We start from the raw sequence: 44,058 nt of genomic DNA, 5'->3' as shown, positions 1-44,058 counted from the left end.
CGCTCCTACGCCCTGCGGGCAGAAGCAGTGTCTCGATAAACCCAAGATCGTGATCTGGCGGCATGCCGCCTGCTGCTGATTCACGCCGAACCTGTAGCCGGCTTGCTGGCGAATGCGGTGGATCAGCACCCTCAACAGTAGCTGACCCTCCGCCTTCGTCCGAATTGCGGCCCATACCCTCGTAACCTCGGACGTCTCCCGCAGAAACCGCGTCGCTCCGAGGACGTGAGGACGACGCTGATACGGTGGGCAAGCACTTCGTTATCCCTTTGCCCGCCTCATCCTGAAAAACTCACTCAACATCGTTCCGCACTCCTCGCCCAGCACGCCGCCTTCGAACAGCACCCGATGGTTCAGAAACGGCTGAGTAAAGAACTGCCCTTGACTCTGCACCACGCCCGCCTTGGGTTCGGTGGCACCGAACACCACACGTGTAATGCGCGAATGCACGATCAGGCCCGCGCACATGCTGCAGGGTTCGAGCGTGACATAGAGCGTACTGCCCGGCAGGCGGTAGTTGCTGACCGCCTGAGCCGCCGCACGAATAGCGACCATTTCCGCATGCGCACTGGGGTCGCTGCCACTGATCGGGCAGTTGAAACCTCGGCCAATGATCACGCCGTCCTGAACCACCACCGCGCCCACCGGAACCTCGCCCAGCAGCGCGCCTTCGGCGGCCAACGCCAATGCCTCTCGCATGAAATGCTGATCGCGGCTGCGATCAATGATGTGTGGCTGCCGCATTACGAAACCTCAATAGCTGCCATAAGACCGGTTTCCATGTGATCGATCACATGGCAGTGGAACATCCACACGCCGGGATTATCCGCTACCAGCGCAATGCGCGCCCGCTCGTTTCGCCCTAACAGATAGGTGTCGGTGAAATACGGGATCACGTCCTTGCGGTTGGACGCGATCACTTTAAAGCTCATCCCGTGCAAATGAATCGGGTGCTGATACTGGGTCATGTTCTTCAGCTCGAAGATGTAGCTCTTGCCCTTTTCCAGCTTCGCGATTGGCCGATCGGCGCACGTCTTGTCAGTGATGTCCCAGGCTTTGCCGTTGATCTGCCACAGGCTTGGCGGCTTGCCCTCGGCAGTGACCGACATTGAGCCGACCCATTCGAAATTGAAGTTAAGCTTCTCGGCGTTGGCCAGGTCCGGCTCGGCGACCGGATTGGCGGGCAGCTCGGGCGGCCAGTCGCCCGGAGTGTCATGACTGGCCACCGAGCGGAAGGTCCCCAACCGCACCGGACCGTTGCGCAACGACAACTCCTCACCGGCCGCAGGCGCCCTGATCGCCAGACACATGCGCATCCCCGGCCCGAGCCAGTAATCCTTGCCCAACGGCCGTGGCTTGACCGGGTTGCCGTCCAGCGCATAAATCATCGCCTCGGCACCCGGCAGGTTCAGGCGATAGGTCACCGTGTTATCAAGATTGAGAATGCGCACACGGGTGACCTGCCCGGCAGGCAGCTCGATCACGCCCTGCGGCACACCATTGATCGTCGACAACCGCCCCGCCGTGCCTTCACGGGCGGCTTCGCGCGTGACACTGAAATCGGTAAACGCGCCCTGCTCGTCCACGTGCCAGCTCTTGAGGCTGACCACGCGTTCGTGAGCAAAACCGGTCGGCTCGCGCTCCTCAACGATCAACGGCCCGACCAGCCCTCGCCCCAGCTCTTCACTGCTGCTGACGTGCGGGTGATACCAATAGCTGCCCGCGTCAGGCACGCGGAATTTGTAGTCGAAGTACTCGCCCGGCTTGACCGGCAGCTGGGACACATAAGGCACGCCGTCCATTTCCAGCGGCAACCGAATACCGTGCCAGTGAATGGTCGTTTCTACAGGCAACTGATTGATGAAGCGCACCCGCAGCCAGTCACCTTGCCGAACCCGCAACTCCGTCCCCGGAGCCGAAGCGCCAAACGCCCAGGCCGGTGTCTTGAAACCGGGGACCAACTCGACGTCCAGCGGTGCGGCGATCAACTCGTAGTCATGCCCTTCCCCCGGCCCCGTGCGTCCAAGCCAGTAACGCGAAGCTCCGCCCGCGCCGAGCCCGACCACAGCAAGACCGGCCAGACCTCCGAGAATTTGTCGACGGGTGAAAGACATCAGCCACGGCACCTGTATAAACCGAGTAACAAAACAAAGCGCTAAATGAGAGCCTTTGCGAAGGGCGGATAAGATACACCCGCATTTGCAGAAACTTAAGCGACGGTGTGACACGGTACATATTTCGTAGCAATCGAGCGCGGAGGGACACAGAACGCCCTGCCTCCTCGCGCCCGCTGTTTGCGTGTCGCAGAAACCATCATGTGGCTGAAGGCTCTCAAGCGCCTGAAAGGCGGATGCAGGCTACAGGGTAGGAACAGTGCCGCCGTCGATCCGGTACTCGGAGCCTGCAATCGAAGCGGACCGCGGGGATGCCAGGAATGCGATCAAATCCGCCACTTCTTGTGGTTTGGCCGGTCGGCCCACTGGAATGCCTCCCAACCAATCCATGATGAGTTTCTTGCCACCCTCGTAATCGGTTCCGGCTTCCGCGGCCATCCGCTGCGCAAACGCGACGGAAGCCTCGGTCTCGATCCAGCCCGGCGCAACGCTCAGCACGCGAACGCCCTTCGGCACCACCTCTCTGGCCAGAGACTTGCTGTAGGTCGTAAGAGCCCCCTTGGCTGCGGCGTAGGCCGTGGTGGACTCGGGCAACGGCAGCACGCGCTGGATGGAGCTGACGTGGATGATGACGCCGGAGCCCTGAGCCAACATCGCCGGCAACAACGCACGATCCAGGCGTACGGCAGGCATCAAGTTCAGGTTCAGCTCGGCGAGCCAGTGCTCATCGCTGATCGCGGCGAAACCGCCACCGGGCGTTTTCGAACCGCCAAGCACGTTGATCAGAATATCGACACCGCCCCAGTCCCGCAGGACGGTCTGAGCAAGGTGAGTCGCACCTTCCGCCGTCGACAGATCGGCAGCCACGTAGTTGACACCAGGCACCGGCTCCGTGGGCACGCTGCGTGCGGATGTCGTCACCCGAGCGCCAGCCTCCGCAAGGGTTTTCACGACTGCTGCGCCAAGCCCCAGTGTGCCGCCGGTGACCAACGCCCGCAGGCCATTCAGATGAAGGTCGAAGCTCATGCCGTGATCTCCAGCGATGCGATCAGGCCGCGTTCAAGGCGAAAGCGGTAGGACAGAACGACCGGACTGCCAGGGAAGTTGCCGGTGACATCGGCACGGACGCACTGGAAGTCGCCCTCCCGGTCGAGGGCGAACGGCACACTCGTCGCGCTGTACCTGGCCGATGCCTCTGCCATAAAAGCCTTGATGGCATTGATGCCCGTGTAGGTATGACCGTCGTCCTTCATGACGGCTTGCGTGGTGAAACAACGCGCCAAGGCGTCCGGGTTGTGTTCGGCCGCGAAATACGCGGCAATTGGCTCAGGGAGGTTCAAGTCGCTCATCTTTCAGGCTCCGTGGATTCAACGAAGGCCTCAGAATGCGCGTCGACGTCTAGTGAGTGAATACCCTAGAATCTTGATGGGTTATTTAGGAAACGATACAGAATGCGTGGATCTGACTTCGCTGAGCTCAAAGCCTTCGTAGCCGTGGTGGAGCGCCAGAGCTTTTCGCGAGCTGCCGAGCATCTGGGTCTGTCGCCTTCGGCGCTCAGCCAGACGATCCGACAGCTCGAACGCCGCATCGGCGCTCGCCTCTTGAATCGCACGACTCGAAGCGTCGCCCCGTCGGCAAGTGGCGAACTGCTCTACAGGCGCATCGCGCCGTTGTTTCGAGAGATGGCTGCTGCAGTCGTTGAAGCCAGTGAAGCGACAGGACTGATGAGCGGCACGCTTCGCATCAACACGCTGGGGATCGCAGCGCGAACCATCATCGCGCCCCGACTTTCACGCTTCCACCAAGCACACCCTGACGTGGTGCTCGACATCGTGGTGGACGACGCGTTGGCGGATATTGTCGTTGGCCGCTTTGATGCAGGCATCCGTGTGGGCGGACAGCTCGAAAAAGACATGGTTGCCGTCCGCCTCACGCCGGACATGAACATGGTTGCCGTGGCGTCCCCAGACTATCTCGCACGTCGAGGAACACCCAAGTCACCTGCCGAGTTGCATGATCATGCTTGCATCAATTGGCGGCTCCAGATGGACGGCAGGCAATATCGCTGGGAGTTCCAGAAACGAGGGCAGCGGTATGAGGTGGCGGTGGACGGTCCCGTCGTCACCAATCATGCCGACATCGGGATCGCTGCTGCGCTGAACGGGCTCGGCATTGCCTATCACTTTGAGCAAGATGGCGTGGGCGAGCTCCTGGCCCAGGGACGACTGGTCCAGGTCCTGCCGGACTGGTCGATTTCACGTCCGGGGCTGTTTCTCTACTACCCAAGCAGGCAACATCGACCCGCCCTCCTCGGTGCATTCATTGACTGTTTGCTGGATCGAAAACCCTATGACGGCCCTGGCGACCGGATCATCGAATAGGTCGCCAATGATTCCATGCATCAGTGCCACACCAGCGCGCAACCCAGCAACAGTCGTCACTGACAGAAAATGCGGCTGTGGTGGTAGTGGGTCGATATGCTCAATCACGCTGGCCTCTTGAGGATGCAACCGTGTTGAGCAGCCTTACCCAGATGCCTGTTCGGAAGGTAATAAAGGCAAAAGGCCCGCAACTCTTGGGGAAACATAACAAAACCAGCCGCTTACCGCCCCGTCTGCGGCCAAGCGAAGGGAAACGTAGTGCCGCTAGAAAACGTTTTTGTGCCGTTGACAAAAGCAATCCGTTTCTGGCTAATAAAGCGCTGGCTAATGCCGCCCGCCGCTCGCGCCCAAAAGGGCATGGTGAAGGCATCGATTTTTTTGATCTCACCGGATAGTCCGCCCGGCGATAGATCGGCAACGCGAGCACCCGATACACTGTCGCTGGCGCGAGAACTTATCATGCCCACGATCGAACAAGCCAAGGTAATGGCGAAGCGTCTACGTTCTGCTTTGGCGGAGCGCGACATCGAAATACCACAGGCCGTCAGTCTCGAACTCATTGCTGCCGAACTCGGACATCGCGATTGGAATACTGCCGCCGCGAAATTGTCGTCTTCATGCGGAAGCGGCATAGCTTTCCGGCAGACAATCCCGATCTTCCGGATTTTCGATGTTTTGAAAGCGCGGGAGTTCTACTGCGACTTCCTCGGTTTCTCAGTAACGATGGAGCATCGTTTTGAACCGGACATGCCACTTTACATGGCGGTTGAGCGAGCCGGGCTCGAACTTCATCTGTCCGAGCACCATGGCGATGCAACCCCGGGCTCAACGGCGTTCGTATGGATGGAGGACATCAGAGCCTTCCATGGCGAACTCACCGCCAAGCAGTACGGTTATGGCCGCCCCGGGGTCGTTCGCCAGCCTTGGGGTCAACAGATGGAAGTACATGATCCATTCGGGAACCGCATTCGCTTCTGCCAGAAGCATCGATAAGGACAGGATCGGCGGCCGCTCAGGCAGACTGGACGGCCGCTCCGTCGGCGTATCCCGGCGTTTCCACAACGAGTGACGTGTCAGCCACGCTCCGCTGGATACCAGGCGATGGCCCAAGCGAATTAGTCGAAACCAAGAGAACGTCCAGGCGAGAGGCCAAGATGAACGACGACAAGATCACCCTGTTCCATGCTCCCCAATCACGCTCCGCTGGCGTCCGAATCCTCCTGGAGGAACTCGGCGCGCCCCACGAATTGCATGTGATCAACATGAAGGCTGGTGAGCAGCGCAGCGCGCCTTATCTGGCGATCAATCCACTCGGCAAGCTGCCGGCCATCCGACATCGCGGCATGCTCGTCACCGAACAGGTCGCCATTTACATCTACTTGGCCGACCTTTTCCCAGAGGCAGGTATGGCTCCGAGGCTCGATAACCCGCTACGAGGCCCCTATCTCCGCTGGCTCGCCCTCTACGGCGCCTGCTATGAGCCGGCGTTGGTCGATCGGGCGTTGAAACGCGAACCTGGACCGGCGGCGATATCGCCCTATGGCAGCTTCGACGTTGTGCTTGACACGGTGCTCGGCGAGTTGGGAGATAAGCCCTATCTGCTCGGAGAGACGATCTCGGCCGCAGATATCCTTTGGGGCACTTCCCTGCGCTGGAGCAGCGCATTCGGCCTCCTTCCCGAGCGACTGGTCATTTCCGACTATATCGCTCGCATCTCAGGCAGGCCGGCCGTTCTCAAAGTCACACAGGAAGATGCGGCGTTAGCTGAAGAGCATGCGAAGTTGGCTCAATGAAGAAAACGAAGCCGGTTTTTTTAAAACTGATTCAGAAGGAATTGCCGTGGTCGTAAAACGCATCGTCATGAACATCAGTTCAAAAAAGCTGGAGGACGCGAAGCGCTTTTATGGCGACATCCTCGGAATGGAACTTGTGATGGATCATGGGTGGATCGTCACTTATGCATCTGACACCCAGATGGCACCACAGATCAGTATTGCCACCGAAGGGGGGTCGGGAACGCCGGTTCCCGACCTCTCCATTGAGGTCGATAATTTTGACGAGATCTACCGGCGTGCGTCGCAATCCGGATATCCCATCGAGTATGGGCCGACGGTCGAGCCTTGGGGTGTTCGTCGCTTTTTCGCGCGCGATCCCTTCGGACGCCTGGTCAATATTCTTAGCCATGAATGAGCGTTATTGCGATCGGATACGGCGAATATAAGGCGAGTTGGGCGGCCTTGGCTGTCGATGCCGGTATTTTGAGCCGTCCCTCAGGATCCGGGACTTCATCGCATTCACCGGCATTACGCCCGCCACGTACCCCAGCGAGCGCGTAAAACTCATCCAATCGCTGCTCTGCAGAATCGGCCACACTGCCCCCTCAACAGGAGCGCGTTAAATGCATATTCCGCCAGGATTCTCTGTCGTAACGCCGTATATTTTTGCATCAGAAGCAGACGCCTACGTGCAGTTTTTGAAGTCTGCCTTCGGGGCGCATGAGATCGGCAGAAGCACGATGCCCAATGGGCGTATCGCCAACTGCCAACTCAGGTTCGATACAGCAACCATTATGATTAGCGAATCGACGGAACAGTTTCCTTCAAGTCAGTCCGCGCTCTACCTGTACGTCGCCAATGCCGACGAGGCCGTCGAGAAAGCGCTGGCGGCAGGCAAGGTGGCGTATGCGATCCTTCCGGCAATATTTGGTGGCTGTCCCAACGATTAACCGCTGCCCCGTATTTTTGAATGGCGGGCTACGGCATCAAGTCGTCAAGGTCTAGTTGTCTGTATCGCTGCATCTCTCAAGATCCTTGAGAAACCAGCGCGTCGATCGTTGCCTGGATTAAAAAAGTCGAAAGCCCGCAACCATGCGGGCTTTCAACCTATTCAATACACGCTAGCAATAGCTGCTAATTAGGGATCATTCCACTCCAACATAAACAACAATAAAAACTCATTAATAATCATTATGTTACCTAAAGCGTACAAGCCGATACCACGAAAAATGCCATTAACCGGAAACTGTTTCCGCACGCACGGCATTACTCATGCGGTGGGGTCATTAGCTTCTTTGGCTGATTCCCGACACCACTACCAAAGGTAGGGGAACAGGAACTCGATCGAATGCCGCGAGAGGTTCAGGGATACGGGCTTGCGGCCGTCGAGGGTGATTAAGCCCTCTTTTGCCATCTGGCTCAACAGGCCCCGAGTGGTGCGTTCACCAACGCCAAGGCTGGCCTGCAGTTCGGCACGTGGCTGGTCTCCCATGTAGAGCAAGGTTTTGTAAACGTTCTTGGCCTCGATCCGGAGCTCTGGCAGGGCATTGCCCTTTCCGTCTGAGAGCGCGCCACGACTGCGCATCTCAAAGTACACATTGATCCGCTCGCCCAGTTTCTCTGGATCAAGCTGCGTGCTGAAGTACTGAACTTGATCCAGCGCGGTCTCGGCGAAGTACCTAGTCCAGCGCATCAGACCGCTATCCGACAAAATGCCGCGACCGTCCTGGTCACCTTTACGGGGGTGGTCGGCTGCATTGAGCATGTCGTAATACACGGCGGTGTTTCGGGCAAAACCACGGCTCATCGACCAAAGCCCATAGCCTCCAAAACCGGCGGCCTTTAGGTACTGGTCAGTGAACAAACGCCCTATGCGGCCGTTTCCATCCATGAAGGGGTGGATCCACATCAGCCGGTGGTGTGCTGCAGCGGCCGCGAGGAAACGCGAAAGCCCGTGAATCCAGTCCAGTCGGTAAACACGCTCGAATTGGCCTAGGTAGACATTCATCTGCTCAGCGGTCGGCGCGATGTGTTGGCCAACCCTGACGCCATACTCGCGAAATACGCCAGGGACCATTCGGACGACGTCACCTTGTTCATTCATTTGTATATCCAGCATCTCCTCTGGCACACCGCCATAGAACTCGCGATGCAGGCGCGAGATGGTATCCCGAGTACAGACCTCAATCGAGTTGATCGGGTCGTCGGTAAGGCGGCGCTGCGCTTCGATATGGCGCTTGATCTCCAAGAAGTCCTCGCTGGCTTTGACCTCCTGGGCCCCATCTGCAACCTGTTCGCTGCGCAGAATATCAGCCGATAGCGTGGAGTTACCCTCAATCTTGTTGCTGTAGTACGAGTTCACCACACGCAATAAGTTGGTCATCGGCACGCGCAGCGGGCGCGGGATCTTGCCGTGGAGTTCCGCATCGAGGCGCATGATCTTGACGATCTGGTCTTGCAGTTCCTCAGGGGCCCTGTCTTGGGGAATATACGGTGTAAATGACATTGCCGACTATCTACCTAAAATTATTCCTTATAAATCAAGGAGGGAATCAATTTCCGGCCCTAAATTTTGCCGGTTCACTTGCCGCCACTATAGCATTTGCTTTTCAAACGGCCATTGTCGTCGAATGGCCGATAAGGTGTTCAGTACATCAGGCATTCGTTGAGGTCGAACCTTGCCTAAGCGTTGTCGGGTCGACACTACTCGATCAAGTCAAAGCCAGTCGGAGGATGGGTCACGCGATCCTTCCGCGCTGAGCGAGGCACCCAGCCCCCCGGCTGTGACCTAGGCCTAACCCTTTTGGATTCAAGGTGAACTTCTCAAAGAGCGTCGATCATCTTTCATACTGCGTTACGATAAATCGGGCGCGTTCATAAAGTTCGTCGAAAGTTATGATTTCTGGATTCGTGGTGTTCTTTCGATATAACTCAAACGATCTGTATTTCTCTTGATTTACACCATGCCCGCTAACGAACTCCTGCAGGCTACCGACAACAAGGAAGGATTTAGGCATGTAGTTAAATGCTTCTTCGCCTGTCGGGTTTCCGCTTTCATCAGTTATCGCCAGCTTGGCCTGAATCGAGTCTACAGCGGAAGAAACGGTTACTTGAGTTTGGCATACACCGCCTGCTAGCTCGTTGGAAGGAGCCCAGCATCCGGCTCGATATTGTTTATTCTGGAGAAGAGGCGTTTTATGAGTCTTGATTTCAGCAAAACACAGACTCGAAATGAAACCTTTTGTTTTAAGAAGCCCATCCGCCCGCTTTCCATGGTTAGATACGGAATGTCCTTGCACAACTTGCTCTAGCTTCTTACCATCTAACGACGACGCATAAATATAGCTTAATCCATAGCCAAAGATCCAAGGATTTTTCTCTAAAAACCGCTGCCACAGCATCTCGTCTTTACAGCTGAGACTAGCTTTAATCTTTTCAAAGTACACTTCATCGTTTAGCAACCTATCGAAAACCTCGAGCTGACGTTTGCGGTAGCCAACTGCGATGACGTCCTCTTTGGTAACAGCTGACTTTATTACCTCGGCAAAAAGTTCCTGATTATCCTGCAACATGGCTCTTGCTTGGTTGCTGGACAAAACAAGTCTGTGAAGATCCTCATCCTTTATCTTCTTAGGCCCGCGCCCTTCAAGAGGCATCGATTGGACGTGATGAAGAAACTCCACGAGTTTTCCGATTTCCTCCCCTACAAATGAGAAACTGGCATTGTGGGGTTTGTCTGTCGCGACTGTGTAACCTTGGATATTCAGCACGAATATCTTTCGATCATCTTCAAAGAACTTAGCCGTTATGCAGCTTTTCGCGCCGTCTTTGTGCCGAAGTACAAGCTCGCTGTTTATTTTGGCGAAAGCATAGGTCTCGGGATGCTCAATTAACTTGGTCGCGATCCTGACCTTCCTCTCTTTGTCGCCGAAAGAATCTAGTTGCGGACTGATATATGTCTTTCCTGACTCGGGATTTTGATAGCTGTCCATGCGTCGTCCTTATGCAAGAAAATTCGGATTCTGGAGCACCGTATGAAAGCGGCGCTTTTATATATCTCGGCGCTTAGCGTATGGATCGATTCATAAGCCGAGGCACATCCAACAGACACTACTGATGTCGCCATCCCAGTGCAACTCCGAATGCATATAAAATGTCGGTTGGTCGACGGTAAAACAAGGCAGACAGGAATGGCCAAGAATGGTCTGAGCTATCCCAAATCGCCTCTTGCCGCCAGCATCTTGGCCGCAAGGTAGCGCCCGCAGCGATACGAATCTCCCTGCTTGATACTGGCCTACCAGTATGGATGGACAACTTATGGTCCGCCTGAGCGAATCAAAGGCTCGGTAACCTATGACCCTCCGTCCAGCTCACCATGCGTGAACCCCGGCTAAACGGATTAGCATTTGTGTCTGCTGACCAGCTTCGAAGCTCGGCGTAGGCCTGGGCACTCATCAGTGCCTGAGAGGCCTCCGCAGGGGTGCAAACGGACTGCGATCCACCCCTCCAAGGCGGCACGGCATCGTGATGGGCCAGTTACATTGCGTCGCCGACAACCTTTGGTGATGTCTGCGCGTAGATATACCTCGGGGTTAATGGCTCCGCTGGGATAAAGCACATCTGCGCTCTACAGCAAGGCCAGTTCCGGGCGCGAATACCGGTGGAGTGCTTCAGCCACAAAAGCATCACTTCGCCCTCTTACAGACGGCATCACAAATGCCACTCGGATCAGATGTCTGAATCGTCCTAAGCGAAGGGATGTTGCGAACCGAATCGATGTAGCCATAGGGCTATCTGTCAGGATTGGTGACGAATCACGAACGATCCTGAGAAAATCAGCAGCGAGAATCCTAAAGATCTAATAGTCTCGTGTGCCTTGGCGTTCACGGCCAAACCCTTGACTCTCCGCATAGCACGAGGTGAAGAATATTTTCTGAAAGCTATCGAGATGGGTCTTCTATAACGGCATTATGACTACTTCAGCCAGTTCTCAGCCCACGCATCAGACGTCTCTGCAACTTTGGTACGTGCCTTGGCACGGGCTTTCTCTTTGGCAGGTGACTTACCAGCTTCCGCAAGTGTGATGCCACCCACGCCATAACGACCGAACGTGATGGTCTCCTAACGGCCATTGATTGAGTAGTTGTAACGAAATGAGATGGAACCGGCAGCAGTGACGACCACGTACAGCACGTCGCGGTCGTTCACCTAGTAGAGTTTTTCTTTCGGCTTGAGGTTACGCAGCTTGGGATCGGTCAGCATGGCAGTCGGGGATTCCATGGAAAAAATACCATGCTCAGAAAAGCACTCATGCACCACGATAAAACCCAATGAAACCGGGCTGATGATGAGATTTGATACCTTGCCCTACCCTACCAGGACGACATGGTATCGAGCGCCGAACATGGCATTTGTCTCAGTCAATCCCCTGTACAACGCCACATGAACACGGCGCTTATCGATGCACAAAGCTGCCCGATTTTTGCCAGCCCCAAAAAGCCAAAAGCCCGCAATTACGCGGGCTTCAGGGCATTTTTTGCTAGATCATGCCGGGCAGTGCCGGACGCGGGATCATTCCCACTCAATCGTAGCCGGCGGCTTGCTCGACACGTCATAAGTGACGCGGGAGATGCCTTCGATTTCGTTGATGATGCGGCCGCTGACGGTTTCCAGCAGTTCGTAGGGCAGGTGCGCCCAGCGTGCGGTCATGAAGTCGATGGTTTCCACGGCGCGCAGGGCGACGACCCAGGCGTAACGACGGCCGTCACCGACCACGCCGACTGATTTGACCGGCTGGAAGACGACGAAGGCCTGGCTGACTTTGTGGTACCAGTCGGCTTTGCGCAGCTCTTCGATGAAGATGTGGTCGGCGCGGCGCAGCAGGTCGGCGTATTCCTTCTTCACTTCGCCAAGGATGCGCACGCCCAGGCCTGGGCCCGGGAACGGGTGGCGGTAGACCATGTCGTACGGCAGGCCGAGTTCCAGGCCCAGACGGCGGACTTCGTCCTTGAACAGTTCGCGCAGCGGCTCGACCAGTTTCAGGTTCATTTCTTCTGGCAGGCCGCCCACGTTGTGGTGCGACTTGATCACGTGAGCCTTGCCGCTCTTGGCGCCAGCGGACTCGATCACGTCAGGGTAGATGGTGCCCTGCGCCAGGTATTTGATGTTGTGCAGCTTGCTCGATTCGGCATCGAACACGTCGATGAAGGTACGGCCGATGATCTTGCGCTTCTTCTCTGGATCGCTTTCGCCTTCCAGGTTGTTGAGGAACTGCTCTTCGGCGTTGGCACGGATCACCTTGACGCCCATGTTCTCGGCGAACATGGCCATCACTTGCTCGCCTTCGTGCAAACGCAGCAAGCCGTTGTCGACGAAGACACAGGTCAGTTGATCGCCGATGGCCTTGTGCAGCAGCGCCGCCACGACAGACGAGTCAACACCGCCGGACAGACCCAGCAAGACGTTGTCGGTGCCGACTTGAGCGCGGACCTGAGCGATGGCGTCTTCAGCGATTTTCGACGGCGTCCACAGCGCTTCACAGCCGCAGATGTCGAGGATGAAGCGCGACAGGATGCGACCGCCCTGCTTGGTGTGGGTCACTTCCGGGTGGAACTGCACGCCGTAGTAACCACGGGTGTCGTCGGCCATGCCGGCAATCGGGCAGCTTGGGGTGCTGGCCAGAATGTGGAACTCGGACGGCAGCTTGGTGACCTTGTCGCCATGACTCATCCACACGTCCAGACCCAGCACGCCGTCGGCGTCGACATGGTCTTCGATGCCGTCGAGCAGACGGCTCTTGCCCACGACGTCGACACGGGCGTAACCGAATTCACGCATTTCGGACCCTTCGACCTTGCCGCCCAGTTGTTCGGCCATGGTCTGCATGCCGTAGCAAATGCCGAAAACCGGAACGCCGAGATCGAAGACCGCTTGCGGGCAACGCGGACTGTCAGCGACGTGCACGGACTCGGGGCCACCCGCGAGGATGACGCCTTTTGGAGCGAATTCGCGGATCGCTTCGTCGTCCATGTCGAACGGGTGCAGTTCGCAGTACACGCCGATCTCACGCACGCGGCGGGCGATCAACTGGGTGTACTGGGAACCGAAGTCGAGGATCAGGATACGGTGGGCGTGAATGTCGAGGGCCATGAGTCATTCTCGTCGAAAATCAGAAACAAGACGGGGCTGTAATGAACAGCCCCGCTACACATATTTCAGAAATACACCTGAAAAATCAGGCGTATCTCGGATCAACCTACGCGATAGTTCGGCGCTTCCTTAGTGATCTGCACGTCGTGGACGTGAGACTCGGCCATGCCGGCGCCGGTGATGCGTACGAATTCAGGCTTGGTGCGCATTTCCTGAATGTGGGCGCTGCCGGTGTACCCCATGGAAGAACGCAGGCCACCCATCAACTGGTGGATGATGGCGGACAGCGAGCCCTTGTAGGCCACACGGCCTTCGATGCCTTCCGGCACCAGTTTCTCGGCGCCTTCCGATGAGTCCTGGAAGTAGCGGTCCGAGGAGCCTTGCGCCTGAGACATCGCACCGAGCGAGCCCATGCCGCGGTATGCCTTGTACGAGCGGCCCTGGAACAGCTCGATTTCGCCCGGTGCTTCTTCGGTACCGGCGAACATCGAGCCCATCATCACGCAGTAGGCACCGGCCACGATGGCCTTGGACAGGTCACCGGAGAAACGGATGCCGCCGTCGGCGATCAGAGGAACGTCGGTGCCTTCAAGCGCCGAGGCGACGTTGGCGATGGCGCTGATTTGCGGAACACCTACGCCTGCCACGATACGGGTGGTGCAGATGGAGCCAGGACCGATACCGACCTTGACGCCGTCAGCGCCGGCTTCGACCAGTGCACGTGCAGCAGCGCCGGTGGCGATGTTACCGCCGATGACCTGGACGTCCGGGAAGTTCTGCTTGACCCAGCGAACGCGGTCGATCACGCCTTTGGAGTGGCCGTGGGCGGTGTCGACGACGATGACGTCAACGCCGGCGGCGACCAGGGCGCTGACGCGCTCGCCGGTGTCTTTACCGGTGCCGACCGCAGCGCCCACACGCAGACGACCTTGATCGTCCTTGCTGGCCAGCGGGTAGGCTTTGGATTTCTCGATGTCCTTGACGGTCATCATGCCCTTGAGCGCGAACTTGTCGTCGACGATCAGGACTTTTTCCAGACGGTGTTTGTGCAGCAGGTCGCGGACTTCGTATTTGTCGGCGCCTTCACGAACAGTGACCAGACGCTCTTTCGGCGTCATCACTTCCCGAACAGGGATGTCCAGACGATTTTCGAAGCGCACGTCTCGGGAAGTCACGATGCCGACCAGTTCGCCGTCGTGCAGAACCGGAACGCCGGAAATGTTGTGTTGACGCGTCAGTTCGAACAAATCACGAACGGAGGCATCCGCCTCGATGGTGATCGGGTCCTTGACCACACCCGCTTCGAACTTCTTGACCTTTCGCACTTCGGCAGCCTGCTGCTCGACGGTCATGTTCTTGTGGATGATGCCGATGCCGCCTTCCTGAGCCATGGCGATGGCCAGACGGGCTTCAGTGACGGTGTCCATAGCGGCGGAAACGAGAGGGATGTTCAGTTCGATGCCACGGGTCAATCGGGTTTTCAGACTGACTTCGTTGGGAAGCACCTCGGAATAACCGGGCACAAGGAGAATGTCGTCGAATGTAAGGGCTTCTTGGCTGATACGCAGCATCGCTGGGCTCCCGAGCGGGAAAATGGAAGCGCGCCATTATACCCAGACAGGTGCCTATGCTCAATGTAAACATCGGTCTATTTAATAATCAGAATGATCGACGCGCTCTATCACTGACTGATGCATTTATAGGCGGACTTTGACGAAAGACACCGGGCGATCCAGACGTTCGGCGAATTCTTCCAAAAAGCTCGTCTTGAAGCCTGCATCCAGCCAGTCGTTGAAGATGAAACCCAGGTTGGAAAAGCCGCACGGATCCAGAAACAGAAAGCCATTGATGTCGTCTTCGTGACGGCATTCAGGGCAGATGAAGTTGTCGGTGTGCCCCGGCATCCATTCTTCCAGACTGTCGAACAACGCTTCGCCGATCTCACGCCGGCACTCGGGGCAACCGGCCTCCTCCTTGAAACCCTGCTGTGGGGTATAGATGCAGCGCTTGAGCACGATTTCCAGGCCGTTCACCGCCTGCCCGTACGGCAATGCATCCGGGTTTTCGACAAAACGCCGCGCGCCGGGTGCGATGGCGTACGCCATGCGATTGAAACTGCGCCCGCAGGTGGTCAGCGATTCCTCCACCACGTCCAGCTTCACCAGCCAGCGCAGGATCGCCCGCGCCTTCGCTTCACGCGCAGGAAAGCTGGAGATTTGCGGGACGATGATGCTTTGGGTGTTCATGACGGGCCTGTCTGACGTTTGCTCGGGGGCGGCAGCTTAATGCCACCGCCATTGCCGTCAAGTAGGGTGTCCTCAACCGGCAAGATAACGACCGATGAGTGTAATGCCGCTGAGCAGCACCATCCAGGTGACCAAACGAACGAACATCTCCCGCGACAGGCGCATGACCAGATGACGACCGATCCACGAGCCGATGACCATTGCCGGCAGCAGACACACGGCCAGCAACAACAGGGAAATCTGTGCGTACACACCCGTGATGACGAACAGGCTCAGGCGCACGATGGTGCTGCAACTGATCAGCGCATTTTGCGTGGCGCGGGCCTGAGTCTTGTCGGTCAGACGGCCGTTGAGGTAAATCGCATATAAAAAGCCGCCGCTGCCGAACAGCGCGCCGAACAACCCGCCCACGGTGCCCATCGGAATCGACCAGGCCGCCGACAACTGGGTTGGACGCACCTTCACCGCCAGGCTGTAGACCGAATAGCCGATCAGAAACATGCCCATCAATAACAGCAGCAGGTCGGATTTGAGGTTCAGCAAGAACAGCACGCCCAGCGTGCAACCCACTGCCATGCACGGCACCATGCGCAGCAGCTCGGCGCGCGCCACAGATTGCCGCGACGGCAGCAAATGGCTGAACGCGGCGAGGAAATCCAGCATCACCAGCAGCGGGATGATTCGCGACAACGGCATGAAGTGAATCAGGATGGGGCCTGCCACCAGCGCGGTACCGAAACCGGCAATCGCGAACACCAGATAGGCGGCGATAACGCCGACTTCTATAACGAGCCAGTCGGTCGGGGTCAATCCCAACTGAGTGAAGGCATCCGACAACTCGGCGAGGGTGGTGAGCATTGTGTCTTCCATGGATCGTAGGTGGCAGGAAGAATACTGCAGGAGCGCGCTTGCCTGCGATTGCGTTTTGCCAGTCAATCAAGTGGCGTCTGACAGACCCGGTTCACGGCCGTCGTACCTCCGACCGCTCCTACAGGGTCCGCACTGGCCGCCGATGCACGACATCGCCTGCTAATGCCTTTATCATGCCCGCCATGATCAAAGACCCCTTCGCAAGACTCGGCCTTGACCGGGAAGTCCTCACTGTCAGCCAGCTCAACGGCCGCGCGCGCGTGTTGCTGGAGGACGTTTTCGCCAGCATCTGGGTCGAGGGGGAGATTTCCAACCTGTCGCGCCCGGCCTCCGGTCACGTGTACTTCACGCTCAAGGACACCGGCGCGCAAGTGCGTTGCGCCTTGTTCCGCAGCAACGCCGCGCGCGTGCGCCAGGCGCTGAAAGACGGTCTGGCGGTGAAGGTGCGGGGCAAGGTTTCGCTGTTTGAAGGTCGCGGTGACTACCAGTTGATCCTCGATACGGTCGAACCGGCAGGCGACGGTGCGCTGAGGCTGGCATTCGATGCACTGAAGGAAAAGCTCAGCGCCGAAGGGCTGTTCAGCGCCGAGCGCAAAGTCACCCTGCCCTTGCACCCTCAACGCATCGGCATCATCAGTTCGCCGACCGGCGCGGTGATTCGCGACATCATCAGCGTGTTCCGTCGCCGGGCGCCTCAGGTCGAGCTAACCCTGATCCCTACCGCCGTGCAGGGTCGCGAAGCCATCAACCAGATCGTTCGCGCGCTGAAACTGGCGGACTCCCGCGGTTTCGATGCGTTGATCCTTGCCCGCGGCGGCGGCTCGCTGGAAGACTTGTGGTGCTTTAACGAGGAGGCCGTCGCCCGCGCCATCGATGCGTGCGTGACCCCGATCGTCAGCGCGGTCGGTCACGAAACCGACGTGTCCATCAGTGATTTCGTCGCCGACGTTCGCGCGCCGACGCCCTCCGCTGCGGCCGAACTTCTGGCACCCGATTCCAGCGACCTGCACCGCCGCGTCGACAGCCTGCAACGGCGACTCATCAGTCGCATGCAAGACCGCCTGATGCGCGAGCGACTGCGGCTGGAGGGTGTCTCGCGGCGTTTGCGTCATCCCGGTGAACGCTTGCGCCAGCGCGCTCAGCGTCTGGACGATCTGGACATGCGCATGCGCCGAGCGTTCGAGCAACAGATGCACAAACGTCAGGTGCGAATGAGTCACCTGGAAAGCCGTCTGGCCGCGCAGCACCCAGGACGCACGCTGGCATTCCTGCGCCAGCGACTGGACGTTCTGGCCGAGCGCCTGCCGCGTGCGATCAAGGAAAACCTCAAGACCCGCCGCCTGCAGTTGCAAACGCAGGTGCAGACACTCAACGTGGTAAGCCCGTTGGCGACGCTGGGACGCGGCTACAGCATTCTGCTGGACGAACGCGGCAAGGCGATCCGGACCGCCGAACAGACCCACACCGGCCAGCGGCTGACCGCCAAACTCGCCGAAGGCGAACTGCACGTGCGCGTCGAAGACAACCACCTGACGCCCGTCACCCTTTCTCTTCTGGATTGACCGATGCTGCCCTTTATTTCCCGCTCTCTGGCTGGCGTCGCGCTGGCCCTTTGCATAACGCTGCCCGCTCACGCTGACAGCTACATTTCTCGCCTGCTGAACAAACCCGTGCCCGGTGGCGTGGCCGTGGTCGATCTGGGACCGGCTGCTCAGCCGCCGAAAGCGACCTGGCAGGGCAAGCCGGTGCTGGTGGTCAAGGATCAGGACGCCCACTGGCTGGCCATTGTCGGCATTCCACTGACGATCAAGCCAGGTACGTCCCAGCAGGTGAACAGCGGGGGACGCAATCTGCCGTTTATCGTGGCCAGCAAGAAATACCCCGAACAGCACATCACCCTGAAAAACCAGCGCCAGGTCAATCCGAACCCGGATGACCTGAAACGCATCGAGCAGGAGCTGGACGTACAGTTGCGCGCCTACCGCAGTTTCAGCCCGGGCACGCCAAGCAACCTGTTGCTGGACAAACCGGTTGACGGCCCGCTGTCGAGCAAGTTCGGGGTACGCCGTTTCTTCAATGGTGAAGAGCGCAACCCGCATGCAGGGCTGGATTTCGCCGTTCCGGCCGGGACACCGATCAAGTCACCGGCAGCCGGCAAGGTCATTCTGATCGGCAACTACTTCTTCAATGGCAACACGGTGTTCGTCGATCACGGGCAGGGCTTCATCAGCATGTTCTGCCACATGTCGAAGATCGACGTGAAAGTCGGCGACGCCGTACCCCGGGGCGGCGTGGTGGGACGCGTCGGTTCGACCGGTCGTGCAACCGGCCCGCACATGCACTGGAACGTCAGCCTGAACGATGCGCGCGTGGATCCGGCGATCTTCATTAACGCGTTCCAGCCGTAACGTAAGCCAAAAGGCCTGGGATCTGAACCCCGTAGCGCGCTTGCCCGCGATTGTCGTGTGGCCAGTCAGCCCGGTGCTGCCTGACAAACGCAATCGCGGGCAAGCGCGCTCCTACAGTTGATCGAGTTGCGCAGACAGAAACAGCTCAGCAATAAAATCTCTAAAATACGCAATAACCAGCCGATAAATCGCGCCGGTTCGGCACTAGCGAAAACTTCTCCCAATTTTTTTCAACTGCTTGCCACCTTTCACCCCATTGGTTACGGTTGAGCACATGAAAGCCTCTCAAACCCTTATCCTGCTGCGTCAACATCGCTGCCTCAGCCTCGTCAGTGCACGACTGCCAGGCTAAATCGCGGTGCCTCGACGCTACACCCCGCATTTATCGGCTGGCCGCCTTCTCTCGGCCCTGAGTACAAAAAAGGACTGATCACATGACCATGCTCAAAGACCCTTCGCAGAAGTACCGCGCATTTCCGGTCATCGACCTGCCTGACCGCACCTGGCCTTCCAAGGCCATTACCGAGGTGCCGATCTGGTGCAGCTCCGACCTGCGCGACGGTAACCAGTCGCTGATCGAGCCGATGGATTCGGTCAAGAAGCTGCGTTTCTGGAAGACGCTGGTAAAGGTCGGCGTGAAGGAAATCGAAGCCTCGTTCCCGGCTGCCTCCCAGACCGATTTTGACTTCGTACGCACGCTGATCGAAGACGGGCACATCCCGGACGACACCACCATTCAGGTGCTGACCCAAGGCCGTGAAGACCTGATCGCGCGCACCTTCGAATCCCTGCGCGGCGCCAAGAAGGCCATCGTTCACCTGTACAACGCCACGTCCCCATCCTTCCGTCGCATTGTCTTCAACCAGGACAAGGAAGGCATCAAGGCCATCGCCGTCGACGCCGCCAAGCTGTTCGTCAAATACGCCGCGCAGCAGCCGGAAACCCAATGGCAGTTCGAGTACTCGCCTGAAACGTTCAGCGCCACCGAGCTGGACTTCGCCAAGGAAGTCTGCGACGCCGTGATCGAAGTGTGGAACGCCACGCCGCAGAACAAGGTGATTCTCAACCTGCCGGCCACCGTGGAAGTTGCCACCCCGAACATCTACGCCGACCAGATCGAGTGGTTCTGCCGCAACATCAGCCGTCGCGACAGCGTGATCATCAGCCTGCACACCCACAACGACCGCGGCACCGGCGTGGCGGCGACCGAACTGGGCCTGATGGCGGGTGCGGATCGCGTCGAAGGCTGCCTGTTCGGCAACGGCGAGCGTACCGGTAACGTTGATCTGGTGACGGTCGCACTGAACATGTACACCCAGGGCCTGAACCCGCAACTGGACTTCTCCGACATCGATGGCGTGCGCAAGGTCGTCGAGGAGTGCAACCAGATTCCGGTTCATCCGCGTCACCCCTATGTCGGCGATCTGGTCCACACTGCGTTCTCCGGCTCGCACCAGGACGCCATCCGCAAGGGTTTTGCCCAGCAGAAGGAAGGCACGCTGTGGGAAGTCCCGTACCTGCCCATCGACCCTGCCGACATCGGCCGCAGCTACGAGGCAGTGATTCGGGTCAACAGCCAGTCCGGCAAAGGCGGTATCACCTACCTGCTGGAGCAGGAATACGGCATCTCGCTGCCACGTCGCATGCAGATCGAATTCAGCCAGGTGGTACAGGGCGAAACCGACCGTCTGGGCCTGGAAATGACTGCTCAGCAGATCTACTCGCTGTTCAAGCGCGAGTACCTGCAAGCCAACAAGCCCTACGCGCTGGTCAGCCATCGCCTGCGGGAAGAAAACGGCAACAGTGAGGTGGAAGTCGAAGTCACCGGCAAAAGCGACAGCGAGACCAACCTGCACTGGCGCGGCAAGGGTAACGGTGCGCTGGAAGCGCTGGTGGCGGGATTGCCCGTCAACGCAGAGATCATGGACTACAACGAACACGCCATCGGCGCCGGCACCACGGCCAAGGCCGCTGCCTACATCGAACTGCGGGTGAACGGCGAGCGTGCGGTACACGGCGTGGGCATCGATGAAAACATCACCACCGCCAGCTTCAAGGCCCTGTTCAGCGCGCTGAACCGTGCCCTGTCCCAGGCCGAAGCGGCCGCTGAGGCAGCCTGACCGAAGCTCGCTTCTCCCAAGCCCGTTCAGCAAAAAGGCCCTGAAGTGAACGCTTCAGGGCCTTTTCTTTTTATTCCATCGGGCGAAATCAAGCGGTGGTGTTGACCGTGCCTTTCATCAACTCCAACAGCGCCGCCTGTTGCGCGCTCAGTTGCGCCATCGTGCCGGAAATCTGCTGTTGAATGGACATCACCTGCGCGGCCTTTTCCTGTTCCGGTGCCTTGCTGTTCATGGCGACGGCCAATTGCTGCTGCTGTTGCTGGAGGATCTTCTGTGTCTGTTTGATCTGATCCTGCAACTGCTTGATAACCTGTTCCTGCGGTGAACCGCCGCTCTCCGCCTCGCCGGACTTCGAAGCGCCTGGCGATTGATAAACGTTGCCGCGAAGGTTCACGCTGGCGGTCGTGGCATCGCTCTTGGCGGACCCGTCATTTTTGACGCCAGCCGAGAATACGCTCGAGTAAGCGCTCAACGAACTCGTGTTAATCGTGGTCATGATGCACTCCTTGTCTAGTGCACGCTGTATCGGCCGGCTTGCCAAGAACTGAAGGTTCGGGGACAACGCGGTGGACCGCCTCGTCCACAGGCGTTATGGACTCACTTTAACTCGAACGTGTCAGCGTCGAGATAGGCCGGAAATTTCTGCCGGTATGCCGCCAGACTCTCGGCAGACAAGCTGACATGGAAAACACCCGCCGCCTCCCCGATGTTGAGCAGGCTTTCGCCCTGAAAATCCAGCACCTGGCTGTCGCCGGTGTAGGCAAACCCTTTGCCATCGGTGCCGATCCGGTTGACCGCTGCCACATAACACAGGTTTTCAATGGCCCGGGCAGGTAACAGGCGGTTCCAATGCTGACGGCGGGCCCCCGGCCAATTGGCGGTGTACAGCAGCAAGTCAGTGTCTCGCGCATCTCTGCTCCAGACCGGAAAACGCAGGTCGTAGCAGATCAGCGGACGAACGCGCCAGCCCTTGAGCTCGAACTGCACCTGACGCTCACCCGGACTGTAATGCTCATGCTCGCCTGCCATGCGGAAGAGGTGACGCTTGTCATAGTGCAGAAGCTCGCCGTCTGGCCGCGCCCACAAGAGCCGATTGCGGTGACTGCCATCGGCCGACCGCACAATCACGCTACCGGTCACGACCGCGTTGATGCGCCTGGCCTGCGCCAGCAGCCATCTGGACGTCACCCCGTTTTCGGGCTCAGCGAGGGTTTCGGATTCCATCGAGAAGCCGGTGGTGAACATCTCAGGCAGAATCACCAGATCGGCACCCCGAGCCTGGTCCAGTAATTCCTCGAAATGCGCATGGTTGGCTTTGCAGTCGTGCCAGACCAACGTGGTCTGCACCAACGCGATGTTCAGGTTCGGCAGGTCGCTCAGATCGCGCATAGTTTTTCCGCTGCCTGACGCAACGTCTCCTCTCGCTTGGGAAAGCACAGCCGGATGATGCGCTGGCCTTCAGGCGGATTCTGATAGAACACGGAAATCGGAATGCTCGCGACGCCATGCTCACGGGTCATCCAGAGCGACATCTCGACATCGTTCAGGTCCGGACGGATCTGCGAGTAATCGACCAGTTGAAAGTAGGTGCCGGCCGCTCGCGTGAAGGTAAAACGCGATGACTCAAGGCGATCGCAGAAGAAGTCCCGCTTGGCCTGATAGAACGCTGGCAACTCATCGACATGTTGCGGGCACTCGGCCATGTAATCGGCCAGCGCCCACTGCAGCGGCGTCACGCCACAGAAACCGACGAACTGGTGAATCTTGCGCATTTCGGCGGTCAACGCGGGTGGCGCGACCAGATTACCTGTCTTCCAGCCTGTCACGTGGTACGTCTTGCCAAACGAACTGACGACAAACGCGCGCTGATACAGCTCTTCGTGGGCCAGAACGCTGGCATGCTTCACGCCATCGAACACCAGGTGCTCGTAGACCTCATCACTGACCAGATAGATGTCGCGGTCACGGATCAACGCCGCCAACTGATCGAGCTCGTCGCGGGTGATCAAGGCACCACTGGGGTTGTGCGGCGTGTTGATGATGATCATGCGCGTGCGTGGGCTCAGCGCCGCATCGAGCTTTTCCCAGTCGATGGAGAAATCACCGTCCTTGAGCTGGACGTGTACGCAACGACCGCCCGCCAGTTCGACCGAGGGCTCATAACTGTCGTAGCTGGGATCGAACACGATGACTTCGTCGCCTGCACGCACCACGGTCTGGATCGCACAAAAGATAGCGTGCGTCGCGCCCGGGGTGATCGTGACCTCGGTATTCATGTCGACCTGACGCCCGTAGGATCGGGCGATCTTGGCCGCCACCTGCTCGCGCAATGCAGGCAGTCCGGTCATCGGCGCGTACTGGTTATGACCGTCCATCGTGTGACGGCACAGGGCTTCACGCAGCGCGTCTGGCCCATCGAAATCGGGAAAACCCTGAGAAAGATTGATCGCCCCGGTTTCGGCTGCAAGCTGGGACATCACGGTAAAGATGGTGGTGCCAACGTTCGGCAATTTACTGGTGATCATAGGGTTTTCCTGCTCCACACCCGGCTCCAGAACGGCGCGGGGACTCGCAGGATAGCCCATACGGCGAACACAAAAAAAGGCGCCATTGGCGCCTTTTTCGAAGAAAGTCCGTTACCGGATCAGCGCTTGTCCTTGCGCTTCTTCTCGGCTTTCTTGTGGTGCGACATCAAGCGACGCTTCTTGTTGACCTGCCGGTCCGTCAGCGTGTTCTTGTTGCCTTCATAGGGGTTCTCGCCGCCTTTGAACTCGATCCGGATCGGCGTACCGACCAGTTTGAGCACACGGCGGTAAGTGTTTTCGAGATAACGCACATACGACTTCGGTACTTTCTCGACCTGGTTACCGTGGATCACGATCAGCGGCGGGTTAGCGCCACCCAGGTGAGCGTAACGCAGTTTGATCCGGCGGCTGTTGACCATCGGTGGCTGATGCTCGCTGACGGCGTCTTCGAGAATCTGCGTCAGACGGCTGGTCGGCCAGCGGGTGACAGCAGATTTGAACGAGTTCTGAACCGACTGGTAGAGGTTGCCCACGCCCGTGCCGTGCAGCGCCGAGATGAAGTGGATGTCGGCGAAGTCAACGAAGAACAACCGGCGTTCCAGCTCGGTTTTCACGTAGTCACGTTCGCTCGGGACCATGCCGTCCCACTTGTTGAGCGCGATGACCAGCGCCCGCCCGGCTTCCAGCGCGAAGCCCAGCAGGTTCAGGTCGTGGTCCACCACGCCTTCACGCGCGTCCATGACAAAGATCACGACGTTCGCGTCTTTGATCGCCTGCAGCGTCTTCACCACGGAAAACTTTTCGACTTCCTCGTGGATCTTGCCGCGCTTGCGCACACCGGCAGTGTCGATCAGCGTGTACTTCTCGTCATTGCGCTCGAACGGGATGTAGATACTGTCGCGCGTGGTGCCTGGCTGGTCATAGACGATAACGCGGTCTTCGCCCAGCATGCGGTTGACGAGCGTCGATTTGCCGACGTTCGGACGACCGATGATTGCGATCTTGATACCGTCTTTTTCGCTCGGGCCCGGGATGCGCTTGGCTTCTTCGCCTTCAGCGACGTCCTCTTCTTCACCCTCTTCCACTTCGTCCGCGTCTTTCGGGAATTCGCGCAGGGCGATTTCCAGCATCTGCGTGATGCCGCGACCGTGCGCACCGGCGACCGGAATCGCGTCGCCCATGCCCAAAGGCGCGAACTCGGCGCGAGCCATGTCGGGGTCGATGTTGTCGACCTTGTTGGCGACCACGTAGGAGGTCTTGTTGCGCTTGCGAAGGTGCTCGCCAATCATCTGGTCGGCGGCGGTGAAGCCGGCCTTGGCATCCACCAGGAACAACACGACATCGGCTTCTTCGATGGCCAACAGCGACTGCTCGGCCATCTTTTCGTCCATGCCGTGCTCATCACCGGAAATACCGCCGGTGTCGATCAGGATGTAGGTACGCCCTTGCCACTTGGCCTCACCGTATTGGCGATCACGGGTCAGACCGGACAAGTCGCCGACGATGGCGTCGCGAGTCCTGGTCAGGCGGTTGAACAAGGTGGACTTGCCGACGTTCGGTCGACCCACCAGGGCGATTACGGGAACCATGCGGCTCTCCACTTCGTTATTTCAGAAAATACAAAAGCCGCTGCAAGGCAGCGGCCGGAGTTCGGAGCGGCACCCGAAGTGCCGCAAGCCCCGTCAGAGCGGGGCCGCCCGAGGAAGCCGGTTCACTGGCCTCCTCAAGCATAGACAGCCACTACTTGATCGTCAGGGCTTCCAGCTTGCCGCTGTTGCCAAAGACGTAAATGGTGTTGCCCGACACCAGCGGGCGTGCACGCAGGCCGTCGCTGTCGATCTTTTCACGGCCGACGAAGTGACCGTCAACCTGGCTCAACAGGTGCAGGTAGCCTTCCATGTCGCCCACCGCTACGTAGCTCGAAAACACTTCCGGAGAGCCCAACTGCCGGCGAGCCAGCGAGTCGTTGCTCCACAGTGCGGTCGAAGAGCGCTCATCGACGCCTTCAACCGTGCCGTTGGCCAGCGAAACGTAGACGCTGCCAAAGCCCTGGGCAACACCCGAATAGCTCGACGCATCACGCTGCCACAGGACACGGCCGCTCTGCAGTTCCAGCCCCGCGACGCGGCCTTGATAGGTCGCGACGTACAGGGTACTGCCGGACAACAGCAGGCCACCGTCGATGTCGACCACACGGTCCAGCTCGGAACGGCCTTGCGGAATCGCGACGCGCTGCTCCCAGACGGGCACGCCGTTGCGGATGTCCAGCGCCACGACCTTACCGGTCGACAAGCCTGCAACCGCCAGTTGGTTGGTGACAAGCGGCGCACCGGTACCGCGCAGGGTCAGAACCGCCGGACTGCTTTCGTAGATCCAGCGCTGATCACCGGTCACGGCGTCGTAACCGATGACCTTGTCGTCCTGAGTCTGAGCGACAACCACGTCACCGTTGGTGGCCGGCGAAGACAACACTTCGCTGGTCGCCTTGGCTTTCCACTTCTGCTCGCCAGTGGCTTCGTCCAGGACGATCACTTCGCCGCGCAGGGTGCCCAGCATGACCATGCCAGAGCCTACGCCGACAGCACCGGAGACAGGCTGCTCGAGCTCTTTCTTCCAGACCACGTCGCCATTGCTACGGTTGATCGCCATGACCAGACCGTTGGCGTCCGCAGCGTAGATGTTCTCGCCGTCGATGGCAGGAACCAGCATGTTGTAGAGGTCGCCCTGGCCATCACCCACCGAGCGGCTCCACAGCTTTTGCAGGACCACTTCTTCTTTGAAGTCGGTCAGCTCGGCCGGGGGCAATTCCTTTTTAGTGTTGCTGCTGCAACCCGCGGCCAAAACGGCCAGAGCCAGCAATGCTGCATGTTTCCAACGGATCACGTCACGCATCCCCTTTCGCCAGATCGTCGAGCTTCATTTGCAAGCCACCCACTGCCGCTTCTTCGGACAGCGCAGCCTTGGCCTTTTTGTATGCAGCATAAGCGTCGTCGGTGCGACCCAGCTGAACCAGCAGATCGCCACGCAACTCCTCACGGCTGGCGGCGAAGGCCTTGTCGACCTGACCGTCCAGCAGCTTCAGCGCGTCTTCTGGCTTGTTCTGCGCCGCGAGCACGCGAGCCAGACGCTGACGGGCGATTTCACCCAATGTCGGGTTGGCCGGTTTGTCATTGACCGCTTTCAGTTCGCTTGCAGCGTCGTCCAGCTTGCCGGTTTCCACCGCCACCTTGGCCACGAACAGACTGCCGTACTGGGCGTAGGCGGTGCCACCGAATTCGCTTTTCAGCTTGCCGGCAATCTCCGCGACACGACCGGCATCGGCCTGCCCGCTTGGGGTCAAGGCTGTTTCCAGCAACTGTTGATACAGGGCCGAAGCACCTTGTGCCTGGTTGTTCTGATAGCGGTGCCAGGCTTGCCAGCCCAACACCACGATCACCGCGAGCAGACCGCCGGTGACCAAGGGCTTGCCGTTACGCTGCCACCAGTCTTTTACCGCCGCCAGCTGTTCATCATCGGTACTCGACACCCCAATACTCCTATCTGATTCGGCTGTTTATCAGCTTCAACCCTGCACGATGCAGGTGGCCAGGTGCTCGGAAAGAGCATCCCAGGCAATATTTTGTTGTTCGCCCTGACCGCGCAGAGGCTTGACGCCCACTTCCTTGCGAGCCAGCTCTTCGTCACCGAGAATCAACGCGTACAACGCGCCGCTCTTGTCGGCTTTCTTGAACTGGCTCTTGAAGCTGCCAGCGCCGGCGTTGACCTGCAGACGCAGGTTCGGTACCTGATCACGCAGACGTTCCGACAATGCCAGCGCGGCGAGCTCTGCGGCTTCGCCAAAGGCACAGACGTACACGTCGATGGTGCGCGAAATGTCTTCCGGGACCTGCTCCAGGGTTTCCAGCAGCAACACCAGGCGCTCGATGCCCATGGCGAAACCGACGCCCGTGGTCGGCTTGCCGCCCATCTGCTCGACCAGACCGTCGTAACGACCGCCCGCGCAGACCGTGCCCTGGGCACCGAGTTGATCGGTGACCCACTCAAAAACGGTCTTGCTGTAGTAATCCAGACCACGAACCAGTTTCGGGTTGATCACGTAAGGAATGCCGGCCGCGTCGAGACGCGCCTTGAGGCCTTCGAAGTGAACGCGCGACTCGTCATCCAGATAGTCCGCCAGCTTCGGCGCATCGACCAGCACAGCCTGGGTTTCAGGGTGTTTGGTGTCGAGCACCCGCAGCGGGTTGGTTTTCAGACGGCGCTGGCTGTCTTCGTCCAGTTGTTCGAGACGGGCCGAGAGGTACTCGACCAGCGCTTCGCGGTAACGGGCACGCGCTTCGCTGGTGCCCAGGCTGTTGAGTTCGAGCTTGACCGCGTTGCGGATACCCAACAGGCCCCAAAGGCGCCAGGTCAGCACGATCAGCTCGGCATCGATGTCCGGACCGTCGAGGTTGAACACTTCGCAGCCGATCTGGTGGAACTGGCGATAACGGCCTTTCTGCGGACGTTCGTGGCGGAACATCGGGCCGATGTACCAGAGCTTCTGGACCTGACCACCGCCGGTAATGCCGTGCTCGAGCACCGCACGCACGCATGCCGCCGTGCCTTCAGGCCGCAGGGTCAGCGAGTCGCCGTTACGGTCGGCGAAGGTGTACATCTCTTTCTCGACGATGTCGGTCACTTCGCCGATGGAGCGCTTGAACAGCTCGGTGAACTCGACGATCGGCATGCGGATCTGGCGATAACCGTAGTTATCCAGCAAACGCGATACGGTGCCTTCGAAATAGCGCCACAGCGGCGTCTGATCCGGCAGGATGTCGTTCATGCCACGAATGGCTTGCAGAGACTTACTCACAAATATTCCTTGGAAACGGGGTTAGCCGCGAACGATCAGCGCTGCGTCGGCCTGGGCCTTTTCGGCCGCTTTCTCGCGAATCAAGCGCTCAAGCTCGTCCACGAGATTGTCATTGGTCAGTTTTTGCGACGGCTTGCCATCGATGTAGATCAGGTTCGGTGTGCCGCCGGTGAGGCCGATATGGGCTTCCTTGGCTTCCCCCGGTCCGTTCACCACACAACCGATCACCGCGACATCGAGCGGGACCAGCAGATCCTCAAGACGCCCTTCCAGCTCGTTCATGGTCTTGACCACATCGAAGTTCTGCCGCGAGCAACTCGGGCAGGCGATGAAGTTGATGCCACGGGAACGCAGGTGCAGCGACTTGAGGATGTCGTAACCGACCTTCACTTCCTCGACGGGATCAGCGGCCAGCGAGATACGGATGGTATCGCCGATTCCTTCGGCCAGCAGCATACCTAGGCCGACGGCCGATTTCACTGTGCCTGAACGCAATCCACCGGCTTCGGTGATGCCAAGGTGCAATGGCTGGACGATTTGTTTGGCCAGCAGACGGTAGGCTTCAACGGCCATGAACACATCGGACGCCTTCACGCTGACCTTGAAGTCCTGGAAATCCAGGCGATCCAGGTGCTCGACATGGCGCAACGCGGACTCGACCAGCGCCGCCGGCGTCGGTTCGCCGTATTTCTTCTGCAGGTCTTTTTCCAGCGAGCCGGCGTTGACGCCGATACGAATCGGAATACCGCGATCACGCGCGGCATCAACCACCGCGCGCACGCGATCTTCACGGCCAATGTTGCCCGGGTTGATCCGCAGACAATCGACACCCAGCTCGGCGACGCGCAGCGCGATCTTGTAGTCGAAGTGGATGTCGGCGACCAGAGGCACCTTGACCAGTTGCTTGATACGACCGAACGCCTCGGCGGCGTCCATGTCCGGGACGGAAACGCGGACGATGTCCACGCCTGCGGCTTCCAGACGGTTGATCTGAGCGACGGTTGCAGCGACGTCGTTGGTGTCGCTGTTGGTCATGCTCTGTACCGCGATCGGCGCATCACCACCGACCGGCACCGAGCCGACCCAGATTTTACGAGATTCGCGACGTTTGATCGGAGATTCGCCGTGCATGACTTATTGCCCCAGTTTCATGCGAGCCGTCTGGCCCGAAGTGAAAGGTGCGACGTCGACCGGCTGACCGTTGTAGCTGACCTGTGCAGCGCGGGCCACGCCCAGTCGCACCGCCATAGGCGGCTTGCCGCTGACATCGACGCTGTCGCCAGAACGCTTGAGGCCACTGGCCAGCACCTTGCCGTTACCGTCGGTGATCTGAAACCAGCAATCGGCGCTGAACGCGATATGCACCTGGCCGGCACCGGCAGGAACCGGCGCAGCCTCCGTGGCGGCTGGCGTTTGTGCAGCGGCAGGCGCCGGTACGGTTGATGTGGCAGGCGTCGTCGGCGCGGTATGCGCAGGAGCGGCAGGCGTGGCAGCAGTGCCATGCGCAGGCGCCGTTGCACTCGTGGCGGGCGCGGTGGTGGTCGGTGCAGCTGGCGTCGTCGGTGCTGCCGTGACCGGCTCGGCATTATTCAACGGCAATGGCGCCGATGCGTTGTCCTGAGCATCAGTGACCGCCTGATCTTCCGGCTCGTCCAGCGGGTGAATCTGCGTAGTGCCGTCGGCGCTTTCGACTTCGACGTGTTCCATACCCAGATTCGTCGGCTCTTTGCCGCGCAAGGTGGCCTGATCCTGCCACCAGACAAAACCGCCGCCGATCAGTGCAATCAGCAGCAACAGGCTGACAATGCGCAGGATATTGTGGGAAAGACGCACAGGTTCTTCGATGCGACCCAGGGCATGGACATTGCTGCCCTTGCCGTCCGTGCCGGTGTACTGGTCGAACTCACTGACCAGCGCAGCCTGATCCAGGCCCATCAGTTTTGCGTAGGCGCGAATGTAACCCCGGGCAAAGGTATGGCCGGGGAGCTTGTCAAAATCGCCCGCCTCCACATAACCCAGGGAAGTCGCGGTGAGGTTCAGCCTCAAAGCCACATCTGGCAGCGACCAGTTTCTACTCTCGCGAGCCTGGCGCAACGTTTCACCAGGGTTCCTGCGAGTGGCTGCTACAACTTCGGGATGCGCCGCTTTCATCATTGCTCCGACAGGTATTGCTGATATTCCGGCGTACCGGGATAGAGTCTTTTTAGTTGCAGGCCATAACTGGCTGCCTTGTTGCGATCGTCATAAATCTTCGCGAGCCGTGTGCCCAGCAACAGGCTACGTGCATTCTGCTCGCTAAGCTGGCTGAAACGGTCGTAATAGTCACGCGCCGGCACATAATGCCTGTCTTCGTAAGACAACTCAGCCATTTCCAGCAACGCGCGAGGTTGTTGACGATCAAGCCTCAAGGCTTTGGTGAATTCTTCCAGCGCTGCGTCACGATTTCCAAGCTTCAGGGACGTCAGGCCCAGATTCTCGAAAACCCTGGCGCGCTCGGCGTAGAGATTATCATCGGCGGCCTGCTGAAAGCGCTCATAAGCTTCCTTGTAGCGCTTCTGCTCGTAAAGAAAACCACCGTAGTTGTTGAGGATGCGAGCGTCCTTGGGACGTGAGGCCAGCGCCTTGGTGTAATACTCATTGGCCAGTTCAGGTTCGAGTTCGGCCTGGAACACGAGCCCCAAGGCAGCGTTTGCGTCAGCGTCCGAACTGTCCAGCTCCAGCGCTTTTTTCAGCGGGGCTTTCGCCCGCTCCATCTGGCCTTGCTGCAGATAACCCAGGCCCAACTGCACATACGCATGACGAGCCTCTTCACGTCCCTTGCCGGTACTCAGCGGATCGACGTTGCCGGTGGACACACACCCCACCAGTAACGTGGCAAAACACAGCAGCAGCGCAGCGCGCAGGGACATAGAGATCCTCTCAGTCAAGTTCGCAGTCAGGTGCGGGCCGCAGCGACCTGAGTCCCTTCGGAGTCGGCACTGAGCTCACGCACAGCGATGTAACGTTCGCTGCGACGCGTGCGGTCCATTACCTGCCCGACCAACTGGCCACAGGCAGCATCGATGTCCTCACCGCGCGTGGTGCGCACGGTGACGTTATACCCAGCTTGATGCAGCAGATCCTGGAAACGACGGATCGCGTTGTTGCTGGGACGCTCATACCCCGAATGCGGAAACGGGTTGAACGGAATCAGGTTGATCTTGCACGGCGTGTCCTTGAGCAATTCGATCATCTCGATGGCGTGCTCCGGACGGTCGTTGATGTCCTTGAGCAGCGTGTACTCGATGGTCAGAACGCGCTTCTCGCCCAGTGCCGACATGTAATTGCGGCAAGACTCGAGCAGCATTTTCAACGGGTACTTCTTGTTGATCGGCACCAACTGGTTGCGCAGCGCGTCGTTGGGCGCGTGCAGCGACAGGGCCAGCGAAACGTCAATGTGCTTGGCCAGCTCATCGATCATGGGTACCACGCCCGAGGTTGACAGGGTCACCCGGCGTTTGGAAATGCCATAGCCGAAGTCATCCATCATCAGATGCATGGCGGAAATGACATTGTCGAAGTTCAGCAATGGCTCGCCCATGCCCATCATCACCACATTGGTGATGGCACGGTCGACGGTCGCCGGGACACTGCCGAAGGATTTGTTGGCAATCCACACCTGACCGATGACTTCGGCGGCGGTGAGGTTGCTGTTGAAACCTTGCTTGCCGGTAGAGCAGAAACTGCAATCCAGCGCGCAGCCCGCCTGGGACGAAACACACAGGGTGCCGCGTTTGCCTTGCGGAATGTAGACGGTCTCGACGCAGCTGCCGGACGCCACGCGAACGACCCATTTACGGGTACCGTCGCTGGAAATGTCCTCGCTGACGACTTCAGGACCCCGAATTTCGGCACGACGCTCGAGCTTTTCGCGCAGCGCCTTGCCGACGTTCGTCATGGCCTCGAAATTATCGACGCCAAAATGGTGAATCCACTTCATGACCTGACCGGCGCGGAAGCGTTTCTCCCCGATGGACTCGAAGAATTTTTCCATTTCCGGCTGGGTCAGACCCAACAGGTTGATTTTGCCAGTGGTATCAGTCATGGATTCACCCTCACTCGCAGCAGCTTAGCGAGTGGTTACCTCGGTAGCAGCGAAGAAGTAAGCGATTTCGCGAGCAGCAGCCGCTTCGGAGTCGGAGCCGTGAACAGCGTTGGCGTCGATGGACTCGGCGAAGTCAGCACGGATGGTGCCGGCAGCGGCTTCTTTAGGGTTGGTAGCGCCCATCAGCTCACGGTTCTTCAGGATAGCGTTTTCGCCTTCCAGAACCTGAACGATAACCGGACCGGAAGTCATGAAAGCAACCAGGTCACCGAAGAAACCACGGGCGCTGTGCTCAGCGTAGAAACCTTCGGCTTCGGCTTTGGACAGTTGCTTCATTTTCGAGGCGACCACTTTCAGACCAGCCTTTTCGAAACGGGTAACGATTTCGCCGGCAGCGCCTTTTGCAACGGCGTCAGGCTTGATGATCGAGAAAGTACGTTGAACAGCCATGGTGTAACTCCAGAAACAGTGATTGTTGCGAAAAATTAAACCCGCGAATTATACGCGGGTTCTGGTGTATTGCCTAACGTGCAAAGATGATCAGTCTATTTCAGCGGCCCAAAGGGTCTGAACCGCTTCGAGCACCTTCTCGCCGACCCGGCCAGAGGTGTCATCGAAATCAGGCAGTTGCTGGATCATCTGCTGCAGCCTGACGAAGCCGACCGAATACGGATCGGTATCCGGATGAGCCTCATACAACTCCTCGGCGATACGCTGTACATCATTCCAACCGTAGCTCATGACAACTCCTCGGTCAGTGCGGCGCTTCGGCTGCATGGTTAAGCGAATATTTCGGAATCTCGACGGTCAGGTCTTCAGTGCCGACCTTCGCCTGGCACGACAGACGCGACTGCGCTTCAAGGCCCCAGGCACGATCAAGATAGTCCTCTTCCAGCTCGTCGGCCTCTTCCAGGGAATTGAAACCCTCGCGAATGATGCAGTGACACGTGGTGCAGGCACAGACACCACCGCACGCACTCTCGATTTCGATGTGATTGTCATGTGCCACTTCAAGAATCGACTTGCCGGTTTCGGCCTCGACAACCATACCGTCCGGGCAATGCTCGGCGTGTGGCAGAAAAATGACCTGCGGCATCAGTTATTCCTCAATCTCATTCAGGTTGCGCCCTGCCAACGCGGCTTTCACCGTCGAGTCCAGGCGGCGGGCCGCGAAGGCGTCGGTCACCTGCGACAGACGCTTGGTCTGCTGCTCGATGGCCGCACCGTCGGTGCCCTTCATCAATTCACGGAGTTCTTCCACCTGCATCTCGATGACCATGCGCTCCTCGGCGTCGAGCAAACGCTCGCCATCGGCCTGCAGCGCACCTTCGACGGCTTCGATCAGACGCTGGGCGTCGACCTGCTGCTCGCGAAGCACACGCGCGACCTTGTCATCGCCGGCGTACTGGAACGAATCCTTGAGCATGCGAGCAATTTCGCCGTCGGTCAGCCCGTAGGACGGCTTGACCTGGATGCTGGATTCCACACCGGACGCCAGTTCGCGGGCGGACACGCTCAGCAGACCGTCGGCATCAACCTGGAAGGTGACACGAATCTTCGCAGCGCCCGCGACCATGGCGGGGATGCCGCGCAGGTCAAAACGCGCCAGTGAACGGCAGTCGCTGATCAGTTCACGCTCGCCTTGCAGCACGTGAATCATCATGGCCGACTGGCCGTCTTTATAGGTGGTGAACTCTTGCGCGCGCGCCACCGGGATCGTGGTGTTGCGCGGGATCACCTTCTCCATCAGGCCGCCCATGGTTTCAAGCCCAAGGGACAGCGGAATCACGTCCAGCAGCAACAGCTCGCCGCCATCACGCTTGTTACCCGCCAGGGTATCGGCCTGGATCGCGGCACCAATGGCCACCACCTGATCCGGGTCGATTTCGGTCAATGGCTGACGACCAAACAGCTCGGCAACGGCTTCGCGGACACGGGGCACACGGGTCGAACCGCCGACCATGACCACCGCTTCGACTTCATCCAGTTCGATGCCGCTGTCACGCACAGCGCGACGGCAGGCCTTGAGACTGCGGGCAATCATCGGCTCGATCAGCGCGTCGAACGCGGCCCGGGTGAGCACGCCGCTCCATGCACCGTGCACGACGTCGACTGCGTCAGTGTCCGTCAGCGCTTCCTTGGCGGCACAGGCGGTCTGCATCAGGCTGCGCTGGGCAGAAGGATCGAGGTCATCGGAAAGACCGGCCTCAGTGATGATCCAACTGGCGATGGCGTGATCGAAATCGTCACCACCCAGCGCGCTGTCGCCACCGGTGGCCATGACTTCGAACACACCGCCGGTCAGGCGCAGAATTGAAATATCAAACGTGCCGCCGCCCAGGTCATAAATGGCCACGACGCCTTCGGCGTTCTGGTCCAGACCGTACGCCACGGCCGCCGCGGTAGGCTCGTTGAGCAAACGCAGGACAGTCAAACCCGCCAGCTTGGCAGCGTCTTTGGTCGCCTGCCGCTGAGCGTCATCGAAATAGGCAGGCACGGTAATCACCGCCCCGACCAGATCGCCACCCAGCGTCGCTTCGGCACGCTGACGCAGTACCTTCAGGATATCGGCGGACACCTCGACCGGGCTTTTGGCGCCCTGAATCGTCTCGATGAAGGGCATGTGCGATTCACCGCCAATGAAGCGGTAAGGCAGTTGCTCACCCAGATGCTTCACGTCGGAGATGCCGCGGCCCATCAGGCGCTTGACCGAAATGATCGTGTTCAGGGGATCCGTGGCGGCAGCGTCTTTGGCCGCCTGGCCCACTTCGACGCGATCGGCGTGGTAGCGCACCGCCGACGGCAGGATGACCTGGCCGTTCTGATCGGGAAGCGGTTCACTGATGCCGCTGCGCAACGCAGCCACCAGCGAGTTGGTGGTGCCGAGATCGATCCCGACGGCCAGACGGCGCTGATGAGGTTTTGGACTTTGGCCGGGTTCGGCGATCTGCAGTAGAGCCATTGCTTTTCTGATATCACTGGCGCGCCGCCCAAAGACGGCGCGGGGTTAATCGTCGAGGCGCTCTTCCAGCTGGCGCACTTCGTAAGAGAGCTTGTCGAGGAACTGCATGCGGCGCATCAGCCTTTCGGCCTGCTCACGCTGTGCAGCATCATCCCAACAGGCCGCGAAGCTTTCGTTCAGTTCTTCCTGCGCAACCTTGAGCCGACGCTTGAACGTCGCGACACCTTCCAGGTCCGCTTCGTCCTGCAAATCCTCGAGTTCTTCGCGCCACTGCATCTGCTGCATCAGAAACTCGGGGTCATGCACGGTGACTTCAAGGGGGACTTCGCCCCTCAGCGCCAGCAGATAACGCGCCCGTTTAGGCGCGCTCTTCAGCGTCTGATAGGCATCGTTCAAGCTTGCCGAGCGCTCCAGCGCAACGCGCTGCTCACGCTCGGAAGCGTCAGCGAAGCGGTCGGGGTGCACGCTACGGGCAAGCTCGCGGTAACGCGTCGCCAGCAGGTCAAGATCCAGACGGAAACCCGGCTGCAGATCGAATAAAGCGAAATGACAAGGAGTGCCCACAGTCAGCCTCAAACGTTGAAGCTTTCGCCGCAGCCACATTCACCGCGCGAGTTGGGGTTGTTGAACTTGAAGCCTTCGTTCAACCCTTCCTTGACGAAATCGAGCTCGGTGCCGTCGAGGTAAACCAGGCTCTTGGGATCGATGATCACCTTGACGCCATGGTGCTCGAACACCGTGTCTTCGCTTTCCGGCTCGTCGACGAACTCGAGCACGTACGCCAGGCCCGAACACCCGGTCGTGCGCACACCCAGACGAATGCCGTCACCTTTGCCGCGTCCCTCGAGGGAGCGACGCACGTGATTAGCGGCAGCTTCGGTCATGCTGATAGCCATCGGAACTCCTTACCTCTTGCAAGCGGGATGAAGACTGCTCAGAGCAGGCCTTTCTTCTGCTTGTAATCGCGAACAGCGGCCTTGATGGCATCTTCAGCGAGTACGGAGCAGTGAATTTTCACCGGCGGCAGCGCCAGCTCTTCCGCCAGTTGAGTGTTCTTGATGGTTTCTGCTTCATCCAGCGTCTTGCCCTTCATCCACTCGGTGGCGAGGGAGCTGGAAGCGATCGCGGAACCGCAGCCGTAAGTCTTGAACTTGGCGTCTTCGATGATGCCCTGCTCGTTGACCTTGATCTGCAGGCGCATCACGTCGCCACACGCCGGAGCGCCGACCATGCCGGTGCCGACATCAGGATCTTCCGCGTTCATCTTGCCGACGTTGCGCGGGTTCTCGTAGTGGTCAATGACCTTTTCGCTGTAAGCCATGGTGCAATCCTCTCATCAGGTAAATCGCTCTCGCGACACTTCAAAAACCGGACAACGCGTCTTCAAAGCGCCGCATCTGTGGCGACTTTAAATTAGTGCGCCGCCCACTCGATCTTGGAGATGTCGACACCGTCTTTGAACATGTCCCATAGCGGCGACAAAGCGCGCAGCTTGGTGACAGCCTCGCAAACTTTCTGCGCAGCCCAGTCAATCTCTTCTTCAGTGGTGAAACGGCCGAAGGTGAAACGGATCGAGCTGTGCGCCAGCTCATCGTTGCGACCCAGGGCACGCAGCACGTAGGACGGCTCCAGGGAAGCCGAGGTGCAGGCAGAACCGGACGACACCGCGAGGTCCTTGAGCGCCATGATCAGCGACTCGCCTTCGACGTAGTTGAAGCTCAGGTTCAGGTTGTGCGGTACGCGGGCGGTCATGCTGCCGTTGACGTACAGCTCTTCAAGGTGCTCGACCTGCTTGTAGAAACGATCGCTCAGTGCCTTGATGCGCACATTCTCGGCGGCCATGTCTTCTTTGGCGATGCGGAACGCTTCACCCATGCCGACGATCTGGTGAGTCGCCAGTGTGCCGGAGCGCATGCCGCGCTCATGACCGCCACCGTGCATGGTCGCTTCGATGCGCACACGCGGCTTGCGGCTGACGTACAGCGCGCCGATACCCTTCGGACCGTAGGTCTTGTGGGCCGAGAAGGACATCATGTCGACTTTCAGTTTCGACAGGTCGATGTCGACCTTGCCAGTGGACTGAGCGGCGTCGACATGGAACAGCACGCCGCGCGAACGGGTCAGCTCGCCAATTGCGGCGATGTCGTTCACGGTGCCGATTTCGTTGTTCACGTGCATGATCGAAACGAGAATGGTGTCGTCACGCAGGACTGCTTCAACCATGGCCGGAGTGATCAGACCGTCTTCGGTCGGCTCCAGGTAGGTGACTTCGAAACCCTCACGCTCCAGTTGGCGCATGGTGTCGAGGACAGCCTTGTGCTCGATCTTGCTGGTGATCAGGTGCTTGCCTTTGGAGGCATAGAAATGCGCAGCGCCTTTGATCGCCAGATTGTCGGACTCGGTAGCGCCAGACGTCCAGACGATTTCACGCGGGTCGGCGTTGACCAGATCAGCGACCTGACGACGGGCATTCTCCACCGCTTCTTCTGCTTTCCAGCCAAAGACGTGGGAACGCGAGGCCGGGTTACCGAAGTTGCCATCAACCAGCAGGCAATCGCTCATTTTCTGCGCAACACGCGGGTCGACCGGGGTCGTCGCGGAATAATCGAGGTAAATCGGCAATCTCATTGAATATCTCCTATCGGGCAGGCGCGCCGCGCGTTCATCTGCGTTCACTCAACGGCGGATGTTTCAATCTTGTCCAGTGGCTGCGTCCTGGTGTTGCAACGACGCAGGTCCTGGCGTTGGGCGACTTCCTGCACTTCACGGCGAGTGACGAGGTCGGCCAGGCTGATACCGCTTAGAAATTCGTGAATCTGCTGACTGAGGTCACACCATAAATGGTGGGTCAGACAGGTATCGCCAGCATGGCAATCACCGAGTCCCTGACAGCGTGTGGCATCGACCGATTCGTTGACCGCATCGATCACCTGCGCCACCTGGATGCCTTGCATCGTGCGGGACAGCTGATAGCCACCGCCAGGTCCACGCACGCTGGACACCAGGTTACTACGGCGCAGCTTGGCGAACAGTTGCTCGAGGTAGGAAAGGGAAATCCCCTGCCGCTCGGAGATATCGGCCAGAGACACTGGCCCATGCTGCGCATGCAATGCCAGATCAAGCATGGCAGTGACGGCGTATCGGCCCTTTGTAGTCAATCGCATGACGTGTACCGCGGAGGTTCGGAATGAGGGCGAGTATGCTATTCCCGAGTATTTAAGTCAACTATAAGACCTAGTGAAACAGTCGGGATTACCCGCAAAACAGCGGGCCGCATCATAGCAAAACCCGGGCTGGAATGGCACTTCTGCGTTTCCCGACCCCCACCCCTCCTTTAGTCTTGGGCGGCTTTGTTCTCGCTGCGTTCTTTAATGCAGTCGAAGACTTCCTGATGCAACTCCGGAAGCGCCTTCTCGCGGTATTCGCAGCCCAGGCTCTTGAGCGCCTTGCCCATGTCTTCCATGCGCACATCCACCGCCTGCAAATGGTCCAGCAACTGACCGATTGCCTTGGCGACCGGGTCGGGCATGTCCTCGCTCACACCATACGCATCGAAACCGATCTTCTCGGCCATCGCCTTGCGCTTGGCTTCAGCCTCGCTGTCGTCCGACTTGACGATGATCCGACCGGGAATACCGACCACGGTCGCACCTGCCGGCACCGCTTTGGTCACCACCGCATTGGAGCCGACTTTGGCGCCCGCGCCCACCGTGAACGGGCCCAGCACTTTGGCACCCGCCCCCACGACAACGCCAGATTCCAGCGTGGGATGGCGCTTGCCTTTATTCCAGCTGGTGCCGCCCAGGGTCACGCCCTGATAAAGCGTCACGTCATCGCCGATTTCGGCCGTCTCGCCGATGACGATGCCCATGCCGTGATCGATAAAGAAACGCCGCCCGACCTTCGCGCCGGGGTGGATTTCGATCCCCGTCAGCCAGCGGCCGAAGTTGGAAACCATACGGGCTGGCCACTTCAAGTCCTTGCGCCACAACCAGCCAGACAAACGATGCAACCAGATCGCGTGCATGCCGGGATAGCAGGTCAGCACTTCAAATGCGTTGCGGGCGGCCGGGTCCCGGTGAAACACGCTTTGAATGTCTTCTCGCAGACGCTCGAACATCATTGATCCTTCCGCTTGTAGGGCTCGCCGTTGGCCGCTTTCTGGGTCTCGGTGAGGATGCCACGCAAAATGCTCATTTCAGAACGGTTGACGGCCGCGCGTCCATAGAGCCGGCGCAACCGGGCCATCAGATGACGAGGCTTTTCCGGATCCAGAAAGCCGATGTTCACAAGGGTGGTTTCCAGATGCTCATAAAATTTTTCCATCTCATCCATGGTCGCGAGCTCGGTGCTGCGCACGGAATTGACTTCGAACTTCTCCACCTTGGTCGCCTGTCCGCCGGCCGCGAGCCACGCCATGCGTGTTTCGTAGCTCAGCACCTGCACCGCGGCCGCCAGATTCAACGAGCTGAATCCCGGATCGGACGGGATGTGTACGTGGTAATGGCAGCGCTGCAGCTCTTCGTTGGTCAAACCGGCGTATTCACGACCGAACACCAAGGCGATCTCCTCGCCCTGCGCGGCGTGCTCAACGGTCTTCACGCCCGCCTCGCGCGGATCGAGCAAAGGCCAGGGAATGCGGCGGTCCCGCGCGCTGGTGCCGAGCACCAGATTGCAGCCCACCAGCGCGTCTTCAAGCGTCGCCACCACCTGGGCGCCTTCCAGAATGTCGCCTGCCCCGGACGCACGGGCGTCCGCTTCGTGATGCGGGAACATCGCCGGGTCGACCAGCACCAGACGCGAAAGCCCCATGTTCTTCATGGCACGAGCAGCGCCACCGATATTTCCCGGATGGCTGGTACCGACCAGGACGACACGAATATTTTGCAGCACTGGTGAAGTCTCGCTAGCAGGTGAAAAGGGGGAGGAATCTTACAGAAGCGCCCGGCGCAAGGCTACGAACCCTTGCGCCATTCGACGTTGATACACCTTCAAGGCGCGCCAAACCAGCGACGATCCAGGGGTCGTGAGGCGACCGGACGCAGGCTAAAGGCTGCACTTGCGCTGGAAATCGTCGAAAAGAACCCATAGAATGCCCGGCTCTCTTTAACGACCTAGGTGATACATCCATGCAGCCCATGCTGAATATCGCGCTGCGCGCCGCCCGCAGCGCCAGCGAATTGATTTTCCGCTCCATCGAGCGCCTGGATACCATCAAGGTCGACGAAAAAGACGCGAAAGACTACGTAACCGAGATCGATCGCGCCGCTGAAAAAACCATTATTGACGCCCTGCTGAAGGCGTACCCAACCCACGGCATCCTCGGCGAAGAAAGCGGCCTGCACGAAGGCAGCGGTGAAGGCGCCGATTACCTGTGGGTCATCGACCCGCTCGACGGCACCACCAACTTCGTTCGTGGCGTTCCGCACTTTGCGGTCAGCATTGCCTGCAAATACCGTGGTCGTCTGGAACACGCCGTTGTTCTGGATCCGGTCCGTCAGGAAGAATTCACCGCCAGCCGTGGTCGTGGTGCACAACTCAACGGTCGTCGCCTGCGCGTCAGCCCTCGCAAGAGCCTGGAAGGCGCCCTGCTAGGCACCGGCTTCCCGTTCCGCGAAAACCAGCTGGATAACCTCGATAACTACCTGAACATGTTCCGTTCGCTGGTGGGCCAGACCGCTGGCATCCGCCGCGCGGGCGCAGCGAGCCTGGACCTGGCCTACGTGGCTGCCGGTCGCTTTGACGCGTTCTGGGAATCGGGTCTGTCCGAGTGGGACATGGCCGCTGGCGCCCTGCTGATTCAGGAAGCGGGCGGACTGGTCAGCGACTTCAACGGTGGTCACGAATTCCTCGAGAAAGGCCACATCGTTGCTGGCAACACCAAATGCTTCAAGGCCGTGCTGACCTCGATCGCTCCGTACGTACCCGCATCGCTGAAGCGCTAAGCTTCGCCGCTGCAAAAAAACCGGCCACGTGCCGGTTTTTTTTATGCCCGCTGCAGGGCCCTGCGCCCGCTGAGTTCGCGTGAAAGATCGATGAAGTTCTGCAACGGCGGCAGTTGATTGAAGCTGCGGCACACCAGCGTGATCGGCGCATGCAGCCGAGGCCTGGCATTGGCAATCGGGCAGTAAACGACACTCTCTTTGTGCACATCCTTCATTGAGGCCGGGACGATGGAAACCCCTGCGCCCGCGGCCACCAGACTGACGTTGGTCAGCATGCGCTCCACCTCAAAGGCGATCTTCGGGTTGAAGCCGGCGTTCTGACAGGCTTTGATCAGGTTGGCGTACATCCCGGGCGCGCCAGGCCGACGCACGAGAATGAATTGCTCATCCTGCAGGTCATCGAGCGGGATCGACGGCGGCTCGACAGACGGGTCATGCGCCGCCAGCAAGCGATGGCCCACCGGCAAGGTGAGCAGCATTTCCTCATTGAGCAGGCGATGAAATTCAATGCTTTGATGGCGGCTGACCGGTGCTCGCAGGATACCGACATCGACACCGCCCTCGATGCTCAGGTCAGTGAGCTTTTGTGCACTCCCCTCCTTGAGGGAAACCGCCACACCCGGATAGCGCTCGCGATAGGCACGAATGATACGCGGGATCAGCGGATGGGCTGCGGCCGAACTGGTAAACCCGATGCTCAACTGCCCCTCTATGCCGTGAGCAGCGCGAGACGCCTTGAGCGAACCGTCTTTGACCCGCGCCAGAATGTCCTGCGCTTCCTGCAAGAACACCCGCCCACCCGCCGTCAGATCGACGCCCTTGGGGTGACGCTTGAACAGGTCGAATCCCAGTTCGTCTTCCAGTGCGCGAATCTGCTGACTGAGCGGCGGTTGCTGCATGTTCAGGCGAGCGGCGGCCCGTGTGAAATGCCGCTCCTCGGCCACCATGACGAAATAGCGCAAATGACGAAGCTCCATGGTGGTCTATCCCGCCTCAAGGTTTTATGATGGCCGCCCGATCAATGCGACATTGACCGGCAAGCGTGCCCAATCCATCCAGCGCTGACAAGGCACGCTCATAACAATAAACAGGCTGAACGCCCGGAACACCGATGCCACTCAGGCTTCTGCGCAATCCCACGCTGCAACTCCTCATCGCCATCGTCTGCGGTGTGCTGCTGGGCGCCTTCGACCCACTGCTTGCCGTTGACATGAAACCGTTGAGCGATGGATTCATTCGCGTCATCGGCTGGCTGATGCCGTTCATGATGTTCCTCCTGATCGCGTCGGGTGTCGCCGGTTTACAGGTCAGGCAACGCGGCCTCGGGCTCAAGGTCCTGATCTATTTCCAGACCATGGCGCTGCTGTCGTTGTCGCTCGCCTGCCTGATGGCCGACGCCCTGCATCCCGGTAACGGCGTTGCGTCCAACACACCCAATCTGTCCCTCCCCTTGATCGACGCAGGCATAAACAGCGGCGAGTTTTCGTGGTCAGCCGCCGAAGCAGTCATCACCCGAGCACTTGCGCAAAACCCGATACTGCAGATCATGCTCGCCGGATTGCTGACGGGAGCCCTAATCGCTCGCGCACGGGGGCAGCGTCACGCCGACGCGTTGCGCGCATGGCTGGAAAAGGCGGTGGGCCTGCTCTTCAGCGTTCTGAGGCTGATCCTGCGTTTCGCGCCGCTTGCCGCTTTCGGCGCCATCGCCTTCACCATCGGACGGTTCGGGCCCGCGTCGGCATTGCCGCTGCTCAAGTTCGTCGCCGTGATGTATGTGGCCTCAGCCGCGTTCGTGCTGCTGATCTTGGCCCCCATTGCCCAAGCGTCCGGCGCACCGCTCTGGCGGTTGGTCATGCACCTGAAAGACGAGTTGCTGCTCGTGACCTTCACAGGCTCGTCCGTGGCCGCGCTGCCGGGCCTGATCGAGAAGATGCAGACGCTGGGCTGCGACCGCCAATTGACGCGCCTGGTGCTGACCACCGGCTACACCTTTAACCTCAGCGGTTCGAATATCTACCTGATCACGGCGGCGCTGTTTCTGGCTCAGATGTCGGGGATCGAACTGACAGCCAGCGAATTGCTGACGCTGCTGCTGATATCACTGGTGACGTCGCTGGGCTCGACCAGCATGGCGGGATCGGCCTTCTTCACATTGATCGCCACGCTAAACCTGTTCCACCTCGTACCGCTGGAAGGTGTCGGCCTGTTGCTAGGCGTAGAGCGCTTGATGAAGTGCAGGGTGTTGACCAACGTGCTGGGCAACTGCGTGGCGTGCCTGGCGATTGCCCGCTGGCAGAATGCACTGGCTCTGGATACTGCCCGCAGGGCGTAGCAACTATGTGTAGCTCTAAAGGTTCTGCCTGCAAGGCGCAGGAGCGCGCCTGCCCGCGATCTACCGGGAACCGGCAGCAAAACCGGTGCATGCGGAGTGTCAGGCATAACCAGGTCGCCTGATTTTGCTGCCGCTACGCGCCAGATCGCGAGCAAGCTTGCTCCCACGGCCTTCGGCCAGAATCAAGGGCAGGCAGCATACCGTCAGATCGCATCCGGCCTCTACCACAACGCCGCTTCTGCCCGCAGGGCGTAGGAGCGCGCTTGCCCGCGATCTGCCGGGAACCGGCAGTAAA

At 59.3% G+C, this 44,058-nt stretch carries 43 protein-coding genes and 1 pseudogene; 10 read left to right on the top strand and 34 right to left on the bottom strand.

Features of this window, described 5'->3' with window-relative positions; all coding sequences use genetic code 11:
* Nucleotides 1–261: 261 nt before the first annotated feature.
* From tadA to BMY73_RS23730, 4 genes are all read right to left on the bottom strand, one after another.
* The gene (gene tadA, locus BMY73_RS23745; RefSeq protein ID WP_062383412.1) at nucleotides 262–744 is read right to left on the bottom strand and encodes a tRNA adenosine(34) deaminase TadA; all 483 of its coding nucleotides are present in this window, start codon (nucleotides 742–744) and stop codon (nucleotides 262–264) included.
* Entirely contained in the window at nucleotides 744–2,114 is a 1,371-nt protein-coding gene (locus tag BMY73_RS23740) for a multicopper oxidase family protein (RefSeq protein WP_092410160.1), read from the bottom strand. Before BMY73_RS23740 ends, tadA begins: the two co-directional genes overlap by 1 nt.
* A 243-nt stretch (nucleotides 2,115–2,357) precedes the next feature.
* On the bottom strand, nucleotides 2,358–3,140 hold the full coding sequence (locus tag BMY73_RS23735) for an SDR family oxidoreductase (RefSeq protein WP_092410158.1): 783 nt from the start codon (nucleotides 3,138–3,140) through the stop codon (nucleotides 2,358–2,360).
* Nucleotides 3,137–3,463, bottom strand: a complete 327-nt coding sequence (locus BMY73_RS23730) for a nuclear transport factor 2 family protein (protein WP_062383421.1) — start codon at nucleotides 3,461–3,463, stop codon at nucleotides 3,137–3,139. The genes BMY73_RS23735 and BMY73_RS23730 overlap by 4 nt, the downstream gene beginning before the upstream one ends.
* Before the next feature lie 102 nt (nucleotides 3,464–3,565).
* Here BMY73_RS23730 and BMY73_RS23725 point away from each other — a divergent pair, with 102 nt between their 5' ends.
* The 5 genes from BMY73_RS23725 (at nucleotide 3,566) to BMY73_RS23705 (ending at nucleotide 7,220) form a co-directional block, all read left to right on the top strand.
* Nucleotides 3,566–4,495, top strand: a complete 930-nt coding sequence (locus BMY73_RS23725) for a LysR family transcriptional regulator (RefSeq protein WP_092410156.1) — start codon at nucleotides 3,566–3,568, stop codon at nucleotides 4,493–4,495.
* A gap of 459 nt (nucleotides 4,496–4,954) precedes the next feature.
* Nucleotides 4,955–5,488 carry a glyoxalase superfamily protein gene (locus BMY73_RS23720; protein ID WP_092410166.1) on the top strand — a complete coding sequence of 178 codons (534 nt, stop codon included), beginning with the start codon at nucleotides 4,955–4,957 and terminating at the stop codon, nucleotides 5,486–5,488.
* 161 nt (nucleotides 5,489–5,649) lie between these two features.
* Entirely contained in the window at nucleotides 5,650–6,288 is a 639-nt protein-coding gene (locus BMY73_RS23715; protein ID WP_092410154.1) for a glutathione S-transferase family protein, read from the top strand.
* Nucleotides 6,269–6,685, top strand: a complete 417-nt coding sequence (locus tag BMY73_RS23710) for a VOC family protein (RefSeq protein WP_256571364.1) — start codon at nucleotides 6,269–6,271, stop codon at nucleotides 6,683–6,685. The genes BMY73_RS23715 and BMY73_RS23710 overlap by 20 nt, the downstream gene beginning before the upstream one ends.
* Before the next feature lie 208 nt (nucleotides 6,686–6,893).
* The gene (locus BMY73_RS23705; protein ID WP_218190170.1) at nucleotides 6,894–7,220 is read left to right on the top strand and encodes a VOC family protein; all 327 of its coding nucleotides are present in this window, start codon (nucleotides 6,894–6,896) and stop codon (nucleotides 7,218–7,220) included.
* Nucleotides 7,221–7,585: 365 nt separating this feature from the next.
* Here the strand turns inward: BMY73_RS23705 and BMY73_RS23700 are convergent, their stop codons facing one another.
* From BMY73_RS23700 to BMY73_RS23665, 7 genes and pseudogenes are all read right to left on the bottom strand, one after another.
* Nucleotides 7,586–8,776, bottom strand: coding sequence for a Fic family protein (locus tag BMY73_RS23700; RefSeq protein WP_092410152.1), 1,191 nt, complete (start codon nucleotides 8,774–8,776; stop codon nucleotides 7,586–7,588).
* A gap of 331 nt (nucleotides 8,777–9,107) precedes the next feature.
* On the bottom strand, nucleotides 9,108–10,262 hold the full coding sequence (locus tag BMY73_RS23695; protein WP_092410150.1) for a Shedu immune nuclease family protein: 1,155 nt from the start codon (nucleotides 10,260–10,262) through the stop codon (nucleotides 9,108–9,110).
* Between the two features lie 985 nt (nucleotides 10,263–11,247).
* Nucleotides 11,248–11,478: pseudogene (locus BMY73_RS28445) on the bottom strand (Arm DNA-binding domain-containing protein); the annotation flags it as partial.
* 363 nt (nucleotides 11,479–11,841) lie between these two features.
* The gene (gene guaA / locus BMY73_RS23680) at nucleotides 11,842–13,419 is read right to left on the bottom strand and encodes a glutamine-hydrolyzing GMP synthase (protein WP_062383438.1); all 1,578 of its coding nucleotides are present in this window, start codon (nucleotides 13,417–13,419) and stop codon (nucleotides 11,842–11,844) included.
* A gap of 101 nt (nucleotides 13,420–13,520) precedes the next feature.
* Nucleotides 13,521–14,990, bottom strand: a complete 1,470-nt coding sequence (guaB, locus tag BMY73_RS23675) for an IMP dehydrogenase (RefSeq protein WP_062383440.1) — start codon at nucleotides 14,988–14,990, stop codon at nucleotides 13,521–13,523.
* Nucleotides 14,991–15,116: 126 nt separating this feature from the next.
* The gene (locus BMY73_RS23670; RefSeq protein WP_092410148.1) at nucleotides 15,117–15,665 is read right to left on the bottom strand and encodes a sugar ABC transporter ATPase; all 549 of its coding nucleotides are present in this window, start codon (nucleotides 15,663–15,665) and stop codon (nucleotides 15,117–15,119) included.
* 72 nt (nucleotides 15,666–15,737) lie between these two features.
* Nucleotides 15,738–16,523 (bottom strand): sulfite exporter TauE/SafE family protein, encoded by a 786-nt coding sequence (locus BMY73_RS23665; RefSeq protein WP_092410146.1) that lies wholly within the window; start codon nucleotides 16,521–16,523, stop codon nucleotides 15,738–15,740.
* A 194-nt stretch (nucleotides 16,524–16,717) separates the two neighbouring features.
* Between BMY73_RS23665 and xseA the strand changes: the two genes are divergently transcribed.
* The 3 genes from xseA (at nucleotide 16,718) to leuA (ending at nucleotide 21,063) form a co-directional block, all read left to right on the top strand.
* Nucleotides 16,718–18,097, top strand: a complete 1,380-nt coding sequence (xseA, locus tag BMY73_RS23660) for an exodeoxyribonuclease VII large subunit (protein WP_175500240.1) — start codon at nucleotides 16,718–16,720, stop codon at nucleotides 18,095–18,097.
* A gap of 3 nt (nucleotides 18,098–18,100) precedes the next feature.
* Nucleotides 18,101–18,943 carry a peptidoglycan DD-metalloendopeptidase family protein gene (locus BMY73_RS23655; RefSeq protein WP_092410144.1) on the top strand — a complete coding sequence of 281 codons (843 nt, stop codon included), beginning with the start codon at nucleotides 18,101–18,103 and terminating at the stop codon, nucleotides 18,941–18,943.
* Nucleotides 18,944–19,377: 434 nt separating this feature from the next.
* Nucleotides 19,378–21,063 carry a 2-isopropylmalate synthase gene (gene leuA, locus BMY73_RS23645; protein WP_092410140.1) on the top strand — a complete coding sequence of 562 codons (1,686 nt, stop codon included), beginning with the start codon at nucleotides 19,378–19,380 and terminating at the stop codon, nucleotides 21,061–21,063.
* A gap of 88 nt (nucleotides 21,064–21,151) precedes the next feature.
* On the opposite strand, the gene BMY73_RS23640 is transcribed toward leuA, so the two are convergent.
* From BMY73_RS23640 to trmJ, 22 genes are all read right to left on the bottom strand, one after another.
* Entirely contained in the window at nucleotides 21,152–21,559 is a 408-nt protein-coding gene (locus tag BMY73_RS23640) for a hypothetical protein (RefSeq protein ID WP_062383455.1), read from the bottom strand.
* Nucleotides 21,560–21,660: 101 nt separating this feature from the next.
* A complete protein-coding gene (locus BMY73_RS23635; RefSeq protein ID WP_092410138.1) occupies nucleotides 21,661–22,452 on the bottom strand; it encodes an amidohydrolase in 792 nt (263 codons plus the stop codon).
* Nucleotides 22,440–23,588: a pyridoxal phosphate-dependent aminotransferase gene (locus BMY73_RS23630; protein ID WP_092410136.1), complete on the bottom strand. Its 1,149-nt coding sequence runs from the start codon at nucleotides 23,586–23,588 to the stop codon at nucleotides 22,440–22,442. The genes BMY73_RS23635 and BMY73_RS23630 overlap by 13 nt, the downstream gene beginning before the upstream one ends.
* A gap of 119 nt (nucleotides 23,589–23,707) precedes the next feature.
* Nucleotides 23,708–25,177 carry a ribosome biogenesis GTPase Der gene (gene der, locus BMY73_RS23625; protein WP_062383464.1) on the bottom strand — a complete coding sequence of 490 codons (1,470 nt, stop codon included), beginning with the start codon at nucleotides 25,175–25,177 and terminating at the stop codon, nucleotides 23,708–23,710.
* 151 nt (nucleotides 25,178–25,328) lie between these two features.
* A complete protein-coding gene (gene bamB, locus BMY73_RS23620; protein WP_062383468.1) occupies nucleotides 25,329–26,480 on the bottom strand; it encodes an outer membrane protein assembly factor BamB in 1,152 nt (383 codons plus the stop codon).
* Nucleotides 26,473–27,114: a YfgM family protein gene (locus BMY73_RS23615; RefSeq protein WP_092410134.1), complete on the bottom strand. Its 642-nt coding sequence runs from the start codon at nucleotides 27,112–27,114 to the stop codon at nucleotides 26,473–26,475. The genes bamB and BMY73_RS23615 overlap by 8 nt, the downstream gene beginning before the upstream one ends.
* 36 nt (nucleotides 27,115–27,150) lie before the next feature.
* Complete coding sequence (hisS, locus tag BMY73_RS23610; RefSeq protein ID WP_092410132.1) at nucleotides 27,151–28,440, bottom strand: histidine--tRNA ligase; 1,290 nt, start codon at nucleotides 28,438–28,440, stop codon at nucleotides 27,151–27,153.
* Nucleotides 28,441–28,461: 21 nt separating this feature from the next.
* Nucleotides 28,462–29,571, bottom strand: a complete 1,110-nt coding sequence (gene ispG / locus BMY73_RS23605; protein WP_062383477.1) for a flavodoxin-dependent (E)-4-hydroxy-3-methylbut-2-enyl-diphosphate synthase — start codon at nucleotides 29,569–29,571, stop codon at nucleotides 28,462–28,464.
* Between the two features lie 3 nt (nucleotides 29,572–29,574).
* The gene (locus BMY73_RS23600; protein ID WP_092410130.1) at nucleotides 29,575–30,591 is read right to left on the bottom strand and encodes a RodZ domain-containing protein; all 1,017 of its coding nucleotides are present in this window, start codon (nucleotides 30,589–30,591) and stop codon (nucleotides 29,575–29,577) included.
* Nucleotides 30,591–31,349 (bottom strand): type IV pilus biogenesis/stability protein PilW, encoded by a 759-nt coding sequence (gene pilW / locus BMY73_RS23595; RefSeq protein ID WP_062383482.1) that lies wholly within the window; start codon nucleotides 31,347–31,349, stop codon nucleotides 30,591–30,593. Before pilW ends, BMY73_RS23600 begins: the two co-directional genes overlap by 1 nt.
* Nucleotides 31,350–31,375: 26 nt before the next feature.
* Nucleotides 31,376–32,524, bottom strand: a complete 1,149-nt coding sequence (gene rlmN, locus BMY73_RS23590; RefSeq protein WP_062383484.1) for a dual-specificity RNA methyltransferase RlmN — start codon at nucleotides 32,522–32,524, stop codon at nucleotides 31,376–31,378.
* Nucleotides 32,525–32,548: 24 nt separating this feature from the next.
* Entirely contained in the window at nucleotides 32,549–32,974 is a 426-nt protein-coding gene (gene ndk / locus BMY73_RS23585) for a nucleoside-diphosphate kinase (RefSeq protein WP_062383487.1), read from the bottom strand.
* A gap of 90 nt (nucleotides 32,975–33,064) precedes the next feature.
* Nucleotides 33,065–33,265 carry a Fe-S cluster assembly protein IscX gene (iscX, locus tag BMY73_RS23580; protein WP_062383490.1) on the bottom strand — a complete coding sequence of 67 codons (201 nt, stop codon included), beginning with the start codon at nucleotides 33,263–33,265 and terminating at the stop codon, nucleotides 33,065–33,067.
* 13 nt (nucleotides 33,266–33,278) lie between these two features.
* Nucleotides 33,279–33,620: an ISC system 2Fe-2S type ferredoxin gene (gene fdx, locus BMY73_RS23575; RefSeq protein ID WP_062383494.1), complete on the bottom strand. Its 342-nt coding sequence runs from the start codon at nucleotides 33,618–33,620 to the stop codon at nucleotides 33,279–33,281.
* 3 nt (nucleotides 33,621–33,623) lie between these two features.
* Nucleotides 33,624–35,486 carry a Fe-S protein assembly chaperone HscA gene (gene hscA, locus BMY73_RS23570; RefSeq protein ID WP_092410128.1) on the bottom strand — a complete coding sequence of 621 codons (1,863 nt, stop codon included), beginning with the start codon at nucleotides 35,484–35,486 and terminating at the stop codon, nucleotides 33,624–33,626.
* A 45-nt stretch (nucleotides 35,487–35,531) separates the two neighbouring features.
* Nucleotides 35,532–36,050 (bottom strand): co-chaperone HscB, encoded by a 519-nt coding sequence (hscB, locus tag BMY73_RS23565; RefSeq protein WP_092410126.1) that lies wholly within the window; start codon nucleotides 36,048–36,050, stop codon nucleotides 35,532–35,534.
* A gap of 8 nt (nucleotides 36,051–36,058) precedes the next feature.
* Entirely contained in the window at nucleotides 36,059–36,382 is a 324-nt protein-coding gene (iscA, locus tag BMY73_RS23560; RefSeq protein ID WP_062383505.1) for an iron-sulfur cluster assembly protein IscA, read from the bottom strand.
* 38 nt (nucleotides 36,383–36,420) lie between these two features.
* Nucleotides 36,421–36,807: a Fe-S cluster assembly scaffold IscU gene (iscU, locus tag BMY73_RS23555; RefSeq protein ID WP_062383507.1), complete on the bottom strand. Its 387-nt coding sequence runs from the start codon at nucleotides 36,805–36,807 to the stop codon at nucleotides 36,421–36,423.
* 92 nt (nucleotides 36,808–36,899) lie between these two features.
* On the bottom strand, nucleotides 36,900–38,114 hold the full coding sequence (locus BMY73_RS23550) for an IscS subfamily cysteine desulfurase (RefSeq protein ID WP_062383510.1): 1,215 nt from the start codon (nucleotides 38,112–38,114) through the stop codon (nucleotides 36,900–36,902).
* Nucleotides 38,115–38,158: 44 nt separating this feature from the next.
* Nucleotides 38,159–38,650: a Fe-S cluster assembly transcriptional regulator IscR gene (gene iscR / locus BMY73_RS23545; RefSeq protein WP_062383513.1), complete on the bottom strand. Its 492-nt coding sequence runs from the start codon at nucleotides 38,648–38,650 to the stop codon at nucleotides 38,159–38,161.
* 170 nt (nucleotides 38,651–38,820) lie between these two features.
* Nucleotides 38,821–39,606: a serine O-acetyltransferase gene (gene cysE / locus BMY73_RS23540; protein WP_062383516.1), complete on the bottom strand. Its 786-nt coding sequence runs from the start codon at nucleotides 39,604–39,606 to the stop codon at nucleotides 38,821–38,823.
* Entirely contained in the window at nucleotides 39,606–40,379 is a 774-nt protein-coding gene (gene trmJ, locus BMY73_RS23535; protein ID WP_092410124.1) for a tRNA (cytosine(32)/uridine(32)-2'-O)-methyltransferase TrmJ, read from the bottom strand. Before trmJ ends, cysE begins: the two co-directional genes overlap by 1 nt.
* Nucleotides 40,380–40,615: 236 nt before the next feature.
* Here trmJ and suhB point away from each other — a divergent pair, with 236 nt between their 5' ends.
* Nucleotides 40,616–41,431, top strand: coding sequence for a type III secretion system regulator SuhB (gene suhB / locus BMY73_RS23530; protein WP_062383521.1), 816 nt, complete (start codon nucleotides 40,616–40,618; stop codon nucleotides 41,429–41,431).
* Between the two features lie 41 nt (nucleotides 41,432–41,472).
* On the opposite strand, the gene BMY73_RS23525 is transcribed toward suhB, so the two are convergent.
* Nucleotides 41,473–42,408, bottom strand: coding sequence for a LysR family transcriptional regulator (locus BMY73_RS23525; protein WP_062383523.1), 936 nt, complete (start codon nucleotides 42,406–42,408; stop codon nucleotides 41,473–41,475).
* A gap of 134 nt (nucleotides 42,409–42,542) precedes the next feature.
* On the opposite strand from BMY73_RS23525, the gene BMY73_RS23520 reads away from it, so the two are divergent.
* Complete coding sequence (locus BMY73_RS23520) at nucleotides 42,543–43,763, top strand: cation:dicarboxylate symporter family transporter (protein ID WP_092410122.1); 1,221 nt, start codon at nucleotides 42,543–42,545, stop codon at nucleotides 43,761–43,763.
* Nucleotides 43,764–44,058: the final 295 nt, after the last annotated feature.

Source organism: Pseudomonas sp. NFACC02 (assembly GCF_900110765.1).
Lineage (GTDB): Bacteria > Pseudomonadota > Gammaproteobacteria > Pseudomonadales > Pseudomonadaceae > Aquipseudomonas.
Note: the sequence above shows the minus strand (reverse complement) of the source record. Positions and strands in the feature narration are given on the sequence as shown.

Excerpts from the sequence above, each read along its gene's own strand:
- BMY73_RS23725 (WP_092410156.1), top strand. The coding sequence starts at position 3,566 with ATGCGTGGATCTGACTTCGCTGAGCTCAAAGCCTTCGTAGCCGTGGTG.
- BMY73_RS23550 (WP_062383510.1), bottom strand. The coding sequence starts at position 38,114 with ATGAGATTGCCGATTTACCTCGATTATTCCGCGACGACCCCGGTCGAC.
- BMY73_RS23640 (WP_062383455.1), bottom strand. The coding sequence starts at position 21,559 with ATGACCACGATTAACACGAGTTCGTTGAGCGCTTACTCGAGCGTATTC.
- suhB (WP_062383521.1), top strand. The coding sequence starts at position 40,616 with ATGCAGCCCATGCTGAATATCGCGCTGCGCGCCGCCCGCAGCGCCAGC.
- BMY73_RS23525 (WP_062383523.1), bottom strand. The coding sequence starts at position 42,408 with ATGGAGCTTCGTCATTTGCGCTATTTCGTCATGGTGGCCGAGGAGCGG.
- BMY73_RS23655 (WP_092410144.1), top strand. The coding sequence starts at position 18,101 with ATGCTGCCCTTTATTTCCCGCTCTCTGGCTGGCGTCGCGCTGGCCCTT.
- der (WP_062383464.1), bottom strand. The coding sequence starts at position 25,177 with ATGGTTCCCGTAATCGCCCTGGTGGGTCGACCGAACGTCGGCAAGTCC.
- tadA (WP_062383412.1), bottom strand. The coding sequence starts at position 744 with ATGCGGCAGCCACACATCATTGATCGCAGCCGCGATCAGCATTTCATG.
- rlmN (WP_062383484.1), bottom strand. The coding sequence starts at position 32,524 with ATGACTGATACCACTGGCAAAATCAACCTGTTGGGTCTGACCCAGCCG.
- BMY73_RS23670 (WP_092410148.1), bottom strand. The coding sequence starts at position 15,665 with ATGAACACCCAAAGCATCATCGTCCCGCAAATCTCCAGCTTTCCTGCG.
- BMY73_RS23630 (WP_092410136.1), bottom strand. The coding sequence starts at position 23,588 with ATGATCACCAGTAAATTGCCGAACGTTGGCACCACCATCTTTACCGTG.
- BMY73_RS23735 (WP_092410158.1), bottom strand. The coding sequence starts at position 3,140 with ATGAGCTTCGACCTTCATCTGAATGGCCTGCGGGCGTTGGTCACCGGC.
- BMY73_RS23695 (WP_092410150.1), bottom strand. The coding sequence starts at position 10,262 with ATGGACAGCTATCAAAATCCCGAGTCAGGAAAGACATATATCAGTCCG.
- guaB (WP_062383440.1), bottom strand. The coding sequence starts at position 14,990 with ATGCTGCGTATCAGCCAAGAAGCCCTTACATTCGACGACATTCTCCTT.
- cysE (WP_062383516.1), bottom strand. The coding sequence starts at position 39,606 with ATGTTCGAGCGTCTGCGAGAAGACATTCAAAGCGTGTTTCACCGGGAC.
- iscX (WP_062383490.1), bottom strand. The coding sequence starts at position 33,265 with ATGAGCTACGGTTGGAATGATGTACAGCGTATCGCCGAGGAGTTGTAT.
- BMY73_RS23700 (WP_092410152.1), bottom strand. The coding sequence starts at position 8,776 with ATGTCATTTACACCGTATATTCCCCAAGACAGGGCCCCTGAGGAACTG.
- BMY73_RS23665 (WP_092410146.1), bottom strand. The coding sequence starts at position 16,523 with ATGCTCACCACCCTCGCCGAGTTGTCGGATGCCTTCACTCAGTTGGGA.
- iscU (WP_062383507.1), bottom strand. The coding sequence starts at position 36,807 with ATGGCTTACAGCGAAAAGGTCATTGACCACTACGAGAACCCGCGCAAC.
- hscA (WP_092410128.1), bottom strand. The coding sequence starts at position 35,486 with ATGGCTCTACTGCAGATCGCCGAACCCGGCCAAAGTCCAAAACCTCAT.
- fdx (WP_062383494.1), bottom strand. The coding sequence starts at position 33,620 with ATGCCGCAGGTCATTTTTCTGCCACACGCCGAGCATTGCCCGGACGGT.
- ispG (WP_062383477.1), bottom strand. The coding sequence starts at position 29,571 with ATGCACGGCGAATCTCCGATCAAACGTCGCGAATCTCGTAAAATCTGG.
- bamB (WP_062383468.1), bottom strand. The coding sequence starts at position 26,480 with ATGCGTGACGTGATCCGTTGGAAACATGCAGCATTGCTGGCTCTGGCC.
- BMY73_RS23520 (WP_092410122.1), top strand. The coding sequence starts at position 42,543 with ATGCCACTCAGGCTTCTGCGCAATCCCACGCTGCAACTCCTCATCGCC.
- iscA (WP_062383505.1), bottom strand. The coding sequence starts at position 36,382 with ATGGCTATCAGCATGACCGAAGCTGCCGCTAATCACGTGCGTCGCTCC.
- BMY73_RS23720 (WP_092410166.1), top strand. The coding sequence starts at position 4,955 with ATGCCCACGATCGAACAAGCCAAGGTAATGGCGAAGCGTCTACGTTCT.
- BMY73_RS23730 (WP_062383421.1), bottom strand. The coding sequence starts at position 3,463 with ATGAGCGACTTGAACCTCCCTGAGCCAATTGCCGCGTATTTCGCGGCC.
- iscR (WP_062383513.1), bottom strand. The coding sequence starts at position 38,650 with ATGCGATTGACTACAAAGGGCCGATACGCCGTCACTGCCATGCTTGAT.
- leuA (WP_092410140.1), top strand. The coding sequence starts at position 19,378 with ATGACCATGCTCAAAGACCCTTCGCAGAAGTACCGCGCATTTCCGGTC.
- BMY73_RS23705 (WP_218190170.1), top strand. The coding sequence starts at position 6,894 with ATGCATATTCCGCCAGGATTCTCTGTCGTAACGCCGTATATTTTTGCA.
- BMY73_RS23710 (WP_256571364.1), top strand. The coding sequence starts at position 6,269 with ATGCGAAGTTGGCTCAATGAAGAAAACGAAGCCGGTTTTTTTAAAACT.
- BMY73_RS23600 (WP_092410130.1), bottom strand. The coding sequence starts at position 30,591 with ATGAAAGCGGCGCATCCCGAAGTTGTAGCAGCCACTCGCAGGAACCCT.
- BMY73_RS23715 (WP_092410154.1), top strand. The coding sequence starts at position 5,650 with ATGAACGACGACAAGATCACCCTGTTCCATGCTCCCCAATCACGCTCC.
- pilW (WP_062383482.1), bottom strand. The coding sequence starts at position 31,349 with ATGTCCCTGCGCGCTGCGCTGCTGCTGTGTTTTGCCACGTTACTGGTG.
- BMY73_RS23740 (WP_092410160.1), bottom strand. The coding sequence starts at position 2,114 with ATGTCTTTCACCCGTCGACAAATTCTCGGAGGTCTGGCCGGTCTTGCT.
- ndk (WP_062383487.1), bottom strand. The coding sequence starts at position 32,974 with ATGGCTGTTCAACGTACTTTCTCGATCATCAAGCCTGACGCCGTTGCA.
- guaA (WP_062383438.1), bottom strand. The coding sequence starts at position 13,419 with ATGGCCCTCGACATTCACGCCCACCGTATCCTGATCCTCGACTTCGGT.
- BMY73_RS23635 (WP_092410138.1), bottom strand. The coding sequence starts at position 22,452 with ATGCGCGATCTGAGCGACCTGCCGAACCTGAACATCGCGTTGGTGCAG.
- xseA (WP_175500240.1), top strand. The coding sequence starts at position 16,718 with ATGATCAAAGACCCCTTCGCAAGACTCGGCCTTGACCGGGAAGTCCTC.